Origin of the sequence: Aliikangiella coralliicola (genome assembly GCF_007004725.1) — a bacterium.
GTDB lineage: Bacteria > Pseudomonadota > Gammaproteobacteria > Enterobacterales > Kangiellaceae > Aliikangiella > Aliikangiella coralliicola.
This window is the reverse complement of record NZ_ML660172.1, coordinates 173015-230685: the sequence shown is the minus strand read 5'-3', so window position 1 is coordinate 230685 and position 57671 is coordinate 173015. Positions and strand designations below refer to the sequence as shown.

Sequence of the window (57671 nt, the reverse complement as noted above, 5' to 3'; positions counted from 1 at the left end):
GCCAAATCCGACAACAAATTTAACGTGTCTGTTTATGAACAGCTTGGTAAAAAAGCTAACCACTTCACCTTTATTAACCTTGACGAATTAAGCTCAAGGGCGATGGGTTGGTTACTTTTTCAACACCTTTCCACGAGGCTAGTAGCATCAATATAAGTGCGCTAATCGGTAATACAGTCCACAACAACCAATGAATTTCAAAAGGGATTTCGAAAACATACTGGTATAACAAATAACTAATTAATTCAACGGCTAACACTGCCATTGACGAAGAAAGCAACGCTAACCATAAATATTCAAAACGAAAGCTCCTGGCAATAAACTTTTTACTGGCGCCTAGCGTTCTGAGTATAGCTGACTGTTTATATTTTGCATCAAAGGTGTGTTCCATTGATGCCCACAACAACGCCATGCCGGCCACCACGACAAAGATCATGATCAATTCTACTGCGCGCGACACTTTACTGATAATTCCCTGTACTTCTTCTAAAATTCGATCGAGTTCTATCACTGTGACACTTGGATATTCCTTAACCAAATCAGCTAGCAAAGCTTTGCGTTCAGCTGGCATGAAAAAGCTAGTAATGTAAGTAGAATTAAACCGCTCAAGCGAGCCTGGACTAGCAATAATATAAAAATTAGGCGTAAATGTTTGCCAATCAATCGACCGAACACTGACAATTTTTGCGCTCCAAGGTTCCGACCCAATGGTAAAGTTGAGCGTATCTCCCAGCTCAAGCCCTAACACTTCTGCTGTTTTTTCCTCTATCGAAATCAAAGGAATATCTGTTTTTTCGGGCCAATTCCACTCCCCTTCGATTACTTTATTACCAATTGGAAGATCATCAGACCAGGTAATGTTAAGTTCTCTGCGCAAAGAGTTATGTCTCTGCCCTTCTTCTGAAACAGCAGTTTTAATATCCTCATCATTTATTCCAACGATCCGTCCTCTTATCATTGGGTAAATTCCGGAAACTTCTAGACTGTTTTGATTAAAAAAAGTTTTCAGGGTTTCGACTTCAGCCGGCTTAACATTAACCATAAAATGGTTTGGAATATTCTCCCCAAGACTTTGCTGCCATTTGCTCATCAGCTCAGTTCTAACCAGTATGATTAATGCGATCACAAAAATGGTGATACTAAACGAGAGTAAATGCAGAATACTGATCCCTTTATTAGCATTCAGTTGGCGTAAACTAAAATTAACTGCAGCGCTTTGGCTTCTTGCCGCACTTTTTGTTAGCCTCAATAAGCTTCCAGCAATTATCGCGAACACGATAGCAACTATCGTGAGCCCTGCAAGCACACTCATCAACAATTGAATATCTCCAATCTGCAGCCACATAACAAAAACAAGCGTGATCGCAGAGACAATGTAAATAGACCAACTACTCAACTTCATTGGTTGTAACTGTCGTCGTAACACTCTCATTGGCGGAACATGCTTAACTCTAAATAATGATGGCAATGAAAAACCAAATAACATGATCACAGTTGCAGCGACTGGCAAAGAAAGTGCAGCGTAATTTGCCTGCGGCAGATCTTCAGTCATCCACCTGGCGAGCAGTCCAATGACAACTTCCTGAAACCCGATACCGATAATGCCACCGAGCACCACACCAAAGACACAAACGAAGAGCAAAATATACGCAAAAATAGACACGACCTGGTTGCTAGTCATGCCAAAACAACGCATCAAAGCGCCTAAGTCAAACTGTCTACGAGCATAACGATTTGCCGACATGGCGATCGCTACGCCAAGTAAAATTAATGTTAACAAACTTGATAAGCCGATATATTTTTTACTTCTGGTAATCGCCGATCCCGCCACCGGAGATTCGTCAAAAATAGTCACTAATCTCTGGCTGGTCGTTTTTTCCGAATTAATTTTTGCCGCAAATTGTTTTAGCGCTTGAGGTTCACCGGTAAACAGATAACGATAAACAACACGGCTGCCGGGTTGAATAATTTTTGTTTCCGGTAAATCATCAATATTCATGATAGCCGTTGGTGCAATATTAAATAGCGTGCTGCCCTGTCCCGGCTGCAGCATCAATGCCCCGTTGACTTTGAGATTAGAATATCCCAATTCAAGAGACTGACCTTTAGTAACTTTTAAAACGCTAAATAAACGAGGCTCAACCCAAACTTCTCCTCGTGGTGGTTTACCGTTGATTATTTTTGCAGACTGATAAGGAGAGTCCGCAATTTCTAAACGTCCTTTCAGAGGGTAACTATCAGAAACAGCTTTAATCGAAGCGAGCTGCAATTTTTCATTAGCAAATAATACACTGGAAAACTCGACGCTGGTCGCTTGTTCAAGTTTAAGTTCATCCGCGAAAGCTAACCAGTTTTCAGGGACTTTTTGCGGAGAAGAAACCACAATATCAGCACCTAACACATCGGCAACTTCTCGTGTTGTAGCTGACTCAATTCTATCAATAGTCAGATAAATAACGCTGATAGAAGCCATCGCAATACACATCGCGAAAATCAGCACGAGCAAATCACCGCGTCGCCAATCTCGCCGGAAAATTCGCCACGCAATTGTCAACAATTGGGATTGACTATTCATTAACAACCGCCTCTTGTTCTGAGTTTGATGGCGTCACAATTGCGCCTCCGAGATTAGAACTTTTTGAAATAATTTTGCCGCCATTTAAAATTAATGACTCATTACACTTTTCAGCAAGATGAATATCATGAGTAACTAAAACAAGCGTTGTGTTTAGTTCTTTATTTAAACTAAACATCAATTCAATAATTTTTTCTCCGGTTGCTGTATCGAGGTTACCGGTAGGTTCATCGGCTAACAATAACTTAGGTTCGGTGACAAATGCTCTGGCAATCGCAACCCGCTGTTGTTCACCGCCAGAAAGCTGATTGGAGTAGTGTTTTAATCTTTCGCCCAGGCCAACTTTCTGCAGCATTTCCGTGGCTTTTTCTCGCGCAAGTTTATCGCCTTTTAACTCTAACGGCATCATCACATTTTCGAGCGCCGTTAGCCCTTCGATTAACTGAAAACTTTGAAATACAAACCCCAGATTTTCTTTTCTGGATTGGGCTCTTTGTTCCTCGGTCAAATCAAAAATTGATTGATTTTTAAGCAAAACCTGGCCTTCCGTTGGGGTATCGAGCCCAGCTAGCAAACCGAGTAATGTGGTCTTTCCCGACCCTGACTCACCTAAAATTGCCAGGCTTTTACCTTCTTCAAGTTCGAAGGAAATATCGTCCAGGATAGTCAAATTAGTATCGCCTGTAGTGACTTGTTTACCCAGTTTTATCGCTGTTAACATTTAATTGCTCTTTTAGAATAGAAAGTTGGTTCAAATATGATAAATTGTTGTTTATGCGGCATCTTGCCCACGACGACTCTTTGAAATTTGCAGTTTTCTCAGATGAACTTGCATTTTTCTGTATAGTCACAAATATGTATAAATATAACTAACTAGACAATCAGTAACTAAATTAATTGCAAGTTGCACATAAGACATCGCTGAATCGAAAAAATTTGAGCTGCCTATGAAACTAAATTTTAGTATTAAAAATACCATATACGGCTTATTGCTGATATTTTCAAGTCAATTAGCAATCTTATCAAAGCCAGCTAACGCTAATCAGCCTGAGTCGCACGTTAAGAGTATTCTCGTTTTCGGCGATTCGCTAAGTGCAGCATACAACATAAAAACAGAGCAAGGTTGGGTTAGTTTGTTACAAGATTTTCTCGACCAACAAGGACATAACATCAAGGTCATCAACGCTAGTATTAGCGGTGAAACGACTAGTGGGGGTTTAGAAAGATTTGCGGCACAAATTTCAAGAAGCAAGCCTGATATTGTCATTTTAGAACTAGGGGGTAACGATGGTTTGCGTGGTTTTGACTTGACCACAACGCGCGAGAATCTGTCAAAAATGATAGAGACCAGTATTAATCATTCCAGCCAGGTACTACTTGCAGGTATTAAGATCCCACCGAACTATGGCAGAACTTACACTCGCAGATTCGAGCAGATCTATACCGACCTGGCCAAACACGAAAAGGTCGAGCTTATCCCTTTTATTCTGGAGAAGGTCGCAACTAAGTCAGAATTAATGCAAGCAGACGGAATTCATCCAAATGCCAAAGGCCAACCGTTAATTTTATCGACGGTCTGGCAACATTTGAAACCCATGTTAACCGAATGACCAACACCTCTATCGGATAACCTTCATCGAAATTAGCCTGTCGGAATCCCCTATCTTCAAAACAGATATTTTGATTCTCCTTTACACTTTTCTAATGTGATCACAGCTCAAATCAGGCTGAGTGATGAAACTCATCACTCCGCCTGTCTACCCGACCTAATAATCAAATAAACCATGCGGTTTGGAACAACTTAAGTTAGGCAAAAAATAAGTTAAACCTAATATAATTTCAATCAAATAAATTATAGCAGAATCATTTTGATGTTTAGACTGCTTTATGTATAATTTTCAAAATGAATAGAGGTTCATTTGCCGAATAATAAAAGGTCATTCGCAATATTTGCCTCATATTTAATCCGTGAATTCTGGATTTAAGAAATATCACTGTCTATTACTTCAGAGGCTTGCCAAATGACCCATTCAAAACATGTTGAAACGAAAACAATCCATGCAGGAAAAATAAAAGATGCTCAGTTTGGCGCACTAAGTACCCCGATTTATCAAACTTCAACTTTCATCTTCGACAATGTTCAGCAAGGCGCCGCGCGCTTCATGGGTGAAGAAGAAGGTTTTATCTACGGTCGTTTGGGCAATCCAACTGTGAGAGAGTTAGAGCGTCGTATGGCAGCACTCGAACTTACCGAAGACGCAGCAGCATTTGGCTCTGGTATGGGAGCCGTTTCGGCAACATTACTGGCTAATCTCAGCCAGGGTGATCATATTGTCGCTTCGGCCGCTTTATACGGCTGCACCTTTGCCCTGCTCAATCACAAATTTCCACAATTCGGCATTGAAGTCTCTTTTGTGGACATGACTGACGAAGAAGCTATCAGAGCAGCGATAAAACCAAATACGAAAGTTATTTACTTTGAAACCCCAATCAATCCAAATCTGGTTATCATTGATATCGCCAAAATCACAAGCATCGCGAAAGAACACCAGTTAGTGAGTATCGTCGACAACACTTTTATGTCGCCTGCACTACAAACCCCTGCTGAATTTGGTATCGATTTAATTATCCATAGCGCAACTAAATACCTGAACGGACACGGTGACGTAATTGCCGGTATTACTTGCGGTAGCAAAGAGCAAATTGAAAATATTAAATTAACGACGCTGAAGGATATGGGGGCAGTCATGAGCCCGAATGATGCCTGGTTAATTATCCGTGGACTAAAGACCCTTTCAGTGCGCGTTGAACGCCATTGTAGCAATGCTCAGAAAGTCGCAGAATTTCTGGAAACCCACCCACGTATTCGCTGTGTTAACTATCCAGGGTTGCCATCGCACCAGGGGTTCCCACTCATCGGCAAGCAAATGCAGGCCGGCGGCGGTATCATGGCATTTGAGATTGAAGGAACCTTTGATGACGCAGTCGCCTTTATGAATAGTCTCGAAATGTGCTCAATCGCAGTAAGTCTCGGTGATGCAGAATCATTGATTCAGCACCCGGCGTCAATGACCCACTCTCCTTATGAAGAAGAAGAACGCGCTTCTGCGGGAATCAGTGAAACACTGGTTCGACTGTCTGTCGGTTTAGAAAATATTGAAGATATTATCTGCGATTTAACTCAGGCATTGGAAAAAATGGATAAGCGGATTAAGCAAGTTAGCTAATTTTAATCTGACAGCTCATCAAAACTAACCTGAAACTTTCATTTATGACCATTATCCCCAAAACTCGGGAATGATGGTCAGGGTTTCAGAGAAAAACAATCGAAAGTATTATTATTTTTTAGTTCCTTAGTTTTTTAGTCGCTTATTTTTTAAGCACTTTTCGGTAGACGGCACGCCCGATCATTCGCACTTTAGTGTCAAAAGGTAACCGTTTAATATTCGTTTTTACCACACCGTTAGTGAAACTTGTCGGCCTGGAATAATCGATATTAACATCGACGATTACGGGCTTGTTTTGTTCAGCCAGCTCTAAAGCCTTACTGATAGCAGCAGCGATTTCTGTATTGTTGTTGATGGTTAAATACTCAGCGCCCGTTGCCATGGCAATCCCTTTGATTTTAACCGATACCAATTCGGTGCAAGTCGTTCGGTTATAAGACTTTTGTTGTGCCTGAGAAATTTGGGAAAGCTCACCATCGCTAAAAATAAAGTTGATGGTTGCAATTTCATTTTTTGACGCAGTTGCAAGCTCCATCGCCGTCATCAAAAAAGCGCCATCACCGACAATACTGACCACCTGTTTTTCCGGTTGGGCGATTTTTGCACCAATTGCTGCGGGCACCGCGTACCCCATGCAATTAAAGTCGGTCGGCGAAATCATGCCTTTTGGCTGGTGAATTGGTAATAGTTCAGCAGTTAAAAATGTGTGATTGCCGTCATCAACAACGACAATTGAATCATCATCAATTAACATTCTGAGTTCGTCAAAAAAGCGTACCGGGTTAACTACATCATCCTTGTCAGACTCTTGCCAAGAAATTCGATAAGACTTTTTATCTTCAGCTATCTGCTTTTCCAATGCATGGCAATCTCGTTTTGGCACGGCAAAATGCAGTTTATCCAGCAAAATCCGAGTAATTTCTTTAGCGTCTCCCTGCAACGAAACTCTAGCGGGATAATTACGATTAAAAACTTTTGGATTAATATCAATATGGATCAAGTTTTTGGGAACCGTCACGCCGTAACTTCCCGTGGCAATTTCACCGAACCGGGTGCCGATTGCGAGTAAACAGTCACAACCATCAAATGCAATTTTTGACGCAGGCACAGAAGCAGGACCAAACCCGAACCCGGTGTGTAATGGATGATCAGCTGGAAAACTGCTGATGCCTTGAAGAGTCGTAGCAACCGGCGCACCAAGATGTTCTGCGATTTGACGAATATTTTCAGTTGCGTCAACCGCTCCCCAACCGACAAATATCCCCGGTGATTTCGCTGCATCAAATAATGCGATTGCCTGATCAACGGCAATTTGGTCGATGGAATACTCATGTCGCGTCTTAACGAATTCGGGTAAATTAATCGCTTCTCCTCGATCTAATTGAATGTTAACCGGAATTTCTACAAACACCGGTCCCGGCTCACCGTCAACTGCAATGGCGTATGCTTCAAAAATTGTTGGGACAACCATATCATGGGACTCAACTTTAAATGTTTTCTTGGTGATAGGTTCCAATAATTTGTGCTGATCCATTTCATGAAGCTGATAGCCATATTGAGAATCAGAACGGATCCCTCCTGAAATAATAAGCATTGGTATTCCATCAAGAAATGCTTCGCCGATACCGCTGGCGGCATGGGTAACACCAGCAGCAGGCACTATTAACAAACAGCCAATTTTATCGCTGACTCGACTCATGCCATCAGCCATAAAGGCGCCGCAACCTTCGTGGGTGACCAAAACCGGTTGAATAATTTCCGACGCGTTTAATTCATCGTACAACTCGGTGTTATGGACGCCCGGGATCCCGAATGTGTGACTAATCGGTAATTGCTCTAACGCGTAACGAGCCAGCCAGGCGCCTGTCTTTTTCATTTTCTCTCCCAGTACCACCTTGATACTCGATCTTAGCGGCAAGTTTCCAACATCAATCTACTGTTTTTAGCTCAAATTGACGATATTTTCCATTAAGATCAATTTGTTATGCGAACTTCTCTATAATAAATCCCAATTGTAGATGTGAAATATTTGAATTTGGAGTGATTGTATTGAAGAAATAGTAGAAAAAGAAAAGGCAGCCGAAGCTGCCTTTTACCTGATTACAAAGAAAGTGATCGAATATTAAATTCAGCCTAAAATACTAGGCAACAACCTTGGCAACCGCTTTTTCTAACGCCGCCATGCCTTGCTCAATTTCAGCTTCTGAAACCAGCAAAGAAGGTGCCATACGAACAACATTTGGACCAGCCATTAAAATCATCAGGTTTTGCTCAAGAGCCGCTACCATAAAATCTCGGGCGCGACCTAAATATTTCTCATTAAGCGCCGCACCGACTAACAAACCTTCGCCGCGTACTTCATCGAAAACTTCATACTTTTCATTAATCATCTGCAATTTAGTTTCAAACAAAACACGCTTTTCTTTAACACCAGTTAAGACTGCAGGGTTACTAATAATATCGAAAGCTTTGCTGGCAACCGCACAACCTAAAGGATTACCACCATAAGTGCTACCGTGAGTCCCTATTTTCAGCGCGTCAGCAAATTTTTGTTTTGCCAGCATAGCGCCAATCGGAAAACCGCCGCCTAACGCTTTTGCACTAGTCAACACGTCAGGCTCGATTCCATGGAGCATATAAGCGAATAACTCACCAGTTCGACCCATACCTGTTTGAATTTCATCGAGAATCATGACCGCATCGTACTTATCACAAAGCTCTCTTACCTTTTCTACAAATGCTTTGTCTGCTGGAATGATACCGCCTTCTCCCTGCACAGGCTCTAAGACGATAGCGCAGGTATTTTCTGAAACCGCATTCTCCAACATTTCAATATTGTTATATTCCAGATGGGTTATTCCTTGTGGGAGCGGCTCGAATCCTTGGGTGTATTTTGGCTGACCACCGACGCTTACTGTAAATAATGTACGTCCGTGAAAGGATTGTTTGAAAGAAATAATCTCGTTCTTTTCAGGGCCAAAATTTTCTGACGCGTACTTTCTGGCTAGTTTAAATGCTGCTTCATTAGCTTCCCCACCTGAATTGGCAAAGAAAACTCGGTCTGCGAAGGTACCGTCAACCAGCTTTTGAGCAAGTTCCAGTGCGGGCTCATTAGTAAAGACATTACTCAAATGCCATAACTTTTCACCTTGCTCTTTGAGCGCAGCCACTAATTCTGGATGACAATGACCCAAAGCGTTTACCGCAATTCCACCAGCAAAATCAATATACTCGGTGCCATCTTTATCCCAGAGTTTACAACCTTCGCCTTTTACCGGAATGATTTTCAATGGTGAATAATTGGGAACCATTACTTCGTCAAAGGTTTCCCGAGATACATTTGTCATTTTATTAATCCTATACTTTTTAGTGTCAGGCTCTATCAACGCTTTGCGCAACGTCAACAGATCCCAATGTGTTCGGCTTTTTTACTGGGCGTATCATCGCTAATTTTCCGGGGAGTTTCCAGTTTTCAACCTAATTTTTTTTTGTGAATATTATACTCACTCCCCCCATTTAGAGGCTCTTTCTTAGCGACACCAAGCCTTATTTCAAGTTAAATATTAACCTCTCAAGTTAGCCGAAAGCTTAATGGTACTTGTTATATTTTTCATAAAAATCAGCAACTTAATTAAGATAACAGAATATCGAAATAACGACTTGATCTGAAACAGGAAATGACTTTTACCTTCTGCATAAAACCTGCGTATAATGTTGCTCTTTTGCAAATATCCATGAGACAACAATCAGGAGAGTTTGGTTTATGATGGTAATTCGTCCGGTAAAGATGGATGATCTTGATGACATTGTCGCTTTAGCGGGAAGAACAGGTACTGGTTTAACGACCCTCCCCCACAGTCGGGCCCACCTGGAAGATAAAATTAACGATTCAATTTATGCATTCGACAAATCGGAGGGAGAACCTTCGGCCGAATGTTACTTGTTTGTGCTTGAAGACAGCGCAACGGGTCAAGTTGTCGGAACCAGCGGTGTGGTCGCAGCTGTCGGTAGTACACAGCCATTTTATACCTACAAATTGAATACGGAAGTCCATTATTCGAAATCAATGGACATGTATCGAAAGCTAAACTTTTTGACCCTTACCAACGACTTCACAGGGGCATCTGAAATTTGTACGCTGTTCTTGTCACCAGACTTTCGTGGCGGTGGTAACGGGATATTATTGTCTAAATGTCGATTTCTATTTATGGCACAATTTCCACAGCGGTTCGGTGATCGGGTTGTAGCAGAAATGCGAGGCGTATCTGATGACAGTGGCCACTCTCCTTTTTGGGAGTGCGTTGGGCGCCACTTTTTTGGTGTCGACTTTGAAACTGCTGATCGAGAAAATGGCGAAGGAAACAATCAATTTATCGCAGAGCTTATGCCTCACCATCCGGTTTATGTACCAATGTTGAGCGAAGCAGCACAAGCGGTACTGGGTGAAGTCCATCCGCAAACACTACCAGCGGTACAAATGTTGAAAGCGGAAGGTCTCCGCTACACAGGCTATGTCGATATTTTTGACGGTGGCCCAACCATTGAAGCGCCAGTTTCAGAGGTTCGCACGGTCAATGAAAGTTTCGAACTCGAAGTGCAAATTGGCGAAATCCCAACCCAGGGGATGACTAATGCGCTAGTGAGCAACACAGAACTCAAATCTTTTAGAGCTTGTCTTGCCAAACTGGCACCGCCGGTGGAACATAAAATTACCATTAGCGCGGAAATGGCTGAAGCGCTGCAAGTTAAAAACGGTGATAGTATCCGCGTAAGATTTTACTGATTCCAGCTGAATTCGACTAAAATCTCTTAAGACATTCGTGTTTTATGAATCAGGTTTTGTGTTTCTTACCAGCAAAACCTTGTTCTTTATAAGTGAAAGGTCTTCCACTTAACCAAAGTGACCACGTTTGTAAGTTTCACAAAATTTTAGAAAGAGTAATGATATGCAAGCCTTTGAAGTTAATTTTGATGGCCTGGTTGGGCCAACTCACAACTACGCGGGTTTATCGGTTGGAAACGTCGCATCGCTGAAAAATGCCGACCAAGCGTCAAGCCCGAAACAAGGTGCCCTGCAAGGGTTGGCAAAGATGAAAGCTTTGTCTGACATGGGTCTAAAACAGGCGGTTCTGCCACCCCTTGAACGTCCCGATGTTTACGTTTTACGCCAGTTGGGTTTTACCGGTAGTGATGCAGAAGTCATCAAACAAGCAGCCGAGCAAGCGCCAGCCGTTTACGCTGCAACCTGCTCGGCCTCAAGCATGTGGACCGCCAATGCCTGCACGGTTTCTCCTAGCGCAGATGCTGCCGATGGTAAGGTTCATTTTACCGCCGCAAACTTGTCGAATAAATTCCACCGGTCTATTGAATCACCAACAACCTCCAGGGTTTTAAGTGCAATTTTTGCCGATGAGAAATACTTTGCACATCATCAACCATTACCACTTGGCGATCATTTTGGAGATGAGGGTGCGGCCAATCACACTCGTTTCTGCAATGCATATAACAGTGCGGGTGTAGAGTTTTTTGTGTTTGGCAAATACGCTTTTGATAACAACAAACCTGCACCGGTAAAGTATCCGGCAAGACAAACTTATGAAGCCTCTCAAGCGATTGCCCGATTGCATCAACTGAATCCGAACAAAACAGTTTACGCGCAGCAGCATCCCGATGTGATTGACGCTGGTGTCTTCCACAACGACGTCATTTCGGTCGGTAACCAGGATTGTTTGTTTTATCACGAAAATGCTTTCCTGAATACTGAGCAAGTACTGAACGATTTACAGACCGCCTTTGGCGATCAGCAGCTTCATTTTGTGAAAGTACCGGCTGAGGCAGTGAGCGTTGAAGATGCGGTGAACTCCTATTTATTTAACAGCCAATTAGTCACATTATCGCCAGGCCATATGGCGATTATCGCTCCGGGAGAGTGCCAGGAAAATGACAATGTACGTCAATACCTGGAAGCAGTTGTTGCCCAAGATAACCCGATTAAAGAAGTTAAAATCTATGATGTTAAACAGAGTATGCGTAATGGTGGTGGTCCTGCCTGTTTGCGTCAACGTGTTGTCTTGAATGAATCAGAAATTGCCGCAGCGAATCAATCGGTTTTTATTACCGATGAGCTATATGCAACGCTATCGGCATGGGTTGAAAAACATTATCGAGACAGCTTAACTGAAAAAGATTTAGCTGATCCGCAGCTGTTAGTCGAATCTCGCACAGCGCTTGATGAGCTGACTAAAATCTTGAACCTGGGTTCTGTTTATCCTTTTCAGCTTTAATTGATAACCCTTTCAAAAATCGGCGGGACGCTTGTTCCGCCCCTCTTCTTATTTCAAGCCTTTTGTTTCAAATCTGAAACTGTTAATCTAATTCGTTATTATTTAAAGCAAAAATGAGAAGAATAATGAATTTGACCACAAAAGTATTAATTGGGATGGTGCTTGGGTTGATCGTCGGGCTTGGAATTAACTGGACCGACATATTTCTGATGAATGGATCGTTAATGATGGCGGATTCATTTATTAACGAATACATCGTGAATGGGTTGTTCCATGTTGTCGGAAAAATGTTCGTCAACGCCCTGAAAATGCTCGTTGTTCCTCTAGTTTTCTTCTCGTTAATTTGTGGTGTCTGTGGCATTGGCGATATTAAATTGCTTGGTAGGATCGGCACAAAATCCTTTGCTCTTTATATGTTAACTACCGCTATAGCGATTGCCACCGCGATTATCATTTCCGCAAGTATCGGCATTGGTGAAGGAATGAATGCTGTTACAGAATCGACTTTTACCGGTAAAGACGCCCCCGCACTATCAGAGGTTCTGATTAAAATTATTCCAACCAATCCGATTCAGGCAATGGCTGAATCAGAAATGCTGTCTATTATCTTCTTTTCAATTTTAGTTGGCATCAGCATTTTACTCGTTGGCAAAAAAGCCAAAGGACTCGTCTCCAATGTCGAAATATTAAATGAAGTGATGATGAAAATGGTCGGTCTTGTCATGTCTCTAGCTCCTTATGCCGTTTTCTGTTTATTGGCGAAGGCAATGGCGAATCTCGGCGTAGACTTGCTCATCGAACTTATTGGTTATGTGTTGGTTTTAATTGGCGTCTTGCTATTTCATTTGTTTGTGACCTTGCAAACAGTTTTATTCGTTTTCTCTCGGCTAAATCCACTAGTCTTTTTGAAAAAAATTCGTAATGCCCAAATATTCGCTTTCAGTACATCGAGTTCCAACGCAACCATTCCGGTGACACTAAGGACAGTGACCGAAAGAATGGGAGTTAACAACTCAGTTGCTTCATTCACCGTTCCATTTGGCGCAACGATTAATATGGATGGAACGGCCATTATGCAAGGGGTCGCGACCGTATTTATTGCAAACGTGTACAATGTCGATTTAGGCATCGCGGGCTATCTCACAGTTATTCTGATGTCAGTGCTAGCTTCAATTGGCACTGCCGGTGTACCCGGCGTTGGTTTGATCATGCTATCGATGGTTTTTGCCCAAGTGGGATTACCGATGGAAGGCATAGGATTAATTCTCGGCGTTGACCGATTACTTGATATGGTTCGAACGGCCGTCAATGTATCAGGTGATGCAGTTGTCTCAAGTGTTGTTGCAAAGAGTGAAGGCAAACTCGATACGAGTATTTTCGATGATCCTGATGCCGGTGCATTTGACGTCGATGAAACTCATATCGACGAAGCAACTGAGAAAGAATTAGCCGAAACTGTATCAGCTGCTCAAGATAGGTAATGATAAGATCTGAGGTCAGCATTAGTGACCTCAGACTGGGTTAAAATACACTTTTCATGAAGAAACAAAATTGTGGATTTCGACTTCCGATATTTTCTCTTCAGATTGAATACCTAAAATTTTTCGATAAAAATCCAACTCAGCATTAAATGCCTGAATAATGGTTTCAGCCTGTCTGAAACCATGTCCTTCCCCTTCAAACAAAATATAACTGTAAGGGATCTTCTTTTTCTCAAGCGCTTCTACCATCAGCTCGGCCTGATTCGGCGGAACAACTTTGTCGTCAGCACCCTGTAACAATAAAATCGGACATGACAATTTATCAGTCTGATGAATCGGTGATCGCTCTTGATAGCGAGCTTTTTCTTGAGGGTAAGGCCCAACCAATTTATCCAGGTAACGCGCCTCAAATTTATGACTATCTGAGGCAAGAGATTCAAGGTCAGAAACCCCATAGCGACTCATTCCAGCCGTAAACACATCGAAAAAAGTTAACGCGCAAAGTGTCGTGTAACCACCTGCACTACCACCTCGAATTAGCAATCCATTTTTATCAGCGAGCTTCTTTTCTACCAAATGATTGGCTGCAGCAACACAGTCCTCAACATCGACGACTCCCCAATTTCCCGTTAAGAATTCTCGATATTTTTTCCCATAACCGGTACTACCGCCATAGTTAACGTCAACAACGGCAAAACCTCGATTGGTCCAGAATTGAATAGCCGGGCTCAATGAATTATCGCTGAAGGAAGTAGGTCCGCCATGGCTCATAACAATCAAAGGTGGACAAGTCTCTTCAGGGCCCTGAAAACGACTACTCGCCGGTGGATAATAAAAAGCGTGGCATTGACGATTATTAAAGGACTCAAAGCTGATTGCTTCGGCAATACTGATATCATCTGCAGGCAAGGGAAACGGAGAAATCTCGGTTAATGCGAAATATTTCTTTTGCTGAATATCATAACGATACATGGCCACTTCCATCGCCGGTCCAGCAGCACAAAAGTAGAGTGACTTATCATCACCTAACAACTGTCCTTCAAAATGCTTAAATGGGAGAGCAACGGGTTCAATGTGACCGGAATCAGGTTCAATATGGCATAGTTGCTGTTGCCCGGCTTCAAAGCTCAATGCATACAAACTGTTATCACTAGTGATAACGTAAGTGCCCAATCCAAAAATCCACTGAGGGACACCGAAATCACGGTCAATAGGCGTTAGCGCATTTAACACGCCGTCACTATGATTATAAATATTTAACCAGCCGCTTTTGTCGCAAATGTAATGCAATATGCCTTCACTACTCCACGAAGGCTGAAAGACAGAATCGGTACCACCGCCGGTCACTCGATGACTGGCATCAATTGTTCCGGCTTCAGGGTGAAAGTCCGCCAGCCAGAGCTCGGCAGAATCCCACGGCATATCCGGCTGATTCCAGCAAGTCCAACAAAGACGATGTCCCTGCGGGCTCAATCTTGGGAAGCTATAAAAATCAAACCCACTATGAAGAACCTGGATCTCGCCAGACTCAATAACGATATTAACGAGCTCATTGACCACACCACTTTCTTTGTGGCTTTCTCTCACTGCTAATAAATATTTTTGCTGTGAATCGAGGAAAAAATCTGCGTATCTTTCTTCATACGCTTCATTTTTCCGTGTAATTGCAGCGAGCTTTCCATCACTAAATAGATACACGCGATTATCCTCGGCATTGGAAAAATAAACCTTTCCATCAGCGACCAGAAAATCACCGCCACCGTATTCATGCACTTTAGTCCGAACGCTAATCTCTGACGGCAGAACTTCCTCGCAAAGGTTGTCACTGCTACTGCGCATCAGCACGCCACGGCCTTTCTCAGAGGCTCTTACCTCCAACCAATAGAGAGAACCGTTATCTAATGTCATGTGTCCAAACCGCTTGCCTTTGTGGGCTAACACATCTGCGGTTAAATCGGATTTCCAACTTCCATAAGGCTTAGTTAACTTCATTATTTTTAACTCTTGATTCTGAATTTTAAAACCTGGTATTCGATATATTAAATGGCTTGTTTAGCGGTTTATTGACCAACCTACATTTTTTTATTGATAGATGGATAATACCAATTGAAATCTCTACCAACTAGGAGTCTTTACCAACAAGAAATATTTACCAACTAATAACATAAGCACATTCATTTAAATAAGATAAACCTCTTGCAACAAACTTCGGTTCTTTCGATAAAATATTCTGGCAATAAACACGGGACACTTCTGCAAACTGAAAAAGCTCGCTCACTTCATCGCTTGCAACAGAAAAAGGCGGGCCATCCATTTCAACTTGCGGATATTCCAAGGTGATAAGTAACATTTTAGCGGATGTCATCAAAGAACGAATTTGTCTGACATAATCTTTTCGCAAGCTTTCTGGCAACGCAATCAACGCCGCTCTATCGTATATTGAAGCACATTCAGTTAATAGCGCTTGGTTTAAATCAAAAATGTCACCGATCAGAATATCGATATTAGCCTGGCGGTTATTTTCGTTAACAAAGCGTGTACTGCGAAAACAACTGAAGCGGCCAACCTGATTAATCTGTGCAGTGTCTTTTTGTTCCTTAAAAAAAGCCTGAACCGCAATATCACTTAACTCACACCCTAAAGTATAGCTCCCTTTTTCAGCGAAAAATGTTAAGTCGCTCGTTTTTCCACACAAAGGTACAAAAACACCTTTTGAAGGGGAAAATACATCTGGATAAAACTTCTTGAGTAATGGGTGAATTTGCTCCAGGTGAAAGCCGGTTTCCTGTTTTTTCCACTTATCCAGCCAGAATTGGGCTTCCATAAACTCACTCCTAGATTAATTAGTGTTTACCTGACAGTGCTATAAATGCGCTAACGCATAGAAATAATACACGCGAAGTGAGCTTTAAGAACTTCCGTAGAGAGAGTTATCAGCCCAAAAGTAACCGCTCAGATTACTTCTGGGCCTCAAATTAACTTTTAAAAAGTCGAGACTCTAAACCTTTCTGCCAAATCCCCATTAAGGCTTTTCCAACGGCTGATTGAACTGAAAATGACAATCGCTCTGCGAGTGGCTTTTTCATTCGGAATGTAATTTCAAAAATATCAGCCTCTTTGGCAAACTTGATTATGAAGTCGTCACTGGTCTGAATTTCATCAATTAATCCCAACTTAAGTGCTGTGGTGCCATACCAGTGTTCGCCGGTGGCAACTTTTTCAATATCAAGTTTTTCACGGTTTTGAATAATAAAATCTTTAAACAAATCATGGGTTTCTTCCAATTCTTGCTTAAATTTCTTACGTGCATCGTCGGTATTTTCAGCAAACATGGTCAAGGTACGTTTGTACTCGCCTGCTGTATGTTGTTCATAATCAACTTTATTGTGTTTTAACAAACGGTGGAAGTTTGGAATTTCGGCAACAACGCCAATAGAACCAACAACGGCAAAAGGCGCAGCAATAATCTTATCCGCAACACAAGCCATCATATAACCGCCAGAAGCCGCAACTTGATCAACGGCAACAATCAACTCTAGTTCAGCATCTTTTATTCGAGTTAACTGTGAAGCCGCCAATCCATAGGCATGAACCAGACCACCGGGGCTTTCTACTTTAACTAACACTTTATCGCCTGGGTCTGCTGCAATGATAACTGCAGTAATTTCTTCTCTTAAATTTTCAACCGCTGAAGCTTCAACATCACCGTCAAAGTTAAGAACAAAAATTCGCGATTTGGTATCGTCTGTCTCTTCACTTTGCTCAGCAGATTCGTCTTCTGCTTTTTCTGACGAAGCTTGTTCATCAACTTTATCTGCGACATCTTTAGCCGCTTCTTTATCTTTTGCCAGCGCTTTGGCTTTTTTCTTATTGAGCTTTTGCTCTTCTTTTTCTTTCTTTTTATTTTTCTTCAATAAAACTTTATATTCATCTTCGCTTAACAGCTCCTTTAACATTCCCTCTTTTACATCTTCAATTTCCTCTGAAAGATTGGTCACTTCAATATGTCCTTCCAGATGCTTTTTGTTTTTTTGTCCCGCATTGGCGATTGCAGCGATAACAACAATTATTGCAATCACAATCGTGACTGCTTGCGCGAGAAACATGCCATATTCAATTAAAAAGTCCAAAAATCACCTCTAGTTTTCAATTATCGGCCGATTACCTAGCCAAAACCGCCTGATTCTACGGGAAAAACTGCTCCGAATAAACAAAAAAGCCCCCACAGTTAGTGGAGGCTTTTATTGAATTTATCAATGCTTAGGGTAACAGCAATGATGGATCACTAACCAATACAGCCTTAGTTCCTGTAGGAGAGGAAAGGAAGCTGGCGATCTGTTTTTGCATCTCTGCAGTTATCTCAGCATTTTCTGCCGGCGATAGTACCGATGAATGTCCACCAGCGTTAAATCTTGAAAAGAACCGCTCGCCAGCGACAGCACCTGCCTCAGTTGCTGTTAAATTAGTTAAACCCATATATGCCGCCAGCGGTGTGGTTCCGGATTGAGGTGCTGTGGCAACAAAATTAGGAATTACCTGATCGTTAGCTGCTTGCAACATAAGCGTCGGTACACCGTTGGCCACTGCAAATGCTGAAGTGCTTGCAGGGTCCATCGTATCGATAACCGTTTGAGTAGCAAACAGGAATAAATTATAGTCAGGCGTACCTGCTTCAACGCCGTTAGCCGCAAGCCCAGCTCGAATGGTTGGCCCAAAAGTCGGCGATGCATCAAGCATAAGTGCGATGCCGCCTGATGGATTAGCTAACACAGCTGACTCGACCAAGTCTGAATGTCCTAAAAACCCAGTGCCGACGATTCCACCTAATGAATGCCCCATAAACTTTACTTGAGTGGCATCAAAGTCCGGCACCATATCACCATCAACATCCATCGCAGGAATCGCTTTTTCGAGCGTCAACAAGTCTAGAATTGCCTGACGACCATTATCTCGCGACACCAACAAGTTGGTTAGATTAATAGTGTGTGCACCCGATGGATCTGGACCATCAGGTATTTCACCTGGTTGATGAGGGAGTCTGGTAATATTGTTAACGTAGTCAACCCCAAAGGTTCTCTCACGAACGCCGCCGGCAGCATACCCTTCAAATATTCCGATCAAGCCACCAGTCGCTTGTTGCAAGCCTAAATGAACAGGATTGTCTGCGGCAATACCGTGAATAGGTAAATCCATTGAAATCACTGCAGTACAGGTAGGTGGTGCCCCCATCGTATCGGCTATTCCTAACATCGAAGTTCGGTCAGAGGTAATCCCATGCTGAAAAATCATCACCGGATAACCACCTGCAGGTTTCACGCAGCCTAACGCCGTTTTAGGCATCGAAACTAACAATGGTGCAGTTTCCTGGCCCGTCACCGCAGCTAAACGATTAGCATAAGTAGTCACATCACCAGCAAAAGGATTAGCGACTGCCCCGCCCTGTCCGTCAGGAATTTGCGCTGCGCCCCTGAAGAAATCCTGTAACACAGAAAGTGGATTTGCAACGCCAGGATGACCTTGATTGCCTAAACTATCTGGCGCAGTCAAATAATAGTTGAGATCGACTTCACCTTTATATAAATCTGCCGCACCAATGGTAGTAAAAGGCGCAGTATCAGTCATAAGGGAACTAAAACTCGATCTTGGTGGTGCACCAGCCGCAAAAGGCGCGTCAATGTAAACCAACTTTGAAGTTGAAATAACCTCACCCACAGATTGAACTGTGAACTGGAAGCTCAACATAATATTTTCTTTAGGCTGACCCGCCGCATCTGCTGCATTTTCCATTGCATTAACTAACAGACGCACTGGCTCTAATGGCGAAGTGGGCAAACCGGCGGGAATAGGATCTTCTGTTTTAGCAACAGCATATTGACCATCAGCAATTATCGGATTTCCATTCGCATCGGTAACGCCGTTGGTAACAACGACCATATATGAAGCTTGTTGTGTCAATGGACGCAACGGTAAAACCGCAACAGTCAAAGGACCGGCATAACTGGCAACAAAATCAGTGCCGGCGGTTAACTCTCTGACTACGCCAGTCACTGGCCCTGTTGGAACAGGGATACCCGTACCGGGGAGCGCTTCAGGTCGGTTAACACTAACTTCGTACATGCGAACGGTTGTTCCGGGAACAACTGAAGCAGGATTGATGTCAACATTATCGGTATTGGAAAAAGAAAAACTAAAGGGTGCTGTTGCAGACCATCCATCAATTGAGCTCGCAGCAACTAATGGGTCGCTAAAATTTGCTGGATCCGCAACCGGCGGATTCAATGTTAAATTCGTGGTGCCGGAAAAAAGTAGATCATTCGGCAAAGGGATACTTCCGGTACTAGGCGCAAACACTGGTTTAGTTAATGCCACACCACCTGCTCCACCGGAACCGACGGTTCCTGCAGGAACGACAGGCTCTTTCGGGCTATCGTCACACCCGGATAACCCCAGCACGCTTGCTATGGTAAGTCCCAAAACGAGCTTATTCATGTATATCTCCCAATAGAGGCAAAAGTGAGGAATGCAGTCGCGTATTAATCAAAACACCCGTCGGAAATTGTCTCAATTGAAGGTACCAATTGAAAATCTCGCGGAATCGATTGATCTTAAAGCAATCCTGCTTATCATTATGTTTATACTATAAAGTAGTACCGACTCGTCGGATCACTACTAATCCAGAGCCAATCCTACTCATATTCGACTATGAATAGCAAGTGTTCAGACCAGTTAAATACAATAATTCGCGGAAATCGGTTATTTTAGATAACTTACCGCTTAGTCTCGACCAATTCATCGGTACTTATTGCCGCATTGCACAACAAAGATTTCCCGCCTTTAAAAAAATAAAACTAAAGCACAATTTTCGAACAATTTTTTCTCCCCTCAGCACACTTTCGCGGCGGAATATTTGTAACAGGTATACGATTATAAACGTCTCAATAATATGAGCTTTATTTTCGAATAAAGATTGAAACAAAATTTATTTAAAAAAAATCGATCTATTTAGGCAATTTTTTATGAACGGGACTAAGCTTAAATTAAGCGTAAGAAATTCTCTAAAACCCTAGTATTCGATTGGATCAGGTTACAAATTGAACAGTTTAATCAATAACAAAAAGAGGCAACACAATTACCGTTCAAATTGACGAAGACTAGTTTAAAGAGTTGGTTATTCTATTTCACCGTGCGGAGACATTAATGAGTATTTTTAATCACTACCAAGATCGCTATGAAAGCCAACAAGAAGAAGAATATACACTTTCTGAATACCTCGAATTATGTAAAAAAGATCCATCCGTTTACGCCAATGCCGCTGAACGTATGTTGATGGCTATTGGCGAGCCAGAAAAAGTCGATACATCGCTAGAACCAAGACTCAGTCGCATTTTTTCAAACAAAGTCATTTCCCGTTATCCTGCCTTCAAGGAATTTTTTGGTATGGAAGATTCCATTGAACAAATCGTCTCTTATTTTACTCATGCAGCGCAGGGACTGGAAGAAACCAAACAGATACTTTACTTACTTGGTCCTGTTGGCGGTGGTAAATCATCCTTGGCAGAAAAACTAAAAAGCTTAATGCAAAAAATGCCGATATATGCCATCAAAGATTCGCCGGTATTCGAATCGCCTTTAGGTTTATTTAATCCTGATGAAGATGCGGAAATTTTGCAAAAAGAATATGGCGTCGCACGGCGTTACCTTAACAATATTATGTCGCCGTGGGCAGTAAAAAGATTACATGAATATGGCGGCGATATCTCGAAATTTAAAGTTGTAAAAGTCATGCCGTCAATTCTTGATCGAATTGCCATTTGTAAAACCGAACCAGGCGATGAAAACAATCAGGATATTTCATCTCTGGTTGGTAAAGTTGATATTCGCAAGTTAGAGAACTTTGCTCAAAATGATCCAGACGCATACAGTTATGACGGTGCATTATGTCGTGCAAACCAGGGCATCATGGAATTTGTGGAAATGTTCAAAGCGCCGATTAAAGTTTTACACCCTTTATTAACGGCCACTCAGGAAGGTAACTTCAACGGCACTGAAGGCATGTCTGCGATGCCCTTCCAAGGAATTGTGTTAGCTCACTCCAACGAGTCTGAATGGACAAGTTTTAGAAACAACAAAAACAACGAAGCATTTTTAGATCGTGTTTATATTGTTAAAGTGCCTTACTGTCTAAGAGTCAGCGAAGAAGTAAAAATTTACCAAAAACTGCTCGATCATTCTTCACTAAGCAGCGCTCCTTGTGCACCAAGCATGTTACCAATGCTGGCTCAATTTAGTGTGCTTTCTCGCATAGTTAAACCGGAAAACTCTTCAATTTATTCGAAGATGAAAGTCTATGATGGAGAAAGTTTAAAAGACACGGATCCCAAAGCAAAATCTTACCAGGAGTACCGAGACTTTGCCGGTGTAGACGAAGGCATGAACGGATTGTCTACTCGCTTCGCCTTTAAAATACTCTCCAGAGTATTTAACTATGATCAAACTGAAATTGCAGCCAACCCAGTTCACTTGCTCTATGTTTTAGAACAGCAAATAGAAAAAGAGCAATTTCCTCAAGATGCCCACGATCGATACCTGGCTTTTATCAAAGAGTTTCTGGTTCCTAACTATGTTGAGTTTATCGGTAAAGAAATTCAAACGGCATACCTGGAATCTTACTCAGAATATGGTCAGAATATTTTTGATCGATATGTCACCTACGCAGACTTCTGGATTCAGGATCAAGAATACCGAGACCCTGAAACCGGTGAAAATTTTGATCGCTCTTCGCTCAATGAAGAACTTGAAAAAATTGAAAAACCAGCAGGTATTTCAAACCCGAAAGATTTCCGCAATGAAGTCGTCAACTTTGTTCTTCGAGCCAGAGCAAACAATCAGGGTAAAAATCCCAAATGGACTAGCTACGAAAAACTCAGGGGTGTTATTGAAAAGAAAATGTTTTCTAACACTGAAGAGTTGCTCCCAGTTATCTCATTTAACGCAAAATCATCGACAGAAGACTCACAAAAACACGATGACTTTGTTAACCGCATGGTCAAAAAAGGATATACTCAAAAACAAGTACGTTTACTTTGCGAATGGTACCTGCGAGTTCGTAAATCTTCTTAAGAAGGGGAACCGATTATGCAAGTTATCGATCGGCGCTTAAATCAGAAAAATAAAAGCACCGTAAACAGGCAGCGATTTATACGTCGCTACCGCAAGCAAATCAAGCAAGCCATCACGAAACAAATTAGTAAACGTGGTGTGACCGATGTCGATCAGAGTGAGAGCATTTCCATTCCCACTGACGATATTACCGAGCCCACTTTCCGCAACGGAAGTGGTGGTGTCAAAGATCGCGTTTACCCAGGCAATAAAGAGTTCAACACAGGAGATCGTATCAAACGCCCACCGCCCGCCGGAGAAGGTTCTGGTCGACGCGCAAGCGACAAAGGCGAAGGCGAAGATGATTTTTCTTTCGAAATATCCAGTGATGAATATATGGAAATTCTGTTCGAAGGTTTAGAGCTGCCAAACCTGAAAAAAAACCAACTAAAAAAACTAGTTAACTACAAGCCGATACGTTCAGGATTTAATACCGATGGAACCCCTTCGAATATTGATATTGTACGTTCGCTAAAAGGCTCTTTAGCACGAAGAATTGCCAGTCAATCGCCACTACGACGAGAGATTTCCGAAAAAAAATTGTTACTTGAAGATCTGTCAGGAACTGATTCTGTCGAAGAGAAAGAGCGCCTCAAAATAGAAATAGAGGAACTAAAAAAGCGGCTAGCAAGCGTTCCCTACCTCGATAAATTTGATCTTCGCTATAAGAATTTTGACAAACTACCGCAACCTACCACCAATGCAGTCATGTTTTGCCTGATGGATGTTTCGGGTTCAATGGATCAAATGACCAAAGAAATGGCAAAACGATTTTTTATTCTTCTTTATATGTTTCTAAAACGCACTTATAAAGATGTGGAAGTCATTTACATTCGCCATCACACTCAAGCAAAAGAAGTTGACGAGCAGGAGTTTTTCTATTCGCAAGAAACGGGGGGAACAATTGTATCGAGCGCGCTCAAGTTAATGCTGGAGATTGTTCATGACCGCTATCCTGCAAGTGACTGGAATATCTACGCGGCACAAGCATCCGACGGCGACAACTGGAATGATGACTCACGCGTCTGCCACAAAATATTATCCGATAAAATATTAAAGTTGGTGCGCTATTACACCTATGTAGAAATCACCCAGAGAGAACCACAAAATCTTTGGTATGAATACTTAAAATTAAAGGAATCTTACGGCAACTTCGCCATGCAAAAAATTGCAGAACAACAAGACATTTACCCGGTTTTTCGAGAGTTTTTCCAAAAGCAATCTGTCAAATAGGAGCCCCCGTTGACAAAAACAAAGCAAAAGCCTATTTCCACTGATGCTGATTGGACTTTTGAATTAATTCAGAAGTACTACGATACCATTGAAGGTATCGCAGACGACTTCGAGCTCGATACTTACCCCAATCAACTCGAAATAATCACAGCGGAACAAATGTTGGATGCTTATGCCAGCGTAGGCATGCCGATTGGATACAATCACTGGTCATTTGGAAAACATTTTATTCAAAATGAACAATCCTATCGACGTGGCAGGATGGGATTAGCTTATGAAATAGTGATTAATTCCGATCCTTGCATCGCTTACTTGATGGAAGAAAACAGTATGATGATGCAGGCGCTGGTTATTGCCCACGCAAGCTTCGGACATAACTCTTTTTTCAAAGGTAATTACCTTTTTCGCACCTGGACAGACGCAGAAGCAATCATTGATTACCTGGTTTTTGCAAAAAATTTCATTGCTCAATGTGAAGAGCTACATGGCGTTGACAAAGTTGAAAATGTGCTCGACTCTTGTCACGCACTAATGAATTATGGTGTAGATAGATACAAGCGCCCTCACCCGATATCAATGCGTGAGGAAAAACAAAGACAAAAAGATCGCGAAACATTTTTACAATCGCAGGTTAACGAACTTTGGCGAACCATTCCAACAAGTGAACGAAATAAATCGGATGAAAATCGCCCCAGATTTCCACGTGAACCTCAAGAAAACATTCTCTATTTTATTGAAAAAAATGCACCGTTAATCGAACCGTGGCAACGGGAAATAGTCCGCATTGTTCGTAAAATCGGTCAGTATTTTTACCCGCAGCGTCAAACCCAGGTGATGAACGAAGGATGGGCTTGTTTCTGGCACTACACCATTCTCAACGAACTCTATAATCGCGGACATGTCACCGATGGTTTTATGCTCGAATTTTTGCAAAGCCACACCAATGTGGTGGCACAACCGGGTTTCGATAGTCCCTACTTTAATGGCATTAATCCCTACGCGCTTGGCTTTGCGATGATGACAGATATTCGTCGTATTTGCGAAAAACCCGATAAAGAAGATAAACTCTGGTTTCCTGATATCGCCGGTAGTAATTGGCGAGAAACATTAGAGTTTGCGATGAAAAATTTCAAAGATGAAAGTTTTGTCGCGCAGTTTCTGTCCCCCAGGTTAATTCGAAAATTTAAGTTATTCGCAATTCTCGATGATGATGAGAACAAAGATTTAGAGGTCTCCGCAATACACAATGATAGCGGTTATCAAGAAATTCGGCGCAAGCTTTCAGAGCAGTATAATCTGAGTATGAACGAGCCTAATATCGAAGTCTATAACGTCGATATAAAAGGTGACCGTTCACTGTCTTTAAGACACAGTCCTCACAACAGGGTTCCATTAGCTGAAAATAGCACCGAGGTGTTAAAACACTTACACAGATTGTGGGGTTTCACTGTTAAGCTAAGCACGTTGGAAAGAGATGGAGAACTCAAAGAGTTGGGCCGCTGCCCGCCTAAACCGAAAGATTAGAAAACCAGGGAAAAAGACTGGCAATTATTCAACCGCTGACAAATGATTCACTAAAGCTTCTTAATATTTACAATCTGCAGGTTATCAGCGGTGATTTAACGAATAAGTCACAATTCGTCGGGGTGCTAGTCAATCTCCTTCAAAGAATTGAGATTCGAACGCATTTCAGCCCAAAGCTCGCCACTTTGTCTGCCGTAGGTCCATATTGCGTCGCTTAGTTGCGCCATATCCTGATTAGCAACAATATTTTTCAAGTTTAGATAATGTGCTTTAGCTAACTTGCGCGCGTCTGCGACATTAAAATAGAAACGCCCTATTCGATGATAAATGTTTCTAAATCCATTCAGCATCAAAATATAAACAGGATTGCCCGAAAGTGCGGCACATTGGTGTTGTACGTGCCAGTCGTACTCGATGTAGTCTTTTGCTGTCTCTTTAACATTTTCAACATCAGCAAATAACTCAATCATCTTGTCAGGATTTTCCTTCATGGCAAAGCGAAAATAAATTCCGCCGAATTGCGTTCTCACATCAAGTAATTGATCAGCTAACTTTAAAGAACCCGCATCATCCAGACGCGTTATCGTATCCAGAATGTGCAAACCGGCGGTTTCCCAGATATTGTTAACCCGTGTAGGCTTGCCGTGTTGAATGGTTAACCAGCCATCTCTGGCAAGGCGCTGCAATACTTCTCTGAGAGTGGTTCGAGTGACACCTATGAGTTCTGACAACTCTCTTTCGGCCGGTAGAATTGTTCCCGGAGCAAATTTTCCATTCCAGATTGAATCGACAATATATTCCTCGGCAAAAGCCGCGGGACTTCTTGCCGTAATCAAATTAGCCATTTGACATTCCTATTAAAAATTATTGTTTTAAATTGCAACTAATGGCGTGAAGCCGTTTTATTAATTATAACATCTACCGGCAAACTGGTCAGATTTGTGATTAGCATACGCGTTTTAATCTCCCAAGGCAAAGCAGTTTCATTCATATGTAATAAAACTGACATCGCGCCCATTTTAACGAGCGAATAAACTGAAATTTTTTACGCTAAATTGCGATTTAAAGCTCAACCGATTAATTTTTAAGCGTTTTTTCTAAATTTAAAGCTTAAAAGGCTGGGAAAAATCTTGTTTTAAGACTAAAATCTGCAATAAATCCCTGCCTTTACCCAACGGAAAATATAAGTAACTAATAAATTCAGGTCGATTTTCCAAAAAGGTAGAACTTTAATAAAGAAAAGGAAAAAACATGAGCCGTTCAATACCGCAGGCATTTGTGTCGAATTTTTTAGGCAACGCGCCAGACTGGTACAAAGTTACAATTATCGCGTTTTTAATCATTAATCCTATCGTCGCACTTTCGGTCGACCCATACATCGCGGGTTGGCTGCTAATTCTGGAATTTATTTTCACCCTCGCAATGGCGCTAAAGTGCTACCCACTATTGCCTGGCGGTTTACTCGCCATTGAAGCCGTTTTCATTGGACTCACCTCCCCTGAAACCGTCATGCACGAAGTGGAAGGGGCACTCGATGTAATTTTACTACTGGTATTTATGGTCGCCGGTATCTACTTTATGAAAAGCTTGCTGCTGTATATTTTTACTAAGCTTTTACTCGGCGTTCGTTCTAAAGTTGTCTTGTCAGTGTTATTTTCTTTTGTTGCCGCATTCCTTTCAGCTTTCCTCGACGCGCTCACGGTAACGGCGGTTGTCATAGCAGTAGCAGTCGGCTTTTATGGGATTTACCACAAAGTCGCCTCCGGGAAAAAGTTTACCAGCGAGCACGATTTGGGGACTGACGATGAAGTCCACGACTTACACCGCGAAGACCTGGATAATTTTCGTTCATTTCTGCGCAGTCTGGTAATGCATGCCGCGGTGGGCACTGCACTCGGCGGCGTCTGTACGCTAGTAGGTGAACCTCAAAACCTGTTAATTGCCAGTAAAGCAAGTTGGGAATTCGGCGAGTTCTTTTTACGCATGGCTCCGATTACTATCCCCGTATTCTTTTCCGGACTGGCAACCGCTATCCTTTTAGAGCTAACCGGTTGGTTCGGCTATGGACAAAAACTCCCGGAGAAAGTACGCGCTGTAATGGAAGATTTTGCAGAGCACGAAAACGAAGAGCGCACCCCCCGTGACAACGCCGCGCTCGTCGCTCAGGCAATTACGGGCATTTGGTTGATTATCGCATTGGGTTTCCACCTGGCAGACGTTGGCTTAATCGGACTTAGCGTTATTATCTTGGCAACCGCAATGTGTGGCGTTAATGACGAGCACCAAATCGGACACGCTTTTGAAGAAGCCCTGCCATTTACCGCACTATTAACAGTATTCTTTGCCATTGTTGGTGTTATTGCTGACCAGTCCCTGTTTAAACCGATTACTGATATGGTACTGGCGTTGGAAGGAAATACTCAGGTGTCAATGTTCTATCTCGCCAATGGCATTCTCTCGATGATCAGTGACAATGTTTTTGTAGCAACCATTTACATCAATGAAGTCGCCAAGGCAGTAATTGATGGCACAATTACTCGTGAAGTTTTCGATAAACTAGCGGTAGCTATCAATACAGGAACCAATATTCCGAGTGTGGCAACGCCTAATGGCCAGGCTGCGTTTTTATTCTTATTAACTTCAGCGCTGGCACCACTTATCCGTCTTTCCTATATCAAGATGGTGATTATGGCTTTTCCTTATATGATAGTGATGAGCACCGTTGGACTAATTATGGTGATCACCAGTTTAGAATCATCAACCCAGTCAATGACTGAAAAAGGCTATATTAAACAACATACGATTGAAGAGTTATGTCAGGCAATGAGTGGAGACTGGAAAGATAATCACTGTGTTCTGCCTGAGAAAAAGTCCGGAGGACATTAAGCACCGGAACTCAGCGAAGTCTCTAAGCTTCACAACAAAAAAAGGGCGATTTATTCGCCCTTTTTTTGTTGTTTGACTTTCCGATTAACACTACCCCAGAAAAAGCTCCGAATTGGTAATTTAAGTCCTTTTAGCACTCAATCTTATTGATATTCCAAGACCAGCGAAAAACAAAGCCGTAATCAAAACGAAGACAATTAATATATCCCGAATAAACCGTCCAACGAACGGGTTAAGTATGTTCCATTTATGTAACACTGAAAACGACCAAGATTCTACTCTATCGAGGTTTCTGTTTTTATCGACCAGTATACCGGTCGCCGGATCGATAAAAAGGTGTGTCATCGCTTCATCATCAATGGCAAGACGCCAAACCGGTAAACGCTTATTTCTAAAATCATAGCCGTTGCCAAAACGCGTAATTAACTGAGCATCAGAAATTTTATCAGCGCTCACTTTCAAGTGTTCAGCCGCCAACCACTCAGCTCGCTGCTGATCATTGATATCGAGTCGCTTACCATTTTGCGGATCGATATAGATCGCACCAGTTTCTTTCGGGATCCCTTTAAAACGCTGGTTTCGAGAAATATTCTGATCGGCATTCTTACCTTCTCGCTGATGGTGTTTCATTTCATTACCACTAGCGTTGGTCGATGCTAGCCCTAGCCGAAATTGTAATTGGTTTTCTTTGCCCCTGATTAACGTGATTGAGTTAAATTGTTGTTGACTGTATTTATCTAACCAACTCACATCAATATCATTCTTCGTCGTCGCCAAAACCCAAGGTTTATCAAGCTGCATACCAGAAACTCTGTCCACGAGTTCATTTTGGAGTAAGTGATAAAAACCACTGAATGACCAACCTAAAACCGGTAACCAGATAGCATAAGACAACAGTCGATGCCAACGGCGATATCCATTGGGAATTTTACGCCAGCTAAGTGCCATCACTAACCCTATTCCAGTCACAGCCATCGCTAACAAAGTTACCATCATTAAGGCGATAACTATTGCTCGAGCGATAGATAAATCATCAGCCCAGTTCCAGGTATGAAGCAGACGAAAAACTTTCTGTAAGGCGGTGCGCCAGTCATTGGTTAACGACGCTAATGCACTCGTTTCAGTGTGAACAAAGGCGACTAATCCATCTTCTGACGAATAGCTAACCCGGAAAACCGGCAATAGCCGATTAACCCAGGGATACTCGTCTGAAAATTCCTTTATCAATTCGACAGAGTCGATGTCCTTATCGGTAAACCCAGTGTAATAATTCGCTAACCAACGGGCCTGTTTCTCATCGTAGTTAGCTAGCTTTCGCCCATTTGCCAAGTCGTAATATTCGCGCTGAATGATATCCAGAGAATTAGCTGTGCTCTTGGAATTAACTGTATTTCCCGAATTCATCCAGCCAGACTGTTTAAAAGCATCCACATAACTATTTTGCAGCAGCAATCCTTGTTGAGAGGGAACCACTTTACTGGTACTGATCTTATTCTCACCCAGTAAACTTAATACCTCAGGCAGTTTATTGAGCTCAGCAGCACTCACTATAATTTTTGGTGGAAAAAACTTAACCGCTTTCGGACCAGTCCATGACATTATCGGGTGTAAAACACCGGAAATGCCCCAAACAATCAAAGTCGCTAACGCAAACCACACTAATTTTCTATGCCAATGTACCAACGTTTTATTTATTTTTTTCATGGTTAAAATCTTTTTTTTAAATGGGTAATTTAAATAAGTTCAAGCGCTAATGAAAAGCGCTAGTAGCTATATTTAAATCCAAGATAGTAAGCTCTAGGTAAACCAGGACGATAAGATATATCCAAATCTCCCACCTGGGCAGTGGTATAAGTTGAGTAGATTTTGTCGGTAACATTCATGACTCTGAAAGTGACTTTGGTGCTATCTGAAACTTCATAACTTGACCTTAAATTAAAAAGGTCATGCCCACCGTATTTCAGCGTATTCGTTTCGTCAGTGAAATACTCGCCGACATGTTCCATTTCTAACTCAAAGCGCAGGCCCGGTATTTGTGTTGGGTAATACTGCAAACTGACATTCCCCAGCGACTCTGGCGATTTGCCAACATCAAAACCAGCAAAGTTTCTATTCTCTCTGATAGGCGGTCCTGGAATGACTCTGCCGCAGGCGGGTGAAAAGCATTGGAACAAATAACCAAACTCTTCATATTTTTGCTCAGTTTTGGTCCAGGCAAAACTGACAGAGAATGCGTCAGAAAGATCACCTTGCAACCCAATTTCTATTCCCTTGTGACTGGTCTCACCGGCGTTTGTTACTTTACGATCAGATCCGTCGATAAAGGTCACAATATCATCGCTTTTTTCCAAGTTATAAATCGCCGCTTCATATCGCCAGTTATCAGCAAAATGTCCACGAAAACCGATTTCATAACTTTTACTTTTTATAGGTTTCAGGTTTTCTGAATCTTGCGAAGAGCCCGGACGAAATAAACGACCAACCGATGGTGCGACAAACGAATAGCGGTAGTTAAAATAAGCATTGTGTTGTTCGTTTAACTGATAAACCAGGCCTAACTTGGGACTAAAATTATCAAAGTCCACTTTTTGTGATTCAGGTCTGAGGTGCCTGGAGTCGACTGCATTGCCAGCTAATTTATCTTCATAATCAACTTCATAATAATCATAGCGACCACCTAAACTGAATATCCATTGATTAGCAAATTTCCATTCTGAATGAATGTAAGGCGAAATGATGTTCTGAGTTGCATCAAAATTGTAGTAATCGACATCATCCAAAGCGTAGCCGACATAGATATCTCCATCTTGCACAACACTGATAGATTCTTCCTGATAAGAGGAAGGCGTCGTTTCGAAATCCACCCCACTTATAATTGTAAAGCTATCGCTTAGCCGGTTTCGATACTTAATCATTGCACCGTAGGAGTCAAACTTATAAGTACGAAAATTGGGATCATAAGTAACCATCCAACTCGGCGTCATCACCATTTGGTTATCACGAAAATAAGGCGTGAATGTCCACAATTCAGAATCATTTGACTGATAACTGAATTCCGCCGATAGTCGGTAAGCATCAACTTCTCTGAAACCAATATCGCCATGGAAGAGATTTTTCTTTGGATTGTTTCGATACTCGTCTTCTTCTAAACTGGAAACGCCGCTTTGTTCAACTTTCGAATAGGAAAATACGGTTTTCAAATCCCAGGCAGCACTTAAGTTATTGTCGTAGCGAACGGTCGTTGACTTGCGAGAGTATGCGGACTCGTCACGATAACCATCATTATCAGTCACATTCACATCGATCCGAAATCCACTATCTTCATCGATGTTTGTGCCAACACTGATTAAGCCTCTTTTCCAACCAAAGGATCCAAACTCAAAGTGACCTTCAAACTCTGTCGATTCAGGACTGGGTCGAGTAATTGAATTAATAATCCCACCGATTGCATCACTTCCATACAACGCAGAACCAGTTCCTTTAATGACTTCGATGCGACTGCTTTGAGGAATGTTAATTTCGTAGAGACCGTTATGGTTAAAAAAACCACTTGGTCGGGTGGGAATACCATCTTCTAGAAACAGGTAAACGCCAGAAGTGGTTATCGGTTGACGAATTGAAGACATGTGCCCTTCGCCGCCGAGATTATTAATATAAACACCAGGAACCCGATTGAGCAGTTCAGCTGGATGCGAAGGAGAAATTTCCTCAATTTGTTTACTGTCAATAACAGTTACAGATTCTGCCAGCTCAGATTTTAACTTTTCTTCTCTGGTCGAAGTAATCACTAAAGTATGATCATCATCCAACGAGCCGTCTCGCTCATCCGCTAAAGATTGAAATGAAAAAACGACAGAAAAAATTGAATAGATTATTTTTTTTGAAGATGTTCTTATTTTTTTAGAAAAGATTTTGTTTAAACATCTTATTTTTATTTTAGGTTGCATTATCACTTTTTGGGTATATTAAAAGCCGAAAAGTCTAAATAGATCAACCACAATTTAGAATGCGACTAATTGTCGCACCAATTTTTTGACCAACTTCTTTCAGTGAACAAACACTTGAGAATAAGCGGGATTAACGAGAAAAAATCTCAAATTAAAATATTTAAAATAACGACAAGTTATTAGAAACTTCGTAGCGTTTTTTTCTGAACATTACTAAAGTTTTTTATTCGCAAGTTCGCTCAGCGCATCACCATCGACTCTTTGTACCGTCCACTCTTCCATTCCAATGGCACCGATACTGCGATAAAAATCAATAGCCGGTTGATTCCAATCCAGAACAGACCATTCAAACCTGCCACAATCATTTTCAAGTGCTATTTTCGCAAGACGAATCAATAGGGCCTTTCCCACTTTTTTTCCTCTTGCTTCAGGCAAAACATAGAGATCTTCAAGATAAAGACCTGGTTTAGCTAAAAAGGTTGAGTAGTTATAAAAATAAAGGGCGAAGCCCACCGGATTACCGGCAAGTTCAGCGATAATGACTTCAGCATAGGCTTTGCTTCCAAAAAGTGTTTTCTTGAGCTGCGACTGAGTAGCAACAACCTCGCTAGCGAGCTTCTCATACTCTGCAAGCTTATTGATGAAATCTAGAATTAGATCACAATCACTCTCAGTGCCGGCGCGAATGATTATATTATCAGTGACTACATTATCAGTGACTACATTTTCAGTTATTCGATTATTCATGTCGATATAATCCATTTATCGGAATCTACCAAAACAACTTCAGCCCGGCACTACCAGCGTGTTTTTCAAGTGCGGATTACAAATTTCCCTTCAACGACAAACTGACATGATCAAAATCATCACCCACTTGAGACTCATTTCGAGGTCCCCAAATGCTAACGGAAAATATCGCTAAACATGCCATAATTACGCCGGGGATCATTTCGTACAATTGTGACCAGGGAGCGCCTAAATCTGCTTTAAATTGAATCCATAAAATTACCGTGGCTGCGCCAACGATCATCCCAGCCAGGGCACCCCACTTTGTCATTTTACGCCATACCAGAGACATTAATACAACCGGCCCAAAAGCAGCACCAAACCCTGCCCAGGCATTCGACACCAAACCAAGCACTTTCGATTCTTTATCAACCGCAATCAACATGGCGATAGCAGCTACTACCAATACCGCGACCCGCCCTATTACCATCAATTCGCGATCTGACGCATGAGGCTTGATAAATCCTCGGTAAAAATCTTCAGTAACTGCGCTCGAAGAAACCAATAGTTGTGAGTCGATAGTACTCATCACCGCAGCTAATATTGCCGCTAACAAAAACCCAGCAACCCAAGGGTTGAATAAAACTTTACTGGCAATAATAAATACCTGTTCCGAATCTTCGGCAAGTAATAATGCATTTTCAGTTTGATGGAAGTACGCAATCGCAAATAAACCAACGCCGATTGCACCAATCATACTGACTCCCATCCAACTCATCGCGATTCGCCGCGCGGCATGAACTTCATTGACCGACTGGGCCGCCATAAACCTCGCTAATAAATGAGGTTGACCATAATATCCCAGCCCCCATGCCATCAGCGAAATAAATGACACAGAAAATAAATAATCCACAGCACTTTTTCCCGCGAATAAATCTGCTTTGACTGTGCCTGCTGCCTGATCAACTTCACGGGTAACCGCCATAACTTGATCAACACTTCCCACTTCAAAAATCATCACAATGGGTGCAACAACGAGCGCAGCGGCCATTAACAATCCTTGCACCATATCTGTCCAGGATACCGCTAAAAACCCGCCAATAAAGGTATAACTGATGATGACTGCGCCGCCGACAAACAATGCAACGTGATAATCCATTGCAAATGACGCTTCAAATAATTTCGCTCCTGCCGTTAAACCAGACGCCACATAAACGGTGAAAAAAACCAGGATGATGGAAGCGGAAACGATACGAAGTATTTTTGTTTCATCTCTAAAACGATTGGTAAAATAATCAGGAAGGGTTAACGAATTACCAGCATGCTCGGTATAGGCCCTCAGTTTGGGCGCAGTGATCTTCCAATTCCAATACGCCCCCAACAGTAACCCAAGGGCAATCCAGGCTTCGCTAAAACCGCTGGCGTAGATGGCACCAGGTAATCCCATTAAAAGCCACCCGCTCATATCTGATGCGCCGGCGCTCAGAGCCGTTACCCAGCGCCCTAATCGACGCCCGCCTAAAATATAATCGGAAAGGTCACTGGTTTGTTTATAGGCATAAACCCCAATACCTAGCATCATCACCAGGTAAAAAAGGAATGTGACCAAAGTCGCTGTTTGTTCCATTTGAATACCCCTTTGTTTTTATTATGTACTCTTTCGTTTATTTTTGCTTGGTTTGTTTTTGTCTAGTCTGTCTTGGCTTTGTCGTATTAATTTTTTACCAGTGCAACTTCTAACTGCGCATTACGCATATGCGCGCTATTCATAGTAGTGCGCAAGAAATTCTTCAAAGGACTTAGTATCACTATTCTCAATATCCAGCTTTTTCTGATGGGACAAAGTGGCTTCTTGCTGATAGTGGCTGAGTCGCTCTGTGTTAAGTTTTTCCTTTTCAAAAAAGGCTTTATGCGCTTGCGCAATTTCCATTGCGTAAGGAAAAAAACCATCCTGTCGTTGCTCAATGGATTTAACAATTCGGCCAGAATAAGTTTTATCCAAATCGCTTAATTGAGTTCGCAGTTTCGATAATACATCCCCGTGATCGTTCGTTTGGTAAACTTTATCTAATAGCGCAGCATAGGGTTCTATCTGACTCATTAATTCTGTCGCCACCTCATTAACTGGCACGCATCCGTTATTCATCGTCAAACAACAATCAGGGTGTCTGCCCTTACTAACAATGGTTTTAAAATTCGATTGGTATTCGCCTTTCTCTCTCGGATTAATCGGTTCAGATTTCGCGAACAAACAGGCAAGCAACAATGAATCTAAAAAGGCGATTTGTGACTGGTCGATGCCGATAGGAGAAAAAGGATTAAGGTCCAGCGCCCTGACTTCGATATATTCAATTCCCCGATTTCGTAATGCTTTGGTTGGTCTTTCTCCAGAAACGGAAACTCGCTTGGGGCGAATACTACTGTAAAACTCGTTTTCGATTTGCAGCACATTGGCATTGAGTTGCTGATAATCTCCGTTGCGAGTAACCCCAATCTCCTGATAGTAAGGATCAGGCGTAGAGATCGCGTCTTCGAGGCCCTTAATATACTCATTCAGGCAGTTATAGTTAACTGAGAGCCCGCTTTGCGCATTATTTTGATACCCAAGGTCGCTCATTCTCAATGAGGTCGCAAACCGGCCATAACGAGTGCCAGGAACCAGTTGTTCAAGGTCAATATTTTTATCCTTGATAAAACTTTCGCAAAGCGCTGGGGAAGCGCCAAAAAATAACGGGATTAACCAGGAAAACCGAAGGTAGTTACGAATGAGCCCCATATATTTTTGCGAAATAAAATCCTGCAGCGGCATTTCCGAGTTTTCACTTTGATGAAGTGCCTGCCAAAATGATTCTGGCAACGAAAAATTATAGTGGACTCCGGCAATCGTCTGCATAAAACGGCCATAGCGGAGGCCTAGTCCCATGCGATAGATTTCTTTCATACGACCGCTATTTGAGTGGCCATAGCGAGCAATCGGTATGTCATTTTCTTCGCCCATCACACAGGGCATACTCATAGCCCATAATAATTCGCTATTTTCCAGGTTCTGATAGGCAAACTGGTGAATTTCCATGAGTTCAGCAAGTGGTTGGAGTCGATCCGAACTCGCGCCGGTAATAAACTCTGGCAACGCTTCTGAATAATCTGTGGTGATATGCGGATTGGTCAGCGTGGCGCCTAGAGCATGGGGGTGGTTTTGTTGAGAGATGTAACCGTCAGGCTGGATTCTCAGGCTCTCTTTCTCAATTCCACGTTTAATTCCAACCAGGTGTTTTGCAAGTGACGCAGGTAATGATTGATCAGCTATTTCCAGAAGATGCATATTGTCTCGCTTAATATTTGCCCTGTTTTCGATAATATCAGTTGGTATTAACGGAATAACTCGTCCACTTTTTGAACAGTTCTAACACCGTTTTTATGGCGATTTAAGACCTCAGACCTAGCCGCATAAAAAATACCATAGGGCACAAGAGTAAATTAGGCATAAGTTTGCGGTTTGTTGTCGGCATGGTCAAGTATTACCAACAATCATATAGATGAAATCCGTTACTATATGTTACTCAAAGATAAAAAGTTGTTTTTATTGGAGAAAATTCCGCAGTGGTAATTTTTGGAAACTTCTAATAATGTCGCAGGAATGACGATGGATCCATGTCGAATATTCCCTTGATAACTGTCTGTCGATAATATTGCTTGAAATAAGAAAGGTATGTTTTTAAGTATTTTTTTGAAGTCAGGCTGACTCTCTGAATTGTTTGTTATGACTTGGCGCAGAATGGCGCATTATCGCTAGCAATTCTGCCTCAGCAGGCGCAATATCACACGATTGGACCACTTCTTCGATGGTCGCTCCGCGAGACAACAAAAGCCCCGCCTGATCGTAAACTTTTTCACTGGTACCTTGCACTGCGCCAGGGTGGTTATTTTCAACTTGCGCAATTTCTTTGAAGACCCGCTTGAGTTCTCGCCCCATTCCTAAATGGCCACTATTCATTGCTCTGAATTCGTTTTTGAGTTGCTCAACTTCTTTGACTAAAAGACGGTATCGGGTCTGAACCTTTAAATAGCCAATAAAACAAACCACAAAGGCACACAACAGCCCAACACTCACCAGGGAAATGTCAGTCGTTATTTGAAAGGGCCAATTGTTCATTACTGTCTATCCAAACTCTCTATTCAAATTCTCTATCCAAGCTCTCTATCCAACTTTTACCAGAATCTCTTCAACCAGGCTCTTTGGTTCTGTCTGCTGCCGGTGTTTCAAAAAACGAACAAAGTTCGCGTGTTAATCTTACTAATCTCCGTCCCGGCAACATCCGCGAAATTAGTAATCAAGAAAGTCAAGTTCGTCCCACTCTTCTTCACCCAACAATTTATTGAGATCCACCAGAATCAATAACTCGCCTTCTCGATGAGAAACCCCCTGAATAAACTTGGCAGATTCCTCATTACCAACATTTGGCGTCGTTTCAATTTCCGACTGCTTTAAATACACCACTTCAGCAACCGAATCGACCAATATACCAATCACCTGATGGTTGGTTTCAATAATCACAATACGCGTGTTATCGGTCAACTCAATTGGCGAAAGGCCAAATCTTTGACAGGTATCAATAACGGTGACCACATTGCCGCGTAAATTAATGATTCCCAGCACATAGGGCGGCGCCCCAGGAACAGGCGCAATATCGCTATAACGCAAAACCTCCTGAACCTGCATCACGTTAATCCCATAAGTTTCGTTAGCTAAGCGGAAGGTAACCCATTGAAGTACCGCATCGTCTTCATTATCTTTATTACTGATGAAATTTTCGTCTGTACTCACGACCTGAATCCTATTTCGTCAAAATTTTGTCGGACTTACCTTCTTTTTCAGCGTCATTCATAAAAAAGGCAATATTTGTACCAAAACTGTTTTGGTCCCCAATTTGTGGCCCGTTGCCCACTGATGCAACTTGCACATTTTACGCGTACTCTTTGTTAAATATAGTCAATTTTCAAGAAGTTGCGCTTTTTTGTTGATGATAAACCTCATTGCGATCCGCAACAACAACATTAAAATTGCCTATAACTAAAACCTATATCAAAGATTAGCCCTTGACAACAAAGCGACGCTTCAGATACCTTTAGCTACATCAAAACGACGGACCAAATTTAAACGCTGATTTAAACACTGGTTTGAACAAAAATTTAAACACAGATTTAAGCGAAAAGACTCTAAATCTATTTTAAAGATAAGAAACTGAAAATATGTCTACAAAGCAAAAAAATGACAAGCGTAATCAGTGGTGGCGAAGCTCTTAAAAGGGTTTTCGTAGCGTCGTGTTTGTTAATTCAACTAACAAACAATAAGAATTGAGAAAGCCCGTGAGAGAAATCAAACGGGCTTTTTATTGCCCGATAAAAAATTAAATGTAGCAAACAACAAAACAGGCAATTTAGACAAAAATGAAAACAATCGGTCACAAAATCAACTTTAATCTTCCAGTAATCCGGTGGTGGCATTCAATTTTGTTGGGTGGGTGACTTGTTGTGTGCAATCAATTAACAGGAAAACCCGCTCAAATTGCGGGTTTTTTTATACCTTTACGATTTAAAAGCAGACCAATTTTACTAACAGAATTTAAATTTAAACTATTTCACGGGAAACGATCATGATAATTGTACTAAAACCGGAAGCCACCGAAGCTGATGCCAAAGCAATCCTGGAACAGATTGAATCAGTCAAACTCAAACCTTTATACATGCCAGGTACAGAAAGAATTGTATTGGGCGCACTCGGCGATGAGCGAATACTCAACAACCTCAATATCGCGGCAAACCCAATGGTGGAAAACGTCAAACCTATTCTGAGTACCTACAAACAAGTTAGCCGTGAAATGCAGAGCCATGACACTCAGGTAAAATTTGGCGACGTTACCATCGGGGGCGGCTCTTTCGCAGTGATTGCCGGACCTTGTGCGATTGAAAACCGTGACCAGATTTTCAAGTCCGCAGAAATAGTCAAAAAACACGGCGCCGTCGGATTGCGAGGCGGCGCGTTCAAACCCAGAACCTCACCTTACAGCTTTCAGGGACTTGAGGAAGAAGGTCTGAAGTTAATGCAAGAAGCGTCTAAAGAATACGGCCTCCCCTGTGTCACTGAAATTGTAGACCCTGCTCATGTGGAACTTCTGGAAAAATATGTCGATGCATTCCAGGTTGGCGCGCGTAACATGCAAAATTTCAAATTACTGAAAGCTGTCGGACAAAGCCAAACGCCAACCTTGCTAAAACGTGGTATGTCGGCAACTATCGAAGAATTACTACTGGCTGCAGAATATATTTATAACGAAGGCAATCATAATGTGGTTATTTGCGAACGTGGCATTCGAACTTTCGAAAGAGCTACGCGCAATACGCTAGACCTGAACGCGGTAGCCTACATTAAAACAAAAAGTCACTTGCCGGTTATTGTTGACCCCTCTCACGGCACAGGAATTCGCGAACTCGTTGCTCCAATGGCGAAAGCTGCAGTCGCTTGTGGTGCCGACGGTGTTATTGTAGAAGCCCATTACGACCCTCAAGTCGCTTTATCAGACGGCGCACAATCATTAGATGAAGCTTCATTTGCTAAAATGATGCGAGAATTAACTCCCTTTGTTCAAGCAGCAGGCAAGGTATTGGCTTAATGTTCAATCACGAATCACATAATGCGGCACAATCAGCGAAAGCCCAACCTCAACCAGGCCGCGTAAAAACCATCAGTAAATCGATAGATTCGCTGTTAGAACCGGTTGAGATTTTTGAAGGGCTCAGTCGCAGACTCGAGCTAAAAAACAGCATGTTGCTTGAATCGAGCGAGATTGAATCAAGAGAAGGCGTGAAGAGTATTTTAATGCTCAAAGCAGCCATTCGAATTGAATGTAACGAACGCACTGTCAAGCTAGAAGCATTGACTCATAACGGTGCCAACGCGCTTCAGCACATTGAGGAACAACTAAGGAGCAATAGTAGCGAGCTGCAAATAGAAAATACGTTGAGCTCAAAAGCAGATTTAAGCGCTTTGCTGGTGACCTACAGCCATACGCAAAGTTTTCTCGACGAAGACGCCAGATTAAAAGAGCACTCACCAATCGATATTTTAAGATTAATTAAAAGTGCTTTTGAGGCTGAAACAGACAACGAATATTCAATTTTTCTATGCGGACTTTTCGCATTTGATTTTATCGCCAGTTTTGAAAACCTCCCCCAGGTAGACAAGGGTCAGAACACTTGCCCCGATTACGTTTTTTACCTGGCAGAAAATATTTTGATCATTGATCATCAACGAAATATCAAGCGACTATTTAGTAATCATTTCTCTGGAGATAACGAGAAAAATACCTACTATGAACTTGCCAGAAATTTTGAAACAGTCGAGCAACAACTCGCGGATCTAAACCAGCCATCTGCGCCAAAATCTGACGACTCTAATAAACACACTCAAAAAAACTCGCAGAGCAATTCAAGCATCAAAACTGATATTGATGACAATGAATATCAGCAAATTGTGATGCAACTAAAGCAGAATATCGTTAAAGGTGATGTGTTTCAGGTGGTTCCATCAAGAACTTTTTCTATTGAGTGTCTATCACCACTTGCCAGTTATCGCGAACTCAAATCTGCCAACCCCAGCCCGTATCTTTTTTATATGCAAGATCAAGATTTCGCTTTATTCGGCGCTTCACCTGAAAGCGCGCTTAAATACACCAGTGAAGATAATAAAGTATTGCTCTACCCCATCGCAGGAACTCGCCCCCGAGGGAAAAAACAAGATGGAGAAATCGATCTCGACCTCGATGCGAGAATTGAAGCAGAATTGAAACTTGATGAAAAAGAACTTTCAGAACACATGATGTTGGTGGACCTTGCACGCAATGATGTTGCCAGAATTTCACAGCCCGGAACCACCCATGTGCCCAGATTACTTGCCGTTGACCGTTATTCTCAAGTGATGCACCTGGTATCTTGCGTACAAGGGCAGCTTCGCGAAGATTTAGATGCGCTTCATGCCTACCGAGCTTGTATGAATATGGGGACGCTAACTGGGGCACCTAAAATAAAAGCGAGCCAGCTAATTCGACACGTCGAGAAAAAAAGACGCGGAAGTTATGGCGGTGCTGTTGGTTATCTCAACGGACGCGGCGATATGGATACTTGTATCGTTATACGCTCAGCATTTTATCAAAATGGCGTTGCGCAAGTTCAGGCAGGAGCCGGCATTGTTTATGATTCAGATCCATTAATGGAAGCTCAAGAAACTGAGAACAAAGCCAAAGCGGTGCTTTCTGCAGTGAAAGTTGCCAATCAAAAAGTGATGGAGAACCAGTGATGACTCAACCACTACAAATTATCATGATAGATAATTATGACTCTTTCACTTACAACCTGGTTAATCAGTTTCGCATGTTAAATGTGGAAGTGGTGGTGTTTAGAAACGACACGCCTATTGACGAAATTTTTACCGAACAACGATTGCAAAACAAGCGCTCGGTGATCGTCATTTCACCGGGACCAGGCAATCCAGATTCGGCTGGTAACTCGTTAAAAATAATCGAGCAATTCTCAGGTAAGCTTCCCATACTGGGAATTTGCCTGGGACATCAAGCTATCGTGCAGCAATTTGGCGGTGTCGTCGGACAAGCAAGAGATATTGTTCACGGAAAAGCAGATGATATTCATACCGAAGAACACCCGGTGTTTAATGCCTTACCAAACCCATTACGCGCGGCTCGCTACCACTCGTTGGTGGCAACACAAATGCCCACAAATTTAGATGTAATTGCCAAAACAGAACACGAGGTTATGGCAGTGAAACACCAGCAGCACAAAATTCTTGGATTTCAATTTCACCCCGAATCTATCCTGACCACATACGGCGGCGAATTATTGAAATCCTCATTAAGTTGGCTAGCCGACGCGCCACTTGGACAGGCGAATCATCAACCGACTAATGCATAACCGAATTCAAAACTTAAAGAGAAAAAATCATGCAAAACCTACATGAAAAAATCTATCAAAAACAGGATTTATCGCAACAAGAAACATTTGAGGTGTTTAATCAATTTGTCGGCGGTGAACAAGATCCAATTAATATTGCCGCTTTCCTTGTCGGATTAAAAATGAAAGGAGAAGCACCGCAAGAAGTCGCGGGAGCGGCTCAGGCCCTGAGAAAAAATGCGAACTTTTTCGATCGGCCCAATTATGCCACCGCCGATAGCTGTGGCACAGGTGGAAGTGGAAAGCACACCTTGAATATTTCAACTTTGGTTTCTGTTATTGCCGCAACTAAAGGGTTAAAAATGGTCAAGCACGGCAATCGCTCTATCTCGAGTAAATGTGGCTCTGCAGATGTGTTAGAACAACTCAATGTTAAAATTGATATGTCACCGGAAGTCGCTCGCAAGTGTCTGGATGAAGTAGGCGTCACCTTTTTGTTTGCGCCACTTTATCACCCGGGAGTAAAGCATGTAATGCCGGTACGAAATGCGCTAAAAACTCGTACTATTTTTAACCTGCTGGGCCCTTTGATTAACCCTGCTAATCCTGAATATCAATTGATGGGAGTTTACTCTCCTGATCATTGTTTTGCCGCAGCAGAATCTCTGAGACTTTCCGGCTGCCGCTCCGCGATGGTCGTACATAGTAATGGCTGTGACGAAATTACGTTATCAGGAAACACTCATGTGGCGGAACTTCGTGACGGTAAGATCACTGAATATGAGTTAACTTTATCAGACTTCGGATTAAATGAAGTTCCTCTTAGTGCTTTGTTTGGCGGCTCCCCCGAAGAAAATGCGCAGAAATTTGCTGAAGTATTGCAGGGAAAATCTGAGCAACCAATTGTTGATACCGTCGCGGCCAACGCCGGCGCATTATTTTATGTCTCAGGTAACAGCCAATCTCTAAAACAGGGCGTCGCGGAAGCACAAGACATTATTCACAGTGGGCAGGCATTTGATAAATTACTGGCGCTCGCAGAACTAAGTAATTCGGGAGCTTGATCATGTCGCGTAATGTACTTGCTGAAATTGTTGCTCACAAGAAAGAAGAAGTCGCTGTCAGAAAAAAACAGATGGCACTCGCATCTTTTGAAAAGACGCTCTCACCTTCTCAAAGATGCTTTAAGACGGCGCTGAGTAACCCAAACGCGGACTTTATTTTTGAATGCAAAAAAGCCTCCCCTTCAAAAGGTTTGATCCGCGAAAATTTTGATATTGAAGAAATACTTTCACAATACAAAGATTATGCCAGCGCTATTTCGGTTTTAACGGATGAGAAATATTTTCAGGGAAGTTTTCAATATTTGCAAACAGCCAGCAAAAGTGTTGAGCAGCCCATTTTATGCAAAGATTTTTTCATTGATACTTATCAAGTCTATGAGGCTCGGCATTATGGTGCCGATGCTATCTTGTTAATGTTATCGGTGTTAAACGATGATGAATATCAAGAACTCGCAGCAACAGCAAAATCACTGAACCTGGACATATTAACGGAAGTTCATGATGAAACAGAATTACAACGAGCGATTGACCTAAACGCAGAAATCATCGGTATTAACAATCGCGATTTGAAAAGTTTGACCATTGACTTGGAAACCACTGAAAAACTGGCAGGAAAAATACCGCAAGACCGAATTATTATTTCAGAGTCTGGCATTGAAACACACAATGATGTTAAACGACTAGCACCACTGGTGAATGGCTTTCTGGTTGGGTCCAGTATTATGTCCCATCAAGATATTCGTTATCACTGCAAATCACTTATTTTTGGAAAAGTTAAAATTTGCGGAATTACACAGATTCAAGATGCGGTCGACATTGACAAAAACGGCGGTGTTTTTGCGGGTTTTATTTTCTATCCTGGCTCTCAACGCTATGTTGAACTGGAAACAGCCAAAGAAATCGTCATCAGTGCTCCACTAAGATACGTCGGTGTGTTTGTGAATGAATCTCTCGAAACTGTTATCGAGCATACCAATCAACTGGGGCTTTATGCGGTTCAATTACACGGTAACGAATCTGCCGAGTACGTTAAGGATTTACGCACAGCTCTACCCAACACTCAAATCTGGAAAGCAGTGCATGTTGCTAACTCAGTAAACTTTGTGAAAGACACCAACATTGATCGTTACTTGTTAGATACTTATTCAACCACTGAACGGGGTGGCACTGGAGACAGTTTTGATTGGCGTTTATTAGAAGATATAGACGCAAGTGAGCTAATACTGGCCGGTGGTATTAATAGCGATAACGTGGCGCAAGCAATCTCACAACAAACTTATGCAATTGATCTCAGCTCGGGAGTAGAAACTGGCCCAGGTATTAAGAGCTCAGAAAAAATTAACCAGATATTTAAACAAATTCGAATTTAACCAACTTAAACATTTAATTATCAAGAATTCAGGATCAGGAATCAGCTATGACCAAACTCAATCGATATTTTGGAGATTTCGGTGGGATGTATGTCCCCGAATTACTAGTACCGGCATTAATGCAATTGGAAGAAGCATTTGTCAATGCAACCAATGATCAATCATTTAAAGATGAATTTCAGGACCTGCTCAACAATTATGCCGGCCGCCCGACACCGCTAACATTGACCAGAAATTTCTCTCCAAACGAGCAAGTAAAAATCTATCTGAAACGCGAAGATTTACTCCATGGCGGCGCACATAAAACTAACCAGGTTTTAGGCCAGGCATTACTCGCCAAACGGATGGGAAAAACTGAAATCATCGCAGAAACCGGCGCAGGCCAACATGGTGTTGCCACAGCTATCGCTTGCGCCCTTCTTGGTCTGAAATGCCGAGTTTATATGGGAGAAATAGACTGCCAAAGACAACAACCCAATGTGTTTAGAATGGAGCTGATGGGCGCAGAAGTGATTCCGGTTTCAGCTGGCAGCGGCACCTTGAAAGATGCAGTGAACGAAGCCCTCAGGGATTGGTCTGCAACTTATCAGAATAGTCACTATTTACTTGGCACCGCCGCTGGTCCTCATCCATTTCCCACGATGGTTCGAGAATTTCAAAAAATGATAGGAGAAGAGGTTCACGCCCAAGTTTTAGAAGTAGAAGGTAGACTCCCAGATTATGCTATTGCTTGCGTGGGTGGCGGTTCCAATGCCATTGGTTTATTTGCCGACTTAATCGATAAGACAGAGGTTAAATTAGTCGGCGTGGAGCCAGCTGGCAAAGGTCTCGACACTGACCAACACGGCGCAACATTAACCAAAGGCAAACTCGGTATTTTGCACGGTTCTCACACATTTGTAATGCAAAATGAAGATGGACAAATAGAAGAGTCTTACTCAGTATCTGCGGGTCTCGATTATCCGGCGGTCGGCCCTCAACATGCTCATCTCAAAGATATCGGCCGAGTGGAATATGTTACCGCAACCGATGAAGAAGCATTAAATGCTTTTCAAGTTTTGTCAAAAAGCGAAGGAATTATTCCGGCACTAGAGTCTTCACATGCACTCGCTTACACCTTAAAACTAGCGGAGAAGGTTCCCGACGGTTCAATTATTGTGGTTAATCTTTCAGGACGTGGCGATAAAGATTTGGCCCATGTCAGAAAAGTTTTAAATTAAATTGCCGCGTAAATATTTAAAGATTTACGAAAAAATAGTGCTAACCAGCAAAACAAATCAAGACAATGACGAAGTTAAACAAAACTTCAAATTCAGGAATTAATTATGAACAAACGATATCAACAATGTTTCGATGCATTAAGACAGAAAAATGAGGGCGCATTTGTTCCTTTTGTCATGCTAGGTGATCCAGACCTTGAAACCAGTTATCAAATCTTAATCCGACTAATCGAAAATGGTGCTGACGCATTAGAGCTTGGTATTCCTTTTTCAGACCCAATTGCTGATGGCCCGGTGATCCAGAAAGCTGCCATTCGCGCATTAGAAAATGGCGCCACCGTGACCAAGTGTTTCGAACTCATTGCTTCTATCCGCAAAGACTACCCTGATATTCCAATGGGTTTATTGGTTTACTCCAACCTGGTTGTGGGCAATTCGGTGGAAGTTTTTTATCAACAAGCCAGCAATGCTGGGGTCGACTCTGTATTAATCGCCGATGTACCTATTATCGAATCCGCTCGGTTTGTTGAGGTTGCCAAAAAAAATAACATCGCACCAATTTTCATAGCGACACCTAATGCCGACGATTTAACATTGGAGCAAGTGGCCAAACTGAGTGAAGGTTACACTTATCTATTAAGCCGAAGTGGTGTTACCGGCACCGATGTGAAAGCAGAGATGCCCGTTGACGGTATTATTAGCAAACTCAAGCAATTTAACGCCCCACCGTCACTTTTAGGTTTTGGGATTTCAGCACCAACTCAAGTTAAGCAGGCCATAGTTTCGGGTTCTGACGGTGCCATCAGCGGTTCTGCCGTGGTAAAAATAATTGACGAAAATCTAGACAATACCGAACAAATGTTGGAACAGCTCTCTAGCTTTATCCATGACATGAAGCAAGCGACCAAAGTGTGATACATTGATTGGAAATATGGACAATGGGGAGATTTGAAGTTTCTAGTTTTGTGAAAATTCTCTGCCATTTCAAATCCCCCTTCTTTGCCAAAAGTTTGGGGGAACTCAGGAAGGAAAAGTTTAGTATTTGAACCCAGTCAAGTTACTCAGAAACAGATAGCCATTGGCCAGGTGTTAGTTGCTCAAGATTTTCTGGCTTTAACTCAAATACGGCATTTGGTGTACCGGCAGCCGCCCAGATAACTTCATGTGCCTTTAAATCAGAGTCAAGAATAGTAAAAACTTCGCCGCTATGGGCAATCGGAGGAACTCCGCCAATTGCGAAACCCATATGATTTCGAACATAATCGGCATCCGCTTTCTCTAGTTTTAAACCCGTGTCAAACTCAACTTTCTTAATGTTCACACGATTGATACCAGAAGCAACTATCAACACAGGTTTACCGCTTTTCTGATCTTTAAAAATAAGCGATTTGGCAATTTGGGAGACTTGGCAGCCGATTGACGCTGCCGCCTCTTTAGCCGTTCTGGTAGAACTATCTAATTCTCGAACAGTAAACCCAAAACCTTTTTCGGCTAAAAAATCCTGAACTTTTTTTGCGCTCGATTTTAGTTGCTTTGTCATTATTTATCTCGAACTCAGTTTAGTTAATTTTCTCAAATCATATACATCGACGAATACCACTTTCACACTCTTCTACACCTTCTTTAATTTCTGCAGACTCATAAAGCGACTTTGCCTCTTGCCAAAATTTCAAAGCTTCGCTTTCTCTATCGAGTGTCTCCATCAATATTGCCATGGGTCTCAGTGCATTCGCCAGTTCCAGTTCAGAAGTATCAGAAGATTCTCGATATAGAGCCAAAGCTTCTCGATAATGAGTTTCTGCTGATTCAGGTTGGTTCAGCTTTCTAAGCAGATCAGCATAATGCCTAACAGTATGTGCAATCAGCAAAGTATTCTGTAGTTCACGAGAGACTTGAACGGCTTCTTCGTAATAAACCAACGCGGCATCGAAATCATTCTGATTTCTCACGACTTGTGCAGCCCCTCTAAGCGCAGCAATCAGCTCTATTTTTCTTCCATTTTGCCGGCATAAAGAAATTAAGTCTTGAAACAAGTTGAAAGCCTGTTCGAAATGCTGTTGACGCAACTTTTGGTAAGCTGTTTTAATTTTAGTGTCTAAATTATCACTCATAGGAATTTCGAAGTCTGACGATTCTAATCACTTATGCTAAAAAACTGGAACTAACGCTCATAACCGTCCCATAAAGTCTTCTATCAACTGCATTAACCTTTCGTTGAAATGTTCCTCAAAATCATCAATGTTTTTTTCAAAAACCTCAAGATATTTCGAAGCTTTCTCATAGGTGAGATTCTTATCATTCACTTTATACTGAATCTCCGCCTTAGACTTATCATAACGAGGAACAATATCCCAAATGATAAAATCCGAGTCCAACGAAACCATTTCCTGCTGTGCCAGATAACAAAAGTCCTCAATATATTTCATACCTTCAGGACCAAGGCACCCAGGCTCGACACGGTGTAAAACGGTTAATTTCTTATCTTTGGGTAGCGGTAAATCAGCTTTCATTTTTATTAATATTCTAATTTATTAACATTGTAAGGTTTAGGTAATCAATGCTTGCGACCAAACATTGTCATTTCTGCCTATAAATAATGTAGTCTTTTCTCAAAAGATATTCCAGTTTCCGCTAAGTCGGACTCGTCAACCTCTTCAATATTGAGACAAATACCACACTTATTTTAAAATAGCGTAATATCACTCAGAATTCATTAGATTATTATTTTATTAAAAGCGGCTTCAAAGTAGGCACCGTCGCTACTGGCCGAGTAGCTTGTCCTGCCAAAGTTAGCCACCATAATTAATCTCGGCGATCATCTCACCATCGTCGTCAATGCCAATTTCCTTAAAACCAAAACTTGCATAAAACCCCTTTGCGACAGGGTTCTTCGGTTCATAACAAATCGTAATGCGCTCAACATTTTCGTTTCTATTAATCTCGTCCAATAATAACTTCATCGCTTGTCGTCCGATCCCTTTTCCCTGATAACGGTGATCAATCATCAACCTGAAAATATCATACTCATTTGGTTTGTTTTCTGACTCCATAGACTCGTACATCAGAAATCCAACAACTTTGTTTTCGTAAGTGATAGCCCTGGGCTGATAAGATGGGTAATACTTTGACTCAGCTAGCGAATAAGTGTTATCTGCAACATAATCTTTCTGATCTTCGAGCACTTCTAAATCAACGACATCGTCAAAATTGTCTACAGTCACATCAGTTAAGGAAACTTTTTCTTTAATTTCTGCTTTAATCTCTGTTTTAGTTTTCGTATTGGTTTCAGTATTAAAATCATTTCCTTCGGAATGACCAGGCCCTACTTCATTTAATTCCATATTGATTTCCTAAGACATAATTAAAATATTAGTGATAGTGTTATTATGCTTCAGCTATAACTTAAATCGCCGACGAACATCATCAACCAGACGGCGTCTAGAGCTTTTTATACGTTCATGTGGGGCGAACATTGAGCTTGCGCTATCTAATAAGTTGACAGCATCAGTGAGTTGTTTCAATTCTTTATCAGTCAACTTTTCTGACTCTAATAGTTGATTAATAATTAATATCGACAATTCCTTCGACGCGATATCTTCAGGTAAACCAGACTTGGTACATAAACCGTAAACACCGTCAATAAAGTGCTTCCACTCTTCTTTAATATGGCTGTTGAGTTCAGAGTTAACTTTTGAATTTTGCGATAGAAAGCCGGCCTGAAATAAAGATGATATTTTTAACTCGTATCTCTCTTTAAAAATCGAGTAGGCGTCATCAGTATTTCGTAATGTGACTAGAATTCCTAACCAACTGGTATATCCTTTCGCATAATATTCGGTTGAATAAGATTCCGTGTGTTCTCCAAAAAATGAATCACAGCACAGTTGTGAGGTCAACCGGTAAGAACATTGTGGCATAATGCCCTTGCTTTGAAGCTCTTGAAAAACTTTAGAATCGACTTTGGATAAGTCCAGAAGTTGTTCTCTGGTATAAAAATTTTGATTGAGATATTGGATTAGATCCACGATTAATTCCCTATAAATTTTGACCTGTGTGGTATTTGAATACTATCTATTGTTTAGTTCATCAGGCTACTACAAATGAGTTAGCTAGTTGGTAATACAGGGTGGACAGACCAAGTCGGCCCCAAAAAATAAAATAATTTCACCATTCGAGTATGCTGAAAATTAATAATGGGAAACTAGTTAATCTTAAAACCCGGCAAAATATTAAAACAAAATAATTAATATCATCAAGCAGCCGACAATTTCAAAAAGGTAAGTTAACGCGGCTGAAATACGTCGAATCATAAACTTTGAAGCAAGCATGCTATAACTATGTAACACCCGTAAAACGACAAATCCAATCGCTAATGTCGCCAGGTAAACGGATTGTAACCCCATCTGCGATAACACAAAAACCACTAAAGCGAATGGGGTTGCGTGTTCAAAGGTATTCATATGGGCTCTGATGGCTTTTTTCAATGCCAGACTATCGCCATCTCCATGTGCAATTCGCTCTTTAATTCGTATTCTCGACACGTTAAACGCTAATAGAGAAACCAATAGAACACTTAATGATACGTATAGATAAAAATAATTCATGACGACTTCCTTTTGTTATTCTAAATTTTATTGGGACAACGCATTTTGGCTGTAAAATTCTATTTATCAAACTTTAATCATTGAACTTCTAATACCTGCTTGAGACGCTGCAAGTCTTTTTGGTTTGCCCGACGCATCATCAACTTCATTAATGGAGTCATCAATACAGAAAACCCCGAAGGCTCCCCGCGATTTCTCAAAATCATTCGAGTTGAAGAGTCAGAGATAGCTTGCCAGGTGTAACTGGTTTCCATTGGAAATGGCCCTTCCGCAGTTCGCATCACAAGGCTTTCATTAGTCAAAGTCACTATTTCGTAGGTATAAGCCATCTTTCGCCCGAGAAAATTTGCAACAAAAGCAATTTGAGAGCCAATTTCTACAGGGGGAGACGTTCGCCATTCGACTGATTGTATATTAACGTACCAATCAGGCACATTGTCAGGATTAGCAGAATAATGTGCCACCTTCTCAAGCGGGCAATCAATGATAATTTCAGTGGAAACATCAACTCTGCTCATAACATGATAGCCTCAGGTATCTCGTCCATCCGGTGAATTAAATTAATCACTTAGAGCGCATTCATATGCGTAGGACTTTTTGACATAAAATTATCCCGCGTTATTTTCTACAGAAGTTGGGCGCCACAACGACAGTGCTAAAGTAACACACAATAAAAAAATAGTGAATGCTATTGCAAACATCGGCCACTCGCTGTTGATCGCGTGAGTACCGATAGCACCGAGCATTATCGGACAACTTGCCATCGCAGCATATTTTCTTAATATGTTGGCGGATAACCCAATCCCGATAGCCACCTCAGCAACACCGGTAAAATACATAAACCAGAGAGGATATCCCCACCTCTCAAATGCGACTATTTCAAATTCGAGGCCAGCAACTTTAGCGCCACCAGACAATAAAAAAATAAGCGCTAACACATAAGTAATCACTTTAATTTTCATTTACAAACTCCTGAAACTTTTTGCAACAAATTGTTATCGGAAGACCTAACCAGTTGAAACAATTCAACTCGTATTCCTACTATGATGACCAACCTGAATTAAAAAGGTTACACCTGTCTTTCAGCGGGCTCAAAATCAATATCAAAACCAATGCTCAACAAATCGAATATTCATTCGCCAGTGACAACTTCTTTGATAATAGCTCACTCGTTTTTGGTCAACTCGATTCGCACATGGGGCTGCTCGCGTAAAATAATTTTTATGGTCACCAGTTGGTTTGAAAAGTTGATCCAAACTTGCAAGTATTTCGGATTTTTATGCTGAAAAACAAATTGATTATTGTCTGACTTGTTTTGCACCAGCAGTACAGGCGTGGAATTTCCGCGAAACGTCGATAAGAACTTTAGTTGAAGCTTTCCTTCGTCTTGAAAAAAACGCCAATGATGACTAGAAGCTCCCGTATCGGCAACGCCATAAAGTTGATTATCATCCGTGATAGCGAAATCAATATTATATTCAAGGGAACCAACAGGCGTTTTAACAGCCATTCCCTTCCATTCTCCGGTTAATAACCGAAAAAAATCAGAAGGTTGATTGTCAGAAGTAGCCTGAGGTGGACGCGCTTTCAACGATGGCGGTACAATTAAAAACGCCGTCACAAAAATAAAAAACAATGCCCATTTTTGTTCTGAAGAATTTTTCTTAGATAAGACTTTAACGACTCCCCTTCTATGACTTTCGCTACCATTCAACATATTATCCTCGATTTAAGCGAGCATGCTCAGTCAAAATCTGCATTAGCTTTTACTATCAAAAAGTAATTTAGACTTCACTGTTATTAGTCGCAATATACCGGCGTCCAATCCAGCAACTTTGCTGTAACTTTCCAAGTGTTTTTTCCAATTCAAGGGTATGTGTTATTACTTTATTGTTTTTACCTGTACTTCCTTTATCTGTACTGCCATTACCCGTATTTTTTATCATTGTACAAACATAGCGATATAAATAAGGCGCAAAGTTCACTTTTAAATTTCCGAAAACTGATTGAATTGCTTCTTCCATCATTTCACCTGTGTGTAAATGATGGCCATGCTCTTTTCTCCAGGCGTCTAAACCTTTCTCACCAGCTAGTACATCCTTACCTAAAGAGTCGTCACCTAAGGAAATTGCATCACAAGCGCTCAGCAACAAAAGGAGTTCATAAAACCACTCAGAAGTAATTTGGTCCAGTTCATTAAACGCGAAATCCTCAACTAACAACAAGCCATTATTTTTCAACAGTTGTTTAGCTTTCTCCAACGCTTCCAATAGTGAATGAATATGATGTAACGAACGAGTAAACAACACCACGTCAAACAAGGATTCTTCAAAAACCGGCCACTGGGCTAGTCGAGCATCAACCCCTAACTTTTTGGCACTCAAAACACTCGACTCATCCGAGTCAATTGCAATAACCTGGTGCCCCATCTGTTGCAGCGTAAAGGCGACTTCTCCACCGCCGCAACCAACTTCCAATATGCGCAACTTTCCCGGCGGTAAGCTGTCGCTAATAAAAGCTGCTGTTTCTTTAGTAGGAATGTCGGATGGACTCATTTTATTTAGCCTCGTTAATCCTCTTAACTTAAGAATAGGCTTAAACCGCAAACAATCCAAATATAGGTCGTTAGCAAAATTCACAACACTTACGTTAAGTTTTCAAAATTGCCGGTGCAGTGAATTTTATGTGAGAATTGGCACACTAAGACAGTGCATTAAGAATAGAAACTAAACTGTGGAATTTAACGTCGGGCTTTAAAGAACCGCTTCAACATTTCAGCGCTTTGCTGTTGCAAAACCCCTTCAACGATTTCAATTTGATGGTTATGCCCTGCGTGCTGTAAAAGTTGATATAAGCTACCACCGGCGCCAGTTCTTGGCTCTGAGGTTGCGAAGACAACAGTTTTAATTCTCGCGTGCACCATCGCCATTGCACACATCGCACAAGGTTCTAAGGTGACATACATAGTCGTATCCACCAGTCGGTAATTTTGTATTTTTTTTCCGGCTTCACGCATTGCAATAATTTCTGCGTGAGATGTTGGGTCGCAACTGAAAATTGGCTGGTTAAATCCCTGGCCCAAGATTTCATTGTCTTTAACTAGAATTGCACCAACGGGAACCTCTCCAGCGGCTTCTGCTTTTTCAGCTAACAGAAGGGCTTGCTGCATCCAGTATTGATGGTCGGTTGGATTTAACATTACTTAAGTAGTGGTTAACTTTTCTTTAATTCTACCGGGATTTCGCCGACAATCTAGAACAGCGTAAACGAATGATGTTTGATTTTTAACTTGATAGTAAATCGCAAATGGAAATCGCTTTGACAGCATCCTATAGTAATTATCGAAAAATATTTGGTGAGTTCCTGCATAAATCATAAGCGAGTCTATGTCAGAAAATAATGAATCTAAAAAATACTCTCCAAGCCCCGATGATTGCTTCTCATAGAATAAAAAACCTTCTGACAAATCCCGTTTCGCAGAAGATAAGATCTTAATTTTCATTAAGACTATCTCGAATTTCCTTTTTAGCTAGTTCCCAATCAGTAAATTCATCACTTCCTTTAGTGAGCGCATCCTCCCGAGCTGATAACTCATCAAGATGCCAAAGAGGTGACGCAATATTCTCCGATTTACTGCTTAAGTCATCCCAAATATCTTCCATAACTCGCAATTTCTCTTCAACAGACATTGATTCTAACGGTAATGAAATGGCCATATTAAATCCATGTTTGATCAGCTAATACATAATATTCAGAGTGAAGCATAAATTACCAAATTACAAGTCATTTAGTAACTTTTCAGTCTCGTCAGAATAAAGGAGACAAAACCTCACTCATTAGCCCCAGATTTATTCCCACTCAATTGTCGCGGGCGGCTTAGAAGAAATATCGTAAGTCACTCGTGATATTCCGTCAATTTCGTTAATGATTCGATTGGAAACAAGTTCTAAAAATTCATAAGGTAAATGTGCCCAACGGGCTGTCATAAAGTCGATTGTTTCAACAGCTCTCAATGCGACAACATAATCATACTTACGCGCATCTCCCATAACACCAACAGATTTTACCGGTAAGAAAACCGCAAATGCCTGTGAAGTTTTATGATAAAGATCGTGGTTGTATAATTCTTCAATAAAAATATTGTCCGCTAAACGCAGTAAATCGGCGTATTCCTTTTTAACTTCAGCCAGAATCCTCACGCCTAAACCTGGTCCGGGGAATGGATGTCGGTATAACATGTCGTAAGGTAAACCTAGCTCAAGACCTATCTTTCTAACTTCATCTTTAAATAACTCTCGCAATGGCTCTACTAGCTTTAAAGTCATATCTTCCGGTAGTCCACCAACATTATGGTGCGACTTGATCACATGCGCTTTTCCAGTTTTTGCCCCTGCAGATTCGATCACGTCGGGATAAATTGTGCCCTGAGCAAGCCATTTTGCGCTGGTTAATTTATCTGCTTCCTGTTGGAAAACTTCAACAAATTCTCGTCCAATTATTTTGCGTTTGGCTTCTGGGTCTACTTCGCCTTTCAATGCGTTAAGAAAGCGATCTTCAGCCTCAACCTTGATCACATTAAGACCGAAGTCCTCATGGAACATGTCCATCACTTGTTGACCTTCGTTGAGTCGCAACAAACCATTATCGACAAATACGCAGGTGAGTTGTGAACCGATAGCTCGATGCAACAGCATTGCAGTGACCGATGAATCAACACCACCTGACAAGCCTAAAATAACTTCTTCGTCACCAACCTGCTCTTTAATTTCTCGAACCGCATTTTCAATAATGCTGTCCGATGTCCACAGTTTTTCACAACCACAGATTTTCGATACGAACCTTTCTAAAATACGCCCACCCTGATGCGTGTGGGTGACTTCGGGATGAAATTGAACACCGTAAAATTGTTTTTCTTCATTCGCCATTGCCGCTAATGGTGCGTTATCTGATTCGGCAATTGCGACAAAATCTTCTGGTAGTTCGACAACTTTGTCACCATGGCTCATCCATACATCCAGTACGCCCTTACCACCTTCTGAATGATCTTCAATTCCCTCAAGCAATACTGATTTCGCTGCGTGGCGAACTTTTGCATAACCAAACTCACGTTTACTCGAACCGGCAACTTTACCGCCCAATTGATGCGCCATAGTTTGCATACCGTAGCAAATACCTAACACAGGCACACCCATTTCAAACACAACTTCAGACGCCCTTGGCGTATCGGTTGCTGTCACGCTTTCCGGTCCACCGGATAAAATAATACCATCGGGAGCAAATTCTCGAATGTGCTGCTCATCCAAATCAAAAGGATAAAGCTCACAATAAACACCTAGTTCACGCACTCTTCGCGCAATCAGTTGAGTATACTGAGAACCAAAATCTAAAATGAGAATTTTCTGAGCGTGGATATCAGTTGACATTATGTGGTTACCTTTTCAAAGTGCTGCTTCACTGTGATTAAAAACTCAAAAGCCGTAATATTAAGTATTACGGCTTTTTCTTAAAGAATCTGAAAATATTGATTGTTTATATCAGATCAATTACTTAGAAACCTGGTAATTAGGTGCTTCTTTTGTGATCTGGACGTCATGAACATGACTTTCACGCATACCCGCCGCAGTCACCTTAACAAATTCTGCTTCCGTACGATAAGTTTCGATGTCTTTACAGCCGGTAAGACCCATTGAAGACCTTAGTCCTCCCAACATCTGGTGAACAATTGCAGTTAGTGTTCCCTTGTAGGGAACACGACCTTCAATGCCTTCCGGTACAAACTTATCTGCGGCATTTGATGACTGGAAGTATCGGTCGCCCGATCCAAATTTCTGTTGCATCGCACCTAGAGATCCCATGCCTCGGTAGGATTTGTAAGAACGCCCCTGATACAATTCAACTTCACCGGGCGCTTCTTCCGTGCCCGCAAACATTGAACCGACCATTACCGAATATGCGCCAGCCGCTAGTGCTTTACACATATCACCTGAATAACGAATGCCGCCATCGGCAATCAACGGAACCCCAGTACCTTCCAATGCCTTGGCCACATTGTTAACAGCACTAATCTGCGGTACACCGACGCCCGTTACTATTCGAGTTGTACAAATTGAACCTGGACCAATACCGACTTTAACGCCATCAGCACCTGCTGCGACTAAATCTTTGGCGCCTTGAGCGGTCGCGATATTACCGCCGATCACTTGAATTTGAGGGAAGTTTTGCTTTACCCAGCTCACTTTGTCTAAAACACCTTGCGAATGTCCGTGAGAGGTATCTACCAGAATAATATCAACACCCGCCTCAACCAAAGCTGTTACTCGTTCATTGGTATCAGGCCCCGTTCCTACTGCTGCCCCCACTCGCAAGTGCCCCAATGAGTCTTTACAGGCATTAGGCTTATCTTCAGCTTTCTGAATATCTTTAACCGTGTACAAACCGGTTAATCTGAAATCATCATCAACCATCAGCACTTTTTCAATGCGGTGATGGTGCATCAGTTTTAATACTTCTTCTTGTGTTGCCGATTCCGTAACGGTGACCAGATTGTCTTTCTGGGTCATTACCGTTGAAACAGGACGGTCTAAATGGGTTTCAAATCGAATGTCACGACTTGTCACGATACCGACTAATTCGCCTTTATCCACTACTGGAAGGCCCGATATGCCATTTCTTGAGGTAATTTCTCTTAGTTCAGCAATACTGGTTTCCGGCGCCACAGTAATCGGATCCGTGACTACGCCACTTTCAAATTTCTTTACCTTGAGTACCTGGGCTGCTTGCGTTGCGATATCCATATTTTTATGGATAAATCCGATACCACCTTCTTGCGCGAGCGCAATTGCCAGATTGGCTTCGGTTACAGTATCCATCGCAGCAGATACAAGGGGAATATTTAACTCAATTTCACGGGTGATTCGCGACTTTAAACCTACTTCGTTGGGCAGAACTTGGGAATGAGCAGGGATTAGTAAAACGTCGTCAAAAGTAAGGGCTTCTTGAGTGATTCGCATGTTAAAAGTCACCATTTCAGGAAGGGCTCTCCAGCCAAAGCGGGATTATACAGATAAATTGTGCAGAGTAACAATTTTTTCCATAAAAATTTTCTATGACAATCATTTGTTTTTATTAATGAAAACCTCAAAGCGGCAAACAAAGGCACTTTTTATCACTTAAGCCTGATAATAAAATAACATCAATTAGTGATTAATTTATCCACGTAATCAGTTAAAATCTCTCAAAATACTAACAATCGACATTTAATTATTCTTTTATGATTCAGCCAGTTCTACAGCCTCAGCAACCGCCCAAGCGTACCTTATTAACAGTGAGTCAACTCAACCAACAAGCGAAACGCTTACTCGAATCTAGTTTGGGCTCGGTATGGTTGACGGGTGAAATTTCAAATCTGAC

Annotated in this window: 48 protein-coding genes (1 of these 48 cut by a window edge); 17 read left to right on the top strand and 31 right to left on the bottom strand. The window is 41.8% G+C overall.

From position 1 onward, the window contains the following. Positions 1 to 73: 73 nt before the first annotated feature. Both FLL46_RS25825 and FLL46_RS25820 read right to left on the bottom strand, forming a co-directional pair. Positions 74 to 2575 carry an ABC transporter permease gene (locus tag FLL46_RS25825; protein WP_142935152.1) on the bottom strand — a complete coding sequence of 834 codons (2502 nt, stop codon included), beginning with the start codon at positions 2573 to 2575 and terminating at the stop codon, positions 74 to 76. Next, the gene (locus FLL46_RS25820) at positions 2568 to 3296 is read right to left on the bottom strand and encodes an ABC transporter ATP-binding protein (protein ID WP_142935150.1); all 729 of its coding nucleotides are present in this window, start codon (positions 3294 to 3296) and stop codon (positions 2568 to 2570) included. Before FLL46_RS25820 ends, FLL46_RS25825 begins: the two co-directional genes overlap by 8 nt. Before the next feature lie 226 nt (positions 3297 to 3522). Between FLL46_RS25820 and FLL46_RS25815 the strand changes: the two genes are divergently transcribed. Both FLL46_RS25815 and megL read left to right on the top strand, forming a co-directional pair. Continuing rightward, positions 3523 to 4185: an arylesterase gene (locus tag FLL46_RS25815; RefSeq protein WP_142935148.1), complete on the top strand. Its 663-nt coding sequence runs from the start codon at positions 3523 to 3525 to the stop codon at positions 4183 to 4185. Positions 4186 to 4596: 411 nt separating this feature from the next. Continuing rightward, positions 4597 to 5802 (top strand): methionine gamma-lyase, encoded by a 1206-nt coding sequence (gene megL / locus FLL46_RS25810; RefSeq protein WP_142935146.1) that lies wholly within the window; start codon positions 4597 to 4599, stop codon positions 5800 to 5802. Between the two features lie 142 nt (positions 5803 to 5944). Here the strand turns inward: megL and FLL46_RS25805 are convergent, their stop codons facing one another. Both FLL46_RS25805 and FLL46_RS25800 read right to left on the bottom strand, forming a co-directional pair. Continuing rightward, positions 5945 to 7678, bottom strand: coding sequence for a thiamine pyrophosphate-binding protein (locus FLL46_RS25805; protein WP_142935144.1), 1734 nt, complete (start codon positions 7676 to 7678; stop codon positions 5945 to 5947). A 265-nt stretch (positions 7679 to 7943) separates the two neighbouring features. Then, entirely contained in the window at positions 7944 to 9149 is a 1206-nt protein-coding gene (locus FLL46_RS25800) for an aspartate aminotransferase family protein (RefSeq protein WP_142935143.1), read from the bottom strand. A 416-nt stretch (positions 9150 to 9565) separates the two neighbouring features. Between FLL46_RS25800 and astA the strand changes: the two genes are divergently transcribed. From astA to FLL46_RS25785, 3 genes are all read left to right on the top strand, one after another. After that, on the top strand, positions 9566 to 10585 hold the full coding sequence (gene astA, locus FLL46_RS25795; protein ID WP_246119406.1) for an arginine N-succinyltransferase: 1020 nt from the start codon (positions 9566 to 9568) through the stop codon (positions 10583 to 10585). A gap of 163 nt (positions 10586 to 10748) precedes the next feature. Next, the gene (gene astB / locus FLL46_RS25790; RefSeq protein ID WP_142935141.1) at positions 10749 to 12086 is read left to right on the top strand and encodes an N-succinylarginine dihydrolase; all 1338 of its coding nucleotides are present in this window, start codon (positions 10749 to 10751) and stop codon (positions 12084 to 12086) included. 125 nt (positions 12087 to 12211) lie between these two features. Next, positions 12212 to 13567 (top strand): dicarboxylate/amino acid:cation symporter, encoded by a 1356-nt coding sequence (locus FLL46_RS25785; protein WP_210418821.1) that lies wholly within the window; start codon positions 12212 to 12214, stop codon positions 13565 to 13567. 54 nt (positions 13568 to 13621) lie between these two features. Here the strand turns inward: FLL46_RS25785 and FLL46_RS25780 are convergent, their stop codons facing one another. The 4 genes from FLL46_RS25780 to FLL46_RS25765 all read right to left on the bottom strand — a co-directional run bounded on the left by FLL46_RS25780 (position 13622) and on the right by FLL46_RS25765 (position 20056). Next, a complete protein-coding gene (locus FLL46_RS25780; RefSeq protein WP_142935138.1) occupies positions 13622 to 15559 on the bottom strand; it encodes a S9 family peptidase in 1938 nt (645 codons plus the stop codon). 157 nt (positions 15560 to 15716) lie between these two features. Continuing rightward, a complete protein-coding gene (locus tag FLL46_RS25775; protein WP_142935136.1) occupies positions 15717 to 16391 on the bottom strand; it encodes a thiopurine S-methyltransferase in 675 nt (224 codons plus the stop codon). Between the two features lie 151 nt (positions 16392 to 16542). Next, positions 16543 to 17697, bottom strand: coding sequence for a protease SohB (gene sohB, locus FLL46_RS25770; RefSeq protein WP_142935134.1), 1155 nt, complete (start codon positions 17695 to 17697; stop codon positions 16543 to 16545). A 130-nt stretch (positions 17698 to 17827) separates the two neighbouring features. Continuing rightward, positions 17828 to 20056 (bottom strand): hypothetical protein, encoded by a 2229-nt coding sequence (locus tag FLL46_RS25765; RefSeq protein ID WP_142935132.1) that lies wholly within the window; start codon positions 20054 to 20056, stop codon positions 17828 to 17830. 708 nt (positions 20057 to 20764) lie between these two features. Here FLL46_RS25765 and FLL46_RS25760 point away from each other — a divergent pair. The 3 genes from FLL46_RS25760 to FLL46_RS25750 are packed head-to-tail and all read left to right on the top strand — an operon-like array spanning position 20765 to position 25483. Beyond that, positions 20765 to 22687, top strand: a complete 1923-nt coding sequence (locus FLL46_RS25760) for a PrkA family serine protein kinase (protein ID WP_142935130.1) — start codon at positions 20765 to 20767, stop codon at positions 22685 to 22687. 15 nt (positions 22688 to 22702) lie between these two features. Then, positions 22703 to 23959, top strand: coding sequence for a YeaH/YhbH family protein (locus tag FLL46_RS25755; RefSeq protein WP_425456764.1), 1257 nt, complete (start codon positions 22703 to 22705; stop codon positions 23957 to 23959). Positions 23960 to 23968: 9 nt separating this feature from the next. Next, complete coding sequence (locus FLL46_RS25750) at positions 23969 to 25483, top strand: SpoVR family protein (RefSeq protein ID WP_142935126.1); 1515 nt, start codon at positions 23969 to 23971, stop codon at positions 25481 to 25483. A 125-nt stretch (positions 25484 to 25608) separates the two neighbouring features. Here FLL46_RS25750 and fadR read toward each other — a convergent pair whose 3' ends face one another. Next, positions 25609 to 26328, bottom strand: a complete 720-nt coding sequence (fadR, locus tag FLL46_RS25745) for a fatty acid metabolism transcriptional regulator FadR (protein WP_142935125.1) — start codon at positions 26326 to 26328, stop codon at positions 25609 to 25611. 406 nt (positions 26329 to 26734) lie between these two features. On the opposite strand from fadR, the gene nhaB reads away from it, so the two are divergent. Next, entirely contained in the window at positions 26735 to 28369 is a 1635-nt protein-coding gene (gene nhaB / locus FLL46_RS25740; RefSeq protein WP_142935123.1) for a sodium/proton antiporter NhaB, read from the top strand. Between the two features lie 120 nt (positions 28370 to 28489). Here nhaB and FLL46_RS25735 read toward each other — a convergent pair whose 3' ends face one another. The 7 genes from FLL46_RS25735 to FLL46_RS25705 form a co-directional block, all read right to left on the bottom strand. After that, on the bottom strand, positions 28490 to 30073 hold the full coding sequence (locus FLL46_RS25735; RefSeq protein ID WP_142935122.1) for a hypothetical protein: 1584 nt from the start codon (positions 30071 to 30073) through the stop codon (positions 28490 to 28492). A 59-nt stretch (positions 30074 to 30132) separates the two neighbouring features. Next, positions 30133 to 32316 carry a TonB-dependent receptor gene (locus tag FLL46_RS25730; protein ID WP_142935121.1) on the bottom strand — a complete coding sequence of 728 codons (2184 nt, stop codon included), beginning with the start codon at positions 32314 to 32316 and terminating at the stop codon, positions 30133 to 30135. A gap of 213 nt (positions 32317 to 32529) precedes the next feature. Further along, positions 32530 to 33063 carry a GNAT family N-acetyltransferase gene (locus FLL46_RS25725; protein WP_142935120.1) on the bottom strand — a complete coding sequence of 178 codons (534 nt, stop codon included), beginning with the start codon at positions 33061 to 33063 and terminating at the stop codon, positions 32530 to 32532. A gap of 76 nt (positions 33064 to 33139) precedes the next feature. After that, entirely contained in the window at positions 33140 to 34669 is a 1530-nt protein-coding gene (gene putP, locus FLL46_RS25720) for a sodium/proline symporter PutP (RefSeq protein WP_142935119.1), read from the bottom strand. A gap of 135 nt (positions 34670 to 34804) precedes the next feature. Further along, a complete protein-coding gene (gshA, locus tag FLL46_RS25715) occupies positions 34805 to 36364 on the bottom strand; it encodes a glutamate--cysteine ligase (protein WP_142935118.1) in 1560 nt (519 codons plus the stop codon). A 411-nt stretch (positions 36365 to 36775) separates the two neighbouring features. Continuing rightward, positions 36776 to 37195 carry a DUF2802 domain-containing protein gene (locus FLL46_RS25710; protein WP_142935117.1) on the bottom strand — a complete coding sequence of 140 codons (420 nt, stop codon included), beginning with the start codon at positions 37193 to 37195 and terminating at the stop codon, positions 36776 to 36778. 171 nt (positions 37196 to 37366) lie between these two features. Further along, positions 37367 to 37867 (bottom strand): chemotaxis protein CheW, encoded by a 501-nt coding sequence (locus FLL46_RS25705; RefSeq protein WP_246119405.1) that lies wholly within the window; start codon positions 37865 to 37867, stop codon positions 37367 to 37369. 829 nt (positions 37868 to 38696) lie between these two features. Here FLL46_RS25705 and aroF point away from each other — a divergent pair. The 7 genes from aroF (at position 38697) to trpA (ending at position 46572) form a co-directional block, all read left to right on the top strand. After that, positions 38697 to 39713 carry a 3-deoxy-7-phosphoheptulonate synthase gene (gene aroF / locus FLL46_RS25700; RefSeq protein ID WP_142935116.1) on the top strand — a complete coding sequence of 339 codons (1017 nt, stop codon included), beginning with the start codon at positions 38697 to 38699 and terminating at the stop codon, positions 39711 to 39713. Next, a complete protein-coding gene (locus FLL46_RS25695; RefSeq protein WP_142935115.1) occupies positions 39713 to 41395 on the top strand; it encodes an anthranilate synthase component 1 in 1683 nt (560 codons plus the stop codon). The genes aroF and FLL46_RS25695 overlap by 1 nt, the downstream gene beginning before the upstream one ends. Next, entirely contained in the window at positions 41395 to 42024 is a 630-nt protein-coding gene (locus FLL46_RS25690; RefSeq protein ID WP_142935114.1) for an aminodeoxychorismate/anthranilate synthase component II, read from the top strand. Before FLL46_RS25695 ends, FLL46_RS25690 begins: the two co-directional genes overlap by 1 nt. A gap of 29 nt (positions 42025 to 42053) precedes the next feature. Next, positions 42054 to 43067, top strand: coding sequence for an anthranilate phosphoribosyltransferase (trpD, locus tag FLL46_RS25685; RefSeq protein ID WP_142935113.1), 1014 nt, complete (start codon positions 42054 to 42056; stop codon positions 43065 to 43067). Between the two features lie 2 nt (positions 43068 to 43069). Continuing rightward, the gene (gene trpCF / locus FLL46_RS25680) at positions 43070 to 44437 is read left to right on the top strand and encodes a bifunctional indole-3-glycerol-phosphate synthase TrpC/phosphoribosylanthranilate isomerase TrpF (RefSeq protein ID WP_142935112.1); all 1368 of its coding nucleotides are present in this window, start codon (positions 43070 to 43072) and stop codon (positions 44435 to 44437) included. A 47-nt stretch (positions 44438 to 44484) separates the two neighbouring features. Beyond that, positions 44485 to 45657 carry a tryptophan synthase subunit beta gene (trpB, locus tag FLL46_RS25675; protein WP_142935111.1) on the top strand — a complete coding sequence of 391 codons (1173 nt, stop codon included), beginning with the start codon at positions 44485 to 44487 and terminating at the stop codon, positions 45655 to 45657. Between the two features lie 105 nt (positions 45658 to 45762). Then, entirely contained in the window at positions 45763 to 46572 is an 810-nt protein-coding gene (trpA, locus tag FLL46_RS25670) for a tryptophan synthase subunit alpha (protein WP_142935110.1), read from the top strand. Positions 46573 to 46714: 142 nt separating this feature from the next. On the opposite strand, the gene FLL46_RS25665 is transcribed toward trpA, so the two are convergent. From FLL46_RS25665 to guaB, 15 genes are all read right to left on the bottom strand, one after another. Then, positions 46715 to 47197: a YbaK/EbsC family protein gene (locus FLL46_RS25665; RefSeq protein WP_142935109.1), complete on the bottom strand. Its 483-nt coding sequence runs from the start codon at positions 47195 to 47197 to the stop codon at positions 46715 to 46717. Positions 47198 to 47234: 37 nt separating this feature from the next. After that, a complete protein-coding gene (locus FLL46_RS25660; protein ID WP_142935107.1) occupies positions 47235 to 47768 on the bottom strand; it encodes a tetratricopeptide repeat protein in 534 nt (177 codons plus the stop codon). A 57-nt stretch (positions 47769 to 47825) separates the two neighbouring features. Continuing rightward, complete coding sequence (locus FLL46_RS25655; RefSeq protein WP_142935105.1) at positions 47826 to 48167, bottom strand: hypothetical protein; 342 nt, start codon at positions 48165 to 48167, stop codon at positions 47826 to 47828. Between the two features lie 279 nt (positions 48168 to 48446). After that, positions 48447 to 48998: a GNAT family N-acetyltransferase gene (locus tag FLL46_RS25650; protein WP_142935103.1), complete on the bottom strand. Its 552-nt coding sequence runs from the start codon at positions 48996 to 48998 to the stop codon at positions 48447 to 48449. A 54-nt stretch (positions 48999 to 49052) separates the two neighbouring features. Next, a complete protein-coding gene (locus FLL46_RS25645; RefSeq protein ID WP_142935102.1) occupies positions 49053 to 49682 on the bottom strand; it encodes a DUF6058 family natural product biosynthesis protein in 630 nt (209 codons plus the stop codon). Between the two features lie 204 nt (positions 49683 to 49886). Beyond that, complete coding sequence (locus tag FLL46_RS25640; protein WP_142935100.1) at positions 49887 to 50261, bottom strand: MAPEG family protein; 375 nt, start codon at positions 50259 to 50261, stop codon at positions 49887 to 49889. A 77-nt stretch (positions 50262 to 50338) separates the two neighbouring features. Then, positions 50339 to 50779, bottom strand: a complete 441-nt coding sequence (locus tag FLL46_RS25635) for an SRPBCC family protein (RefSeq protein WP_142935098.1) — start codon at positions 50777 to 50779, stop codon at positions 50339 to 50341. A gap of 90 nt (positions 50780 to 50869) precedes the next feature. Then, positions 50870 to 51223 (bottom strand): DoxX family protein, encoded by a 354-nt coding sequence (locus FLL46_RS25630; RefSeq protein ID WP_142935096.1) that lies wholly within the window; start codon positions 51221 to 51223, stop codon positions 50870 to 50872. 203 nt (positions 51224 to 51426) lie between these two features. Further along, positions 51427 to 51978 carry a hypothetical protein gene (locus FLL46_RS25625; protein ID WP_142935094.1) on the bottom strand — a complete coding sequence of 184 codons (552 nt, stop codon included), beginning with the start codon at positions 51976 to 51978 and terminating at the stop codon, positions 51427 to 51429. Positions 51979 to 52045: 67 nt separating this feature from the next. Further along, complete coding sequence (locus tag FLL46_RS25620; protein ID WP_142935093.1) at positions 52046 to 52816, bottom strand: class I SAM-dependent methyltransferase; 771 nt, start codon at positions 52814 to 52816, stop codon at positions 52046 to 52048. A gap of 185 nt (positions 52817 to 53001) precedes the next feature. Next, on the bottom strand, positions 53002 to 53460 hold the full coding sequence (gene tadA / locus FLL46_RS25615; RefSeq protein ID WP_142935091.1) for a tRNA adenosine(34) deaminase TadA: 459 nt from the start codon (positions 53458 to 53460) through the stop codon (positions 53002 to 53004). A gap of 3 nt (positions 53461 to 53463) precedes the next feature. Next, positions 53464 to 53763, bottom strand: a complete 300-nt coding sequence (locus tag FLL46_RS25610) for a type II toxin-antitoxin system RelE/ParE family toxin (protein WP_142935089.1) — start codon at positions 53761 to 53763, stop codon at positions 53464 to 53466. Continuing rightward, the gene (locus FLL46_RS25605; RefSeq protein ID WP_142935087.1) at positions 53753 to 53977 is read right to left on the bottom strand and encodes an addiction module protein; all 225 of its coding nucleotides are present in this window, start codon (positions 53975 to 53977) and stop codon (positions 53753 to 53755) included. Before FLL46_RS25605 ends, FLL46_RS25610 begins: the two co-directional genes overlap by 11 nt. Positions 53978 to 54109: 132 nt before the next feature. Beyond that, on the bottom strand, positions 54110 to 55684 hold the full coding sequence (gene guaA / locus FLL46_RS25600; RefSeq protein WP_142935085.1) for a glutamine-hydrolyzing GMP synthase: 1575 nt from the start codon (positions 55682 to 55684) through the stop codon (positions 54110 to 54112). A gap of 120 nt (positions 55685 to 55804) precedes the next feature. Further along, positions 55805 to 57271, bottom strand: coding sequence for an IMP dehydrogenase (guaB, locus tag FLL46_RS25595; RefSeq protein ID WP_142935083.1), 1467 nt, complete (start codon positions 57269 to 57271; stop codon positions 55805 to 55807). A 260-nt stretch (positions 57272 to 57531) separates the two neighbouring features. Here guaB and xseA point away from each other — a divergent pair, with 260 nt between their 5' ends. Beyond that, a protein-coding gene (gene xseA / locus FLL46_RS25590; protein ID WP_142935082.1) for an exodeoxyribonuclease VII large subunit crosses the window boundary here: on the top strand, positions 57532 to 57671 show its beginning. It continues 1225 nt past the right edge of the window; 140 of the gene's 1365 nt are visible here — the first part of the coding sequence; its start codon is at positions 57532 to 57534; the stop codon falls past the right edge of the window.

What these genes read in the sequence shown, in the direction of transcription:
- FLL46_RS25825 (WP_142935152.1), bottom strand. Translation starts at nt 2,575, where the DNA reads ATGAATAGTCAATCCCAATTGTTGACAATTGCGTGGCGAATTTTCCGG.
- FLL46_RS25820 (WP_142935150.1), bottom strand. Translation starts at nt 3,296, where the DNA reads ATGTTAACAGCGATAAAACTGGGTAAACAAGTCACTACAGGCGATACT.
- FLL46_RS25815 (WP_142935148.1), top strand. Translation starts at nt 3,523, where the DNA reads ATGAAACTAAATTTTAGTATTAAAAATACCATATACGGCTTATTGCTG.
- megL (WP_142935146.1), top strand. Translation starts at nt 4,597, where the DNA reads ATGACCCATTCAAAACATGTTGAAACGAAAACAATCCATGCAGGAAAA.
- FLL46_RS25805 (WP_142935144.1), bottom strand. Translation starts at nt 7,678, where the DNA reads ATGAAAAAGACAGGCGCCTGGCTGGCTCGTTACGCGTTAGAGCAATTA.
- FLL46_RS25800 (WP_142935143.1), bottom strand. Translation starts at nt 9,149, where the DNA reads ATGACAAATGTATCTCGGGAAACCTTTGACGAAGTAATGGTTCCCAAT.
- astA (WP_246119406.1), top strand. Translation starts at nt 9,566, where the DNA reads ATGATGGTAATTCGTCCGGTAAAGATGGATGATCTTGATGACATTGTC.
- astB (WP_142935141.1), top strand. Translation starts at nt 10,749, where the DNA reads ATGCAAGCCTTTGAAGTTAATTTTGATGGCCTGGTTGGGCCAACTCAC.
- FLL46_RS25785 (WP_210418821.1), top strand. Translation starts at nt 12,212, where the DNA reads ATGAATTTGACCACAAAAGTATTAATTGGGATGGTGCTTGGGTTGATC.
- FLL46_RS25780 (WP_142935138.1), bottom strand. Translation starts at nt 15,559, where the DNA reads ATGAAGTTAACTAAGCCTTATGGAAGTTGGAAATCCGATTTAACCGCA.
- FLL46_RS25775 (WP_142935136.1), bottom strand. Translation starts at nt 16,391, where the DNA reads ATGGAAGCCCAATTCTGGCTGGATAAGTGGAAAAAACAGGAAACCGGC.
- FLL46_RS25765 (WP_142935132.1), bottom strand. Translation starts at nt 20,056, where the DNA reads ATGAATAAGCTCGTTTTGGGACTTACCATAGCAAGCGTGCTGGGGTTA.
- FLL46_RS25760 (WP_142935130.1), top strand. Translation starts at nt 20,765, where the DNA reads ATGAGTATTTTTAATCACTACCAAGATCGCTATGAAAGCCAACAAGAA.
- FLL46_RS25755 (WP_425456764.1), top strand. Translation starts at nt 22,703, where the DNA reads ATGCAAGTTATCGATCGGCGCTTAAATCAGAAAAATAAAAGCACCGTA.
- fadR (WP_142935125.1), bottom strand. Translation starts at nt 26,328, where the DNA reads ATGGCTAATTTGATTACGGCAAGAAGTCCCGCGGCTTTTGCCGAGGAA.
- nhaB (WP_142935123.1), top strand. Translation starts at nt 26,735, where the DNA reads ATGAGCCGTTCAATACCGCAGGCATTTGTGTCGAATTTTTTAGGCAAC.
- FLL46_RS25735 (WP_142935122.1), bottom strand. Translation starts at nt 30,073, where the DNA reads ATGAAAAAAATAAATAAAACGTTGGTACATTGGCATAGAAAATTAGTG.
- FLL46_RS25730 (WP_142935121.1), bottom strand. Translation starts at nt 32,316, where the DNA reads ATGCAACCTAAAATAAAAATAAGATGTTTAAACAAAATCTTTTCTAAA.
- FLL46_RS25725 (WP_142935120.1), bottom strand. Translation starts at nt 33,063, where the DNA reads ATGAATAATCGAATAACTGAAAATGTAGTCACTGATAATGTAGTCACT.
- putP (WP_142935119.1), bottom strand. Translation starts at nt 34,669, where the DNA reads ATGGAACAAACAGCGACTTTGGTCACATTCCTTTTTTACCTGGTGATG.
- gshA (WP_142935118.1), bottom strand. Translation starts at nt 36,364, where the DNA reads ATGCATCTTCTGGAAATAGCTGATCAATCATTACCTGCGTCACTTGCA.
- FLL46_RS25710 (WP_142935117.1), bottom strand. Translation starts at nt 37,195, where the DNA reads ATGAACAATTGGCCCTTTCAAATAACGACTGACATTTCCCTGGTGAGT.
- aroF (WP_142935116.1), top strand. Translation starts at nt 38,697, where the DNA reads ATGATAATTGTACTAAAACCGGAAGCCACCGAAGCTGATGCCAAAGCA.
- FLL46_RS25695 (WP_142935115.1), top strand. Translation starts at nt 39,713, where the DNA reads ATGTTCAATCACGAATCACATAATGCGGCACAATCAGCGAAAGCCCAA.
- FLL46_RS25690 (WP_142935114.1), top strand. Translation starts at nt 41,395, where the DNA reads ATGACTCAACCACTACAAATTATCATGATAGATAATTATGACTCTTTC.
- trpD (WP_142935113.1), top strand. Translation starts at nt 42,054, where the DNA reads ATGCAAAACCTACATGAAAAAATCTATCAAAAACAGGATTTATCGCAA.
- trpCF (WP_142935112.1), top strand. Translation starts at nt 43,070, where the DNA reads ATGTCGCGTAATGTACTTGCTGAAATTGTTGCTCACAAGAAAGAAGAA.
- trpB (WP_142935111.1), top strand. Translation starts at nt 44,485, where the DNA reads ATGACCAAACTCAATCGATATTTTGGAGATTTCGGTGGGATGTATGTC.
- trpA (WP_142935110.1), top strand. Translation starts at nt 45,763, where the DNA reads ATGAACAAACGATATCAACAATGTTTCGATGCATTAAGACAGAAAAAT.
- FLL46_RS25665 (WP_142935109.1), bottom strand. Translation starts at nt 47,197, where the DNA reads ATGACAAAGCAACTAAAATCGAGCGCAAAAAAAGTTCAGGATTTTTTA.
- FLL46_RS25660 (WP_142935107.1), bottom strand. Translation starts at nt 47,768, where the DNA reads ATGAGTGATAATTTAGACACTAAAATTAAAACAGCTTACCAAAAGTTG.
- FLL46_RS25655 (WP_142935105.1), bottom strand. Translation starts at nt 48,167, where the DNA reads ATGAAAGCTGATTTACCGCTACCCAAAGATAAGAAATTAACCGTTTTA.
- FLL46_RS25650 (WP_142935103.1), bottom strand. Translation starts at nt 48,998, where the DNA reads ATGGAATTAAATGAAGTAGGGCCTGGTCATTCCGAAGGAAATGATTTT.
- FLL46_RS25640 (WP_142935100.1), bottom strand. Translation starts at nt 50,261, where the DNA reads ATGAATTATTTTTATCTATACGTATCATTAAGTGTTCTATTGGTTTCT.
- FLL46_RS25635 (WP_142935098.1), bottom strand. Translation starts at nt 50,779, where the DNA reads ATGAGCAGAGTTGATGTTTCCACTGAAATTATCATTGATTGCCCGCTT.
- FLL46_RS25630 (WP_142935096.1), bottom strand. Translation starts at nt 51,223, where the DNA reads ATGAAAATTAAAGTGATTACTTATGTGTTAGCGCTTATTTTTTTATTG.
- FLL46_RS25625 (WP_142935094.1), bottom strand. Translation starts at nt 51,978, where the DNA reads ATGTTGAATGGTAGCGAAAGTCATAGAAGGGGAGTCGTTAAAGTCTTA.
- FLL46_RS25620 (WP_142935093.1), bottom strand. Translation starts at nt 52,816, where the DNA reads ATGAGTCCATCCGACATTCCTACTAAAGAAACAGCAGCTTTTATTAGC.
- tadA (WP_142935091.1), bottom strand. Translation starts at nt 53,460, where the DNA reads ATGTTAAATCCAACCGACCATCAATACTGGATGCAGCAAGCCCTTCTG.
- FLL46_RS25610 (WP_142935089.1), bottom strand. Translation starts at nt 53,763, where the DNA reads ATGAAAATTAAGATCTTATCTTCTGCGAAACGGGATTTGTCAGAAGGT.
- FLL46_RS25605 (WP_142935087.1), bottom strand. Translation starts at nt 53,977, where the DNA reads ATGGCCATTTCATTACCGTTAGAATCAATGTCTGTTGAAGAGAAATTG.
- guaA (WP_142935085.1), bottom strand. Translation starts at nt 55,684, where the DNA reads ATGTCAACTGATATCCACGCTCAGAAAATTCTCATTTTAGATTTTGGT.
- guaB (WP_142935083.1), bottom strand. Translation starts at nt 57,271, where the DNA reads ATGCGAATCACTCAAGAAGCCCTTACTTTTGACGACGTTTTACTAATC.